Consider the following 55,476-nt stretch of genomic DNA (forward strand, 5'->3'; position numbering starts at 1 on the left):
CGGGCCGGCCGACCGCGCCTATCGGCCCGCCGATCTGGACGACCTTTGTGCATTTCTGCGTTCCCTGCCCCCATTAGAGCCCGTGCTCTTCGTAGGGCTGGGCAGCAATCTGCTGGTGCGCGACCGCGGGATTCGCGGAACGGTAATCTTCCTGCACGGCGCGCTGACCAAGCTGGAGCTTGTCGCGCGAGCGGGCGCTACGGAGATTTACGCACAGGCCGGCTTGGCCGCTCCAAAGGTGGCGCGGTTCGCGGCATTGCATGGACTCGAAGGCGCGGAATTTCTAGCCGGCATCCCGGGCACCGTAGGCGGCGCGCTGGCTATGAACGCGGGGTGCTACGGTTGCGAGACTTGGGACATCGTCACCCAGGTGTTGATGCTGGATCGACGCGGTGAGAAGCACGTGCGCGGACCAAGTGAATTCCGCGTGGCCTATCGCAGCTTGCAGCCGGCGACACCGCGCGAGGAATTTTTCGCGGCCGCTTGGTTGCGACCGCGATCGGGCGACGGCGAGCGTTCGCGCCGGCGCATCAAGGAACTGCTTCAGCGGCGGATCGCATCGCAGCCGCTCGACATCCCCAACGCAGGATCGGTGTTCCGCAACCCACCCGGAGACCACGCGGCGCGGCTGATCGAGTCTTGCGGTCTGAAGGGCGTTGCCATCGGCGCTGCGATGGTATCGCCCAAGCACGCGAACTTCATCGTCAATACCGGTAGCGCGACGGCGCGCGACATCGAAGCGCTGATCACGCGCGTGCAAGAAACCGTGAGCCGCGTGTGTGGAGTGGAACTCGAGCGGGAAGTCAGGATCGTGGGCGAGGCATGACCTTGAGCGGCGAGCGGTTCGGAAAAGTGGCGGTGCTGCTGGGTGGAACCTCGGCGGAGCGGGAAATTTCGCTGCTGTCCGGCAATGCCGTGCTGGCCGCGTTGCGGGAGGAGGGTGTGGATGCGCATGCGTTCGATCCGGCGCAGCGCTCTCTGTTCGAACTGGAACGCGAAAAATTCGACCGGGTGTTCATCGCGCTGCACGGCCGGCATGGAGAAGACGGCACGGTGCAGGGCGCCCTGCAGCTCATGCGCATTCCTTACACCGGAAGCGGAGTGCTGGCGAGCGCGCTGTGCTTGGACAAATGGCGCACAAAGTTGATCTGGAGGGCGGTGGGAATTCCCGTGCCGCGCGACGAGATGGTCAACAGCGCGAGCTCGTGGCCACAGGTCGCCGCGAATCTGCGGCTGCCACTGATCATCAAGCCGGTGCACGAGGGGTCTACGCTCGGCCTGACCAAAGTGGAGTCAGTGGCCGACCTTCCGGCGGCTTACACGCTGGCGGCGCGTTACGACACGGCGGTGATGGCCGAGGAGTTCATCGAAGGCCAGGAACTCACCGCGTCCATTCTTGGCGACCGGGTGCTGCCGCTAATCCGGATCGAAGCCCCTGGAGGAAAGTACGACTACCAAAACAAGTACTTCAGCGAACAAACGAAGTATCACTGCCCCTGTGGGATCCGCGCGGACTTGGAGTCGCGGATTCAGGAGGTCGCGCTGCAGGCGTTTCGGGTGCTGGGCTGCACGGGGTGGGGAAGGGCAGACCTGATCCTGAAAGCCGATGGCTCGTTTTTTTTCTTGGAGATGAACACCTCACCGGGAATGACCGGACACAGTTTGGTGCCAATGGCTGCGCGACAGGCCGGTTTGAGCTTCGGTCAACTGGTCCTGCAGATTCTGGAGAGCGCCCGTGTGGAATGACACGCGCGCGCTGAACCTCGTCGCTGGACTGTGCGTAGCCTGCGCCGCCGGGCTTGCCGCCTACGGCGCCGTGTGGCGCATGCTGCAGCTCGACGCTTTTGCCGTGCGCCGCATCGACGTGGTGGGCGAGGTCGCCCACCTTACGCGCGAACAGGTCGAAGCGGTGGCATTCGGCCACCTGCGCGGCAACTTCTTCACGATGGACTTGGAGTCGGCGCGCGATGCGTTCGAAAAGCTGCCTTGGGTACGGCGCGTGGAAGTGCGGCGATGCTGGCCCGACCGCATCGAGTTCGTCGTCGAGGAACACCGCGCGCTGGCGCGCTGGGGCAGCACTGCGCTCGTCAACGAATACGGCGAGGTGTTCGAGGGCGCGAGCAACGCTGCGCTGCCCACGTTCGAGGGGCCGGACGGATCGGCGCAGGAAGTCGTTCAACGCTACTTGGATTTCGGGCCGATGCTGGCGGCGATCGGTCGCCGCATCGAGCACATCCGGTTGAGCCCGCGCCGGGCTTGGCAACTCGAGCTCGACGATGGAACCGTGCTCGAACTCGGCAGGCAGGACGTCGAGCGGCGCTTGGCGCTGTTCGTGGCGGAGTACGAGCGCACCGTCGCGCGGCTCGACGCGGCGGGAGCAAGGATCGATCTGCGCCATGCGAACGGATTCTCAGTGCGCACAAAGCCAGACAAACGGAACGGGAACCGCGCGTGAAGCCGATCGAGTGGAACAGAGCGATGGTACTCAGTAAGAGCAGAGAGACCAAGAATCAGATCGTCGGGCTCGACATCGGAACTTCGAAGGTGGCCGCGGTGGTGGCGGAGGTCAACGGCGAAGGCGGCTTCGAAGTCATGGGAATGGGCTCGGCGCCCTCGCGCGGACTGAAGAAAGGGGTGGTCGTCAACATCGAGTCCACCGTGAACTCGATCCAGCGGGCGCTGGAAGAAGCCGAATTGATGGCCGACACGAAGATCCGCGAAGTCCTGACCGGAATCGCCGGCAGCCATATCAAGAGCTTCAACTCCCACGGCATGGTCGCGATCAAAGACCGCGAGGTCTCTCAGGCGGATGTGGATCGTGTGGTCGAAACGGCCAAGGCGATCCCGATTCCCACTGATCAGCAGATCCTGCATGTGCTTAACCAGGAGTTCGTGATCGACGGCCAGGAGGATGTGCGCGAGCCGCTGGGGATGAGCGGCGTACGCCTGGAAGTAAAAGTGCACATCGTCACGGGCGCGGTGTCTGCGGCACAGAACATCGTGAAGTGCGTGCGCCGCTGCGGGCTGGAGGTGGCTGATCTCGTTTTGCAGCCCCTGGCCTCCGCCGTGGCTGTCCTCTCCGATGACGAGCGTGACCTTGGCGTGTGTCTGGCCGACATCGGCGGCGGCACTACCGACATCGCGGTGTTTACCCAGGGCGCCATCCGGCACACCGCGGTAATCCCGATTGCTGGCGACCAGATCACCAACGACATCGCGATGGCGCTGCGCACGCCGACCAAGGAAGCCGAAGAGATCAAGCGTCGCCACGGCTGCGCGTTGCGCGAACTGGCGGATCCGCAGGAAATGATCGAAGTGCCGGGAGTCGGAGACCGTGGACCGCGCAAGCTGTCGCGCCAGACGCTGGCGGAAGTCATCGAACCACGCGTCGAGGAACTGTATTCGCTTATCCAAGCGGAGCTGCGCCGCAGCGGATTCGAGGAGCTGTTGTCTTCGGGAATCGTCATCACCGGTGGTAGCGCGGCCATGCAGGGCATGGTCGAGCTGGGCGAGGAGGTGTTTCACATGCCGGTGCGTCTGGGATTGCCGAGCTATTCGGGCGCGCTGTCGGAAGTAATCCGCAATCCGCGTTATTCGACCGCGATCGGGTTGCTGATGGCCGGTGTCCAGCAGCGACAGCGGCAGCACATCGCGAAGATGCAGAGCGGGTCGGTCAAGCAGATTTTCGAGAGGATGCGTAGATGGTTCGAGACCAATTTCTAGCGAGTTCGCCGTGTTCTGAGTTGCGCGATTCGATTTCTTCAATCACTTCAGAGAGGAGATGAGCATGTTTGAGATCGTCGATACCCAACCTCAGGAAGCTGTGATCAAGGTGATCGGCGTGGGCGGCTGCGGTGGCAACGCGATTGACCACATGATCATGGAAGGCGTGGAAGGCGTGGAATTCATCTGCGCCAACACCGATGCGCAGGCACTGAAGCGCAACAAGGCGAAGACTCTGTTGCAGCTCGGCGCCAGCGTGACGAAAGGCCTGGGCGCGGGAGCCAACCCGGAGATCGGTCGCCAAGCTGCGATCGAAGACCGCGAGCGCATCATCGAGCTCATCGACGGCGCCGACATGCTGTTCCTGACGGCGGGCATGGGTGGCGGCACGGGCACCGGAGCGGCGCCGATAGTGGCGGAAGCGGCGCGCGAGCTCGGGATCCTCACCGTCGCGGTCGTGACCAAACCTTTCGCGTTCGAAGGCAAGCGCCAGAAGGTCGCACAACAGGGGCTCGAAGAACTGTCGAAAAACGTCGATTCACTGATCGTGATTCCCAATGACAAGCTGATGCAGGTACTCGGGGAAGACGTGTCGATGCTTGAAGCCTTCAAGGCCGCGAACAGCGTGCTGCACGGAGCGGTCGCGGGCATCGCGGAGGTAATCAAGTGCCCGGGACTCGTCAACGTCGACTTTGCCGACGTGCGTACCGTCATGTCCGAAATGGGCATGGCGATGATGGGCTCGGCGACGGCTGCGGGGCTGGAGCGAGCCCGCCAGGCCGCGGAACAGGCGGTGGCCAGTCCGCTGCTGGAGGACGTCAATCTAGCGGGCGCGCGCGGCATCCTGGTCAACATCACTGCAAGCGCCGGCCTCAAGATGAAAGAAGTACACGAAGTGATGAATACGATAAAAGGCTTCACTGCGGAGGACGCGACGGTCATCGTCGGCACCGTAATTGACGACGAACTGGACGACAGACTGCGCGTAACCATGGTGGCGACGGGCTTGGGCAACCCGGTAAGCCGCCAGCAGCAGAAACCGCTGACCGTGATTCGCACCGGGACCGACCCATTGCGCGTGGAAGCGGGCTACGGCGACTTGGAAACTCCGGCAGTCATGCGCAGGCGCAGCCGAGACGCGGCCGTGGAGGCGATGAGACAGTCCGGGGTCGACTTGCTCGATATTCCTGCTTTCCTGCGCAAGCAAGCGGACTAACTGCCGACTTCTATTGCGACGCAAAAATATTGGATGAACAAGGTTTTACTGTGATAACCTAGCAACCCTTCTGAACTGAGGCTGTCGTCTCGCCGCCCACTTCATGATCAGACAGAGAACCCTGAAGAACATCGTTCGGGCAACCGGCGTCGGGCTGCATACGGGAGAAAAGGTTTACCTTACCTTGCGCCCGGCTGCGCCCAACACCGGAATTATCTTTCGCCGCGTGGATCTCGATCCGGTCGTGGAAATTCGCGCGAATGCGTACGCAGTGAAGGACACGCGATTGTCCTCGTGTCTGGAAGAATCTGGTGTCCGCGTGCAAACGGTCGAACACTTGATGTCGGCCCTCGCCGGGTTGGGAATAGACAACGCCTATGTGGATCTCAGCGCTGGCGAGGTACCCATCATGGACGGCTCGGCGTCGCCTTTTGTTTTCCTGATCCAGTCCGCTGGGATTGAAGAACAAGCAGCCGCCAAGAAGTTCATCCGTGTGTTGCAGACTGTCGAAGTACGGACGGACGACAAGTGGGTGAAATTCGAACCCTACAACGGCTTCCGAGTGGACTTCAGCATCGACTTCAAGCACCCGATCTTTTCTGCTTCCAACAAGCGGGTGGTGGTCGATTTCGAGCGCACCTCGTACGTGAAAGAAGTCAGCCGTGCGAGAACGTTCGGATTCATGCGGGAGGTCGAGAACATGCGCGCGCAAGGGCTTGCACTGGGTGGCAGTCTCGATAATGCGATCGTGATGGACGAGTTCAGGGTTCTCAATGCCGACGGACTTCGCTACGAAGACGAATTCGTCAAGCACAAAGCGCTTGACGCCATTGGAGACTTGTACTTGCTGGGCCATCCGTTGATCGGTGCCTATACGGCCTACAAGTCAGGGCACGCGCTGAACAACCAGCTTCTGCGCCGGCTTCTTGAAAGAAAGAACGCCTGGGAGTATGTGAGTTTTCACTCCCAAGACGAGGCACCCGCTTTTCTACGCGTTCAGGCAGCGGCCGCCTAATCCGCTGGTCAACGTCGCAGTCGCGTTGGCCTAGTGTGCGTTTCCACCGTGTTCCTTGATCACCGGCTCATTGGTTGCCGGTGGCGCCGCGGCCAGCCTGATGATGTAGCTCGTCACAAAGAACCCCACCGGTTACGTTCCACTTGGCAAATCATCGAGGTCTGGTTGTTATCGGCTTGATATTTTTGGTGTTTTTTGGTGCTTGAACGCTTCTTGCTGGGCATCTAGGGCAGGATCCTCATGGCTTGAAAAGCGAAGGGCAGCCCACTGTAGCGGCGATGGTGGCAGGCGCCCGGCGAGGGCCCGGAATGCAGTCCGAGCAGCACGCGAAACCGTTTTCTGTTTTATAGGCAATGGCTTAACGCGGTTTGTTACTTGCACTCTCACCTCTATTGAGGTAAGGTCCGCGGCATGGTGCCTTAGTGCCTGGCACAGTTTGGGGCCCAGATGCCGCACCTTCGCGGCGGCCGCGCCACTATCAGCTACCAATAGCAGCGTGCCGGTCGTGAGGGAGGCAGCCGAAACAGACCCGGCGAGTTCCGGGGGCAGTGCGGCGCGCAGCTCTTTGTTCAGCTGGGCCAGGCGCCGCGCCTGATGTATGACGGGCCGTAGTTCGGGCGTCGCTTCGATCAGGTCTCGGACAAGAACGGTCACTGGAGCAACAAGAGGAAAGCAGATGGACATTATTGTGGTTTCCAATCGCTTTACTCAAGCGCGCAGCTTTGCGGTGAGCGGGCCTCAAGTGGCGTTCCTGATTCTATTGTTTTCCTTGCTCGTGGTTTCACTGGCGGTCCTGCTGAATTATTTCTCGCTGCGTTACGCGGTAACCAATCAGAGCCCGTACCTTCGTTCGTTGCTCGAAGCGGTGCAAGCCGAGCAGTCCCGCCACACACAGTCCTATTTACGCGAAAGCCTCAATACCATGGCTGCCCGGCTCGGCGAAATGCAGGCCAAGCTGTTGCGACTGGATTCGCTCGGTGACCGGCTTACCAAGCTCGCGGGTTTGAATCCCAAGGAGTTCATGTTTGACAAGCCGCCCGCGCGCGGCGGTCCCGTGCCGAGCGGTGAAGCGCAAGAGCTGTCGATGGTCGACCTCGTGCAACAGATGGAGGTGCTGGCGCAACAGCTCGACGACCGAAGCGACAAGCTTGGTGTACTGGAGTCGCACCTGACGTTCGCCTACGCCAAGAAGCAGCTTCTTCCGACGCAACTGCCGGTATCCACTGGCTGGTTTTCTTCCAACTTCGGCTGGCGCATCGATCCCTTTACGGGTTTGAACGCGTTTCACGAAGGCATGGATTTCATGGCACCGGAAGGCACACCGGTGACTGCCGCAGCGGGCGGCGTCGTCGTGTACGCGGGAGAGCACCCCCAGTATGGTAATATGCTTGAAATCGACCACGGCAACGGCCTCGTAACCCGTTACGCGCATGCGTCGAGGCTTGAAGTCAGAATCGGCGACGTAGTCTTGCGCGGACAGAAGATTGCCGAGGTTGGAAACACCGGGCGGTCGACCGGGGCGCATCTGCACTTCGAGGTGCGACAGTGGGGTGCCCCGCAAAACCCAGCTCGCTTTCTGCAAGTGCGCGGTTGATCGGATCGCCGAGTACTGATTGATGTCTGAGAGGGGTGGGGCGAAGGCCCCGCCCCTTTTGTTTTGGTATCTTCATCTCAAATGATCACGTCCGTTCTCAAGAAAATCTTCGGCAGTCGTAACGACCGCCTTCTGCGGAAATATGGGCAGCTGGTTCAGCGCATCAATGCGCTCGAACCCGAAACGCAGAAGCTTTCCGACACGGACCTGCGCGCGCGCACGGAATCGTACCGGCAACGTGCGCGCAATGGTCAACCGCTGGACGAGTTGATTCCCGAGGCGTTCGCGACTGTCCGAGAGGCGAGCCGGCGGGTGCTGCAGATGCGTCACTTCGACGTACAGCTGCTGGGGGGCATCGCCCTGCACCACGGCAAAATTGCAGAGATGCGTACGGGCGAAGGGAAGACGTTGGTAGCGACCTTGCCCGCGTATCTCAACGCACTCGGCGGAAGTGGAGTACACATTGTCACGGTCAACGACTACCTGGCCAACCGCGACGCGGAGTGGATGGGCCGGATCTACCGCTTTCTGGGCCTTTCGGTCGGCGTGAACCTTTCGCAGATGGAGCATGCGCTCAAGCAGCAGGCGTACGCCGCCGACATTACTTATGGCACCAACAATGAGTTCGGCTTCGATTATCTGCGCGACAACATGGTGTTTCATGCTTCCGATCGCGTGCAACGCGGACTGACTTATGCAATCGTCGACGAGGTCGATTCGATTCTCATCGACGAAGCGAGGACGCCACTCATCATCTCGGGGCAGGCGGAAGACAGCACCGAGCTGTACGTCCGAATCAACGCGATTGCGCCAAAGCTGCAACGCTGCGCCAAGGAAGGTGAGCCCGGCGACTACATCGTGGATGAGAAAGCCCACCAAGTCCTGCTTACCGAGGCCGGGCACGAGCATGCCGAAGATCTCCTCATGAAGGCGGGACTGCTGCCGCCAAACGGGAGTCTGTACGACGCCGCCAACATTGCGCTTGTGCACCACCTGTACGCGGCCTTACGAGCGCACAACCTGTTCCATCGCGATCAGCACTACGTGGTGCACAACGGCGAGGTCGTGATCGTCGACGAATTCACTGGACGGCTGATGCCGGGCCGCCGATGGTCCGATGGTCTGCATCAGGCGGTCGAGGCCAAGGAAGGAGTCAGAATCCAGCGGGAGAATCAGACGCTTGCATCTATCACGTTCCAGAACTATTTCCGCATGTATCGCAAGCTCGCGGGAATGACGGGTACGGCGGACACAGAAGCGTACGAATTCCAGCACATCTATGGACTGGAAACCGTGATCATCCCGACGCACAAGCCGATGATCCGCGAAGACCGTATGGACAAGGTCTATCGCAGCATGAAGGAAAAATACCAGGCGGTACTCGAGGAGATCAAGGATTGCTATGCGCGCGCGCAGCCAGTGCTCGTGGGCACTACGTCCATAGAGAACTCCGAGCTGCTTTCCAAGATGCTCGAGAAGGAGCAACTTGCGCATCAGGTGCTCAACGCAAAGCAGCATGCGCGCGAAGCGGAAATCGTTGCCCAGGCCGGTCGCCCCAAGATGATCACGATAGCGACGAACATGGCCGGCCGCGGTACGGACATCGTCCTGGGCGGCAATCCGGATCCCGAAATCAACCGTGTCCGCAACGATCCCAATCTGAACGAGGCCGAGAAGGAACGCAAGGTCGCGGAAATTCGCGAGGAGTGGCGCAGGCTGCACCAGCTCGTCGTCAATGCCGGCGGATTGCACATCGTAGGTACGGAAAGACACGAGTCCAGGCGGATCGACAACCAGCTGCGCGGCCGGGCGGGTCGGCAGGGCGATCCGGGCTCGAGTCGCTTCTTCCTCTCGCTCGAAGATCCACTGTTGCGGATCTTCGCCTCCGATCGAGTGGCCGCGATCATGGACAAGCTGAAGATGCCCGAAGGCGAGGCGATCGAGCATCCCTGGGTCACTCGGGCTATCGAAAACGCACAGCGCAAAGTGGAGGCACGCAACTTCGACATACGCAAGCAACTGCTCGAGTACGACGACGTCGCCAACGATCAGCGCAAGGTGATTTACCAGCAACGCAACGAGTTGCTCGAATCGACGGATGTCTCGGAGACGATTCGATCCATGCGCGAAGGCACCGTCAAGGCGATCTTCGAACAGTACATTCCGCATGAAAGCGTCGAAGAACAGTGGGACATTGCGGGACTGGAGCGGGCGCTTGCCGCCGAACTGACGCTTCATCTGCCTCTAAAGAAGTGGCTTGAGGAGGACAGCAACCTGGACGAAGAGCGGTTGCTTCAGCGCGTGACAGAGGCGGCGCATAAACACTACGAGGACAAGATCGCTGTCTTCCCGCCGGAGGCAATTCGTCCGGTCGAACGCGCCTTGATGCTGCAAAGTCTCGATACCCACTGGCGCGAGCATCTGGCGGCGCTCGATCACCTGCGCCAGGGCATACATCTGCGAGGATATGCGCAGAAGAATCCGAAGCAGGAGTACAAACGCGAGGCATTCGAGCTGTTCGCATTGATGCTGGAAACGATCCGCAATGAAGTGACGCGCGATCTCATGACGATCCAGTTCCGCGGGCAGGACGAGGCGCAGCAGGTGCAGGAGAAACGTGCGGAGCTGAGAAACGTGCAGTTTCAGCATGCCGATTACGACGAAGCGCTCGGCAGATCGGCCGCGGACCAGGACACGGAGACCAGGGTCCAGCCGTTCGTGCGTAGCGGCCAGAAGATCGGGCGAAACGAACCCTGCCCTTGCGGATCTGGAAGGAAGTACAAGCACTGTCACGGGCGGCTGAACTAGGAAACGCACGAACCCCGATGCCAGTCAATCTCCAGGCACCGGAACCCGCGCAGCTGTGCGCCATTCGGGGACTGCGTCTGGGCGCGGCGGCAGCCGGAATACGCAAGCCGGGGCGCCGTGATCTGCTTCTCGTCACCCTGCCACCGAGGGCGACGGTTGCAGCCGTGTTCACGCGCAATCGCTTCTGCGCCGCGCCTGTTGTGGTTGCGCGGCGCCATCTGGCTACAGCGCCGGCACGTGCCCTGATCGTCAATACTGGATGTGCGAACGCCGGCACCGGCGAGACCGGAATCGACGCCGCGCGACGAACCTGTGAAGAAGTCGGTTCGTTGTTGAAGATCAAACCGGAGCAGGTGCTGCCATTCTCCACCGGTGTGATCATGGAGCCGCTGCCGCTGGACCGGATCCTGGCTGCTTTGCCGACTTGCGTCGCGTCCCTGGACGAGGGCAACTGGCTGGTGGCTGCCGAGACGATCATGACCACCGACACGGTGCCGAAGGCGGTTTCGCGCAGTGTCGAGGTCGGAGGCCGGACCGTCACGGTCACTGGGATCGCGAAGGGCTCTGGCATGATTCGTCCCGACATGGCCACCATGCTGGCCTTCATTGCGACCGATGCAAGAGTCGACTCTGAACTGCTGCGGCAGGTCCTTTCCTACGCGGTGGACAGAAGCTTCAACTGCATCACGGTCGACGGCGATATGTCGACCAACGACAGCCTCGTTCTGATCGCCACCGGGAGGGACGGGGCTCCGGAGATCTCGAGCCCCGAGTCGCCGGAATTCAAGGCGCTGCTGAATGCGGTCGTGTCTGTTTGTCTCGAGCTGGCCCAGGCGCTGGTGCGTGACGGCGAGGGGGCCACCAAGTTCATCACGGTAGAGGTCCGTGGTGGGATGAGCGAATCCGAGTGCCGCAAGGTAGCGTACGCGATTGCGCACTCTCCACTGGTCAAGACCGCTTTCTTTGGGTCGGATCCCAACCTGGGCCGCATCCTCGCCGCCATCGGTTGCGCGGGGATCGCGGATCTGGCCGTCGATCGCGTTGATCTTTATCTGGACGATTTGCTGGTGGTGCAGAACGGCAGCCGGGCGGTTTCTTACCGCGAAGAGGAAGGGCAGCGCGTAATGAAGCAGCCGGAGATTACCCTCCGGGTCGTGCTGAATCGGGGCACTTCCAGTGCGACGATCTGGACCTGCGATCTCTCAACTCAATATGTGAGCATCAACGCCGATTATCGGAGCTGATGTGACGTCCCTGGAAGACCTGCTCGAACGAATTGGCCGCCTGCTCGACCGGGTCGATCACCTCGTGCCGCAAGGCACTCGGACCCCGGATTGGAAGGCGGCCATGGCGTTCCGGTGGCGCAAACGGGGATCGGTCGGGACATTGCAGCCAGTATCGCACCCTCACCGGATCCGGCTCGCGGATCTGCAGGGAATAGACGAGCAGAAACGCTTGGTCGAGCAGAATACGCGCCAGTTCGTCGAAGGATATACCGCCAACAACGTGCTGTTGACGGGCGCACGAGGGACCGGAAAGTCTTCCCTGGTAAAGGCGATCCTCAACAAGTATGCACCAAAGGGTCTGCGGCTCATCGAAGTGGAAAAGCAGGACCTCGTGGACCTCCCGGACATCGTGGACGTGGTAGCCGATTCGCCTTACAAATTCCTGCTGTTCTGTGACGACCTGTCTTTCGATGCCGATGAGCCGGGATACAAGGCGCTGAAGGCGATTCTGGACGGCTCGATCGCCGCCACCTCTGAGAATCTGCTGATCTACGCGACGTCGAATCGTCGTCACCTTATGCCTGAGTACATGCAGGAGAACCTGGAAACCAAGTATCTGGGCGAAGAGATTCATCCTGGAGAAACGGTCGAAGAGAAGATCTCTCTCTCCGAGCGCTTCGGGCTGTGGGTTTCGTTCTACCCGTTCGATCAGGACGAGTATCTGCACATTGTGCGCTACTGGCTCTTGCGGCTCGGCGTGCGGAAGTTCGACGAAGAGCTCATTCGGCGGGAAGCGCTGCAGTGGGCGCTCATACGTGGTTCGCGCAGCGGCCGGGTTGCATGGCACTTCGCGCGTGACTGGGCGGGACGGCACAGGATCAGGGGCGATCTGAAGGGCGCGAGATGAGCGCACGTGTATAAGGAACCGGTCGAGGTCGCTGCCGCGGTTATCGAGCGCGGCGACGGCAGTTTTCTGTTGGCGCAACGCCCCGGCGGCAAGGTCTACGCCGGATTTTGGGAGTTTCCGGGTGGCAAGATCGAGCCCGGAGAAACACCGCTTGCGGCCCTGAAGCGCGAGCTGAGCGAAGAGCTGGGCGTCGGAATAGTGGCGGCGTATCCCTGGGTCACACGGATTTACTCCTATCCGCATGCCACCGTGCGCCTGAATTTCCTCCGTGTGACCGTCTGGACGGGGGAGCCGGTTGGACGAGAAGGCCAGAGCATCTGTTGGCAGCAACCGGGACGCCCTTCGGTCGGACCGATGCTTCCGGCGAATGCACCCGTATTGAGGGCACTGGAATTGCCGTTGATCTATGCGATCACCCATGCCAGTGGATATGGGATCGACGCGGCGCTGCTGCGACTTGACGCCGCGTTGGCGCGCGGCGTCCGGCTGGTTCAGCTCAGAGAAAGCGAGCTTTCCCAGGGGCAGCTCGAGTACTTCGCGGCGGAGGCCATTGCACGCGTTCACCGTGTCGGCGGCCGAGTTCTGATCAATGGAGACGAGGTACTCGCGAATCGGCTCGGAGCGGACGGTGTGCACCTCGCTTCGGCGAAGCTCGCGACTGCACGCGAGCGCCCCCGCTGCGAGTGGTGCGCTGCCTCCTGCCACGATCGAGCCGAGCTCGACATGGCGCTGCGCTTGGGCGTCGACTTCGTTGTGCTGGGCCCCGTCAAGCCCACGCCTTCTCATCCAAGCGCCCGCACGCTCGGCTGGGACGGGCTGGCAAAGCTGTCAAGAGGCTATCCGCTTCCAATCTACGCTCTGGGCGGATTGCGACGATCCGATCTGGCTCAGGCGCGAGCGCACGGTGCGCATGGTCTTGCGATGATTCGCGGCGCGTGGGAAGAGCAGAGCAACCCTGAATAGGCTGCCACGTATTGCACTCGCTGGCGCGGTTACGCTCGCATCCGCGACCTCGAACGGCAAGCCCTCTTAACGCGGGCGTGCTTTACCCAGAACCCGTCTGGTCCTGCCCCGACTTGGCGTGCTCCTCCTCGGCCTGGGGGATCCGATAGCTCTCGCTCGCCCATTGTCCAAGATCGATCAGCTTGCAGCGCTCGCTGCAGAACGGCCGATAGGGATTGGACTGCTGCCACGTGGTCGGAGTCCCGCACTGGGGGCAGCTGACCGATCGCAGATTGGGTTTGGATTGACTCAAGAATCGCTCAAAGATTGCAGAAGGTCAGTTCAAAGGCTACGTCCTCGGTGCTCGTGCGGCGCTGGCTCCCGGAGGCCTCGGTAAATCGGACGTTGAGCGCGTACTTGTTCGCGCTGATCTCGGGAATGCAGTCATAGCTGCGGGACAGGCGCACGCGTATCAGCTGCGCCAGCCGACCCGCGAGCATCTGCTGGTACACGCCCTGCTGAGCGACCTGCTGGCTGGTCTTGCCACTCTCGCGCAGCAGCTTGAGAATGACCCGCACGCCGTTGCGGATGGGCACAAAAGGTGCGAGCCAGTTGTGCAGGTCAACGCGTCGCTCATGTGCGTCGCGGTTGAGCCAGAAATGATAGGAAGGCAGATCGAACTCGCATACCCCTCCGGGGATAGCGGAGCGCTGCTTGATGCTCATGAGCCAGTCGTTTTCACGCAACTCCTGGCCGGTTTTCCCGGAAGCCAGAAACAGGTCCGAAACGCTCCTCTCGATATCGGAGAGCACGCCCGTGAGCGCTTCCTGCGACACCGACGGGTTATTCCTTAGGAATTCGAGCTGATGCTTCTGCCGTTCGAGTTCCTGCATCAGGTCGGACTTGAGGTCCGCACGGCCTGCAACGTCCAGGATCTCGAACAGCGACAAGAGCGCGACGTGATGCTCCTCCGGGTCGTTCTTGGCGGCAAAGTACCCCACCCGCTCGTACAAGTCCTCGAGTCGGAGCAGGGTGCGGATTCTTTCGTTAAGCGGGAACTCGTAGCTGATCACGTCGCCGGCACTGCCCGAGTCGCGCCCTAGTATCGGCGAAACGCCTGCAAAAGGAAAGACCGAATCCCGCCCAATCATCGTTTGTCGCGGCGCGCCAGCTCCAGGTATTTCTCATGTAGAGCGCTGATCGCCGGAATCAGCGCTTCAACCGGGCCGTCGTTTACCAGAACGTCGTCCGCTTTCACTAGGCGCTGCGTTCTCGAGGCCTGGGCACGCAGGATCGCCTCGACCGCACTTCTCTCCAGGCCGCTGCGACGCATGACGCGCTCGATCTGAAGCTCTTCGGGACAATCCACTACCAGGATCCGGTCAGCGATATCGCGGTACGCCCCGGTTTCAATCAGCAACGGGACCACCAGGACGACATAGGGAGCGCGTGCCTCTTTTTTTAGCTCCTGCTCGACTTTGGAGCGGATAGCCGGATGGAGCAATGATTCCAGGCGCAGGCGCTCGTCCGGAACGGCGAACACCCTTTCCCGCAGGCGTGTGCGGTCCAGAGTGCCGCTCGGGGTCAAGATCTGCGGACCGAAGGCCGCGACGATCGCCGCTAGCGTCGGCTCCCCGGGCTTGGTAAGGGCGCGTGCGATTGCATCGGTGTCCACGATCCCAGCGCCCAGACGCCCGAATTGCTCGGCCACCGTGGTCTTGCCGCACCCGATTCCGCCCGTCAGCGCAACTACGAACGGCATGGTCTCAGCGGAACAGCTGCAGGTAGGTCCGGTTCAGATACTCGCCCCAGAGCAGCGCGATGAGCCCAGCTGCGGCCAGGTAGGGCCCAAAAGGGATGGGTGTGCCGCGCTTATGCCGCTTCAGCGCGATCAACGCAATGCCGACGGCCGCGCCGACGAACGATGAGAGCAGTATCACGAGCGGAAGCATCTTCCAGCCCAGCCATGCGCCGATCGCACCGAGCAGCTTGAAGTCGCCGAAGCCCATGCCTTCCTTGCCCGTCGCCATCTTGAACAGCCAGTAGACCGACCACAGGGACAAGTAGCCGGCCGCCGCTCCGATAACCGCTTCGAACAGCGGAGCGAAGGTTGCTCCTAGGTTGAAAAGCAAACCGGTCCAGAGCAGCGGCAAGGTAATATCGTCGGGCAGGAATTGGGTATCGATGTCGATGACCGTCAATGCGATCAGCGACCAGGCGAACAATGCAGCGCCGAGCGCCGCCAGGGAGAAGCCGTACCGCCAGGCCAGATAGCCGGCGGTGATCCCGCTGATCGCTTCCACGATCGGATAACGGGCCGATATCGCCGTGCCGCAGCCCGCACACTTCCCGCGCAGCCAGAGGTAACTGATCACGGGAACGTTCTGCCAGGCGCGAATTCGGTAACCGCATTTCGGGCAGTGCGAGCCTGGCACGATCAGGTTGTAGCGCGTGGTGGCTGGCGTGCCGCGCAACGCGGCTGCGCAATCGGCGGACCCGGATTCCTCGGCCAGTTTCGCCGCCTGTTCTCGCCACTCGCGCTCCATCATGCGCGGCAGACGGTGGATGACCACGTTGATAAAACTACCGACCAGCAGACCGAATACCCCGGCTACGGCGGCAAGCGCTCCGGGGTGCGTTTGGAGAAAAACCAACTCGTACATCCTTGTCTCGAGTGTCGCGGGTCGAAGCCGGGAAAGCCGACAAAAAAGCGCCCGCGCATTGCGCGGACGCTTGTTGATCTGCAGCCCCGTTACACCGCCTGTCCCATCTTGAAGATCGGCAGGTACATGGCGATGACCATGCCCCCGATCAGCACCCCCAGCACAACCATGATCATGGGCTCCATCAGGCTGGACAGCGCCTCGACCGCATCATCCACCTCGCGCTCGAAGAAATCCGCTACCTTGCCCAGCATTCCATCCAGAGCACCGGACTCCTCTCCGATCGCCACCATCTGAACCACCATGCTGGGGAAGACCTCGCTGTTTTGCATTGCCACCGTCAGGCTCGTCCCAGTGCTTACCTCGCTCTGGATTTTCTTGGTGGCTTCCAGGTAGACATAGTTGCCAGCGGCGCCGCCCACCGACTCGAGCGCTTCCACCAGTGGCACGCCAGCCGCGAACATGGTCGACAGTGTCCGCGTCCAGCGCGCGATGGTCGCCTTGCGGATCACCGGACCGAAGATCGGGAGCTTCAGGAAAAGCCGGTCCATGACCTGCTGCATCCGCAAGGAACGCTTCCAGGTGTAGAAGAAGAACCACACGCCGAATCCAACTCCCCCGAAAATCGCCCACCAGTACTTGACGAAGAAGTCCGACATGGCCATGACCAGCAGGGTTGGCCCCGGCAAGTCGGCACCGAAGCTAGTGAACAGCTCCTTGAACGCCGGAATGACGAAAATCATGATCACCGCAGTGATGATGAAGGCGACCACAATGATCGACACGGGGTAAAACATGGCGGACTTGATCTTGCTCTTGATGGCCAGAATCTTTTCTTTGTAGGTCGCGAGCCGGTCGAGCAGGCTGTCCAGAATACCGGCCTGCTCGCCAGCCTGGACGAGGTTACAGAACAGGGCGTCGAAATACAGCGGATGCTTGCGGAAGGCCGCCGTCAGGCTGTTGCCGGTCTCCACCTCGTTCTTGATGTCCATGAGCAGGCGGGCCACCGCAGGGTTGGAGTGACCTTTGCCCACGATGTCAAATGCCTGAAGCAGGGGAACGCCGGACTTCATCATGGTCGCCAGTTGGCGGGTGAAGAAGGTGATATCCTTTTCCGTTACCTTGCCGCCGAGCCCGGGGCGCTGACGCTTGACCTTGAGTACCGTTATTCCTTGCCGGCGTAGCGTCGAGGTGACCACCGTCTCTCCTCCGGCGCGCATCTCGCCTTTGAGCAGCTTGCCTGCCTTGTCCTTGCCTTCCCAAGAGTAGGTATATTCCTTGACGTCCTTGCGGAATGCAGCGGTTGCCGTTGCCATGTGCCAGTCCCCTTCTGAATCGCCTATTCGTTGGTGACCGCCTCGATCTCTTCGAGCGAGGTCACCCCTTGCTTGACTTTAAGCAGCCCCGACTGGCGCAGATCGCGGATGCCTTCCTTCTGCGCCTGTCTCGCGATGTCGAGCGCATTACCATTGGTCATGATGATCCGGTTCATCTCCTCCGATATCGGCATGACCTGATAGATGCCGACCCGGCCCTTGTAACCGGTACCCTTGCAGTTTTCGCATCCCACCGCATGGTGCGGTGTCCAGCTGCCATCGAGATCCGCTGCCGCGAAACCCGCTCTGAGCAAAGCCTCCCTCGAAATTCGGCCGGGATCTTGCACTCCTTGCACAGTCGGCGCGCTAGGCGCTGAGCCGTGATGAGTATGACGGAACTCGCGATGTTAAACGGCGCGATGCCCATGTTGATCAGCCGTGTCAGCGTGGTTGGTGCGTCGTTGGTGTGCAGCGTAGAGAGCACGAGATGCCCGGTCTGTGCTGCCTTGACCGCGATCTCGCCAGTTTCGAGCTGCTCCACGAAAGAGATCCCGGCGCTGCTTGCCTGGGACTGGAGTGAGTCCGCGTCCCGCTCTGGGATCAGGCCGCGCTGCACCATTGCGCGCCCCAAGCCGGTCAACGCACCATGAACGCTTGCTGCAACCATCTAGCCGGGAGCCAAACTAGAATTATGCTGAATAATGCACCCTAAGCCGGTGCTTGTAAAGGAAAAAGGAGCTGAACTAGTTGCTGTCCGCAGGTGGCAGGAGACGGACCGATTTGATTACGCGGTCCTGGGTTTGCAGGATCTCGATCGGATAGCCGGCGAGCTTTACCGAGGTGCCGGGCTCCGGGATGGTCTGTAGATGCTCAAGGATCAGCCCGTTGAGCGTTTTCGGCCCATCGAGGGGGAACCGGTAGCCGAGTTTGCGATTGAGGTCACGCAGCAGGCTCGCGCCCTCCACGACGATGCTTCCGTCCTCGAGTCGCTTGAAGCGCGCCGTCTGCAACGGCGACTGGGTGGTAAACTCGCCGATGATTTCCTCGATGATGTCTTCGATCGTGACCAGGCCCATCAGTTCGCCGTACTCGTCCACGACCAGGCCAATCCGGTCCCGGTGCTCCTGGAAATTCTGAAGTTGCGTCAGCAAAGGCGTGCCCAGGGGTATGAAATAGGGTTCGCGCAGGACTTCATTGATCGCCTCGGCGTCGATCCTGCCGCCCTCGGACACGTTGAGGAGCTTGCGCACGTGCACAATCCCGAGGACTTCGTCCAGCCGCCCACGATATACGGGAAGCCGTGTGTGGTTGCAGGTCACGATCTGGCGGTGGATCTCCTCCGGGGGCGCTTCGATGTCCAGCGCTTCGATCTGGTTGCGTGGAACCATCACGTCCTCCACGGTGATCGCCTGGAGGTCGAAGAGGTTGAGCAGCATGTTCTGGTGCTTCTGCGGAAGGAAGTTGCCGCCTTCGAGCACGAGCGTGCGCAGCTCTTCGAAGCTCAGAGCCTGGTCTTGCTCCGTCGGTACCTTCAGCCGCATCACCCATAGCATTCCTCGAACGAAGAGATTGAAGAATCCGACGATGGGATAGGCGACTCGCAGGAGCGGCGCAAGCACGAAGCTCGCCGGGAAGGCGATGCGCTCCGGATAGCTGGCGCCGATCACCTTGGGCGTGAGCTCGCTGAAGATCAGAATTGCAGCGGTGACCGCCAGCGTACCGAGCGTGAGCGCCAGCTCGCTCTCTCCAAACAGGCGAAACGTGATAACGGTCACCAGCGCGGCGGCCGCCGTGTTGACGAGGTTATTGCCGAGAAGAATGACGCCGAGGAGACGGTCGGTGCGCTCCAGCAGCCGCGCAGTCAGCCTGGCGGCCCGGTGACCCGTCTTTGCCAGATGCCTCAACCGGTAACGGTTGAGGGCCATCATGCTGGTTTCCGAAATTGAGAAGAACCCGGATATGACTAACAGAACGACAAGCGCCGTGAACAGCGCGTTGAGCGAGATCTCGTCCAAAGCGATACATCCGTCGGATAGAGATGAACCCAGTATCGAGGCGCGCTCGCGCGCGTGTCAAGCCGCTAGCGCTGCAAGATGACTTCGATCACGAACCGGCTGCCGATGTAGGCCAGCACCAGCGACAGAAAACCGGCCAGCGTCCATCGGGTCGCGATGCGACCGCGCCACCCGTAGAAGGCGCGTCCCGCGAGCAGCGCACCGAAGATGATCCACGACAGGATCCCGAAGACGGTCTTGTGAGTCAGTTGAAGCGGAGTACCGAACAACTCCTCGGAAAACGCCACTCCGCTGACCAGCGTCAGTGTGAGCAGTACGAATCCAGCTCCGATGATGCGAAACAGCAGCTTCTCCATGGTGAGCAGCGGCGGCAGTGTCTGCAGAAATGGTGGCATATTGCGCGCGTGCAGCCGGCGCTCGACCACGGCCATCAGCAGCACATGCAGCGAGGCGATCGTGAATAGGCTGTAGGCGAGCAGTGCGATCAGCAGATGTACCTTGAAGGCCAGCAGATGCGTATTGCTCAGGGGTCGGGCCGCAGGCAGCGCAAGAGGCAGCAGCGACAGCGCCGCAGCTGCAGGGAGGACCAGCAGGTTGAGTGCGTCCAGCCGATAGAAAAGGCTTCCGACGCCGTAGATCAGAACCGCGAGCGCTATGATCACCGATACGGCATTGCCCACGCCCAGGTAGAGTCCATCCGGGCGCAGCATCGACTGCGCGAGCACGGCAGTGTGCAGCGCTAGGGGGACGAACAACAGCAGCCGTGCCGCCTTGCGACGATCGACGGCGAAGGCGTCGCCGTTCCCGGGCATCGTGCGCCAGAGATAGGCCGCCAGCGCCGCATATCCGGCGCTGGCGAGAAGATGAAGTAGAATGGAAGCCATCGGTCCGGAGGCAGGCAGTCTACCTCATCGGACTGGCGCAAGATGTTGACCTTGCTGCTCTGGGACGTTCATGCTTGGGCTGCAGCGGGCAGAGATTGCGATGCACATCTCCCATGGTTCTTGGAGCTTTGCGCGGTCTGATTACCTTCTCGGTCAGAATTCGCGACCGCTTTTCTTTCTACCGACACCGCTGACATGCTGGACGCGTTGACGAATCGGCTTGGCACTCTCGTCAGGACCCTGCGTGGACAAGCGCGCCTCACCGAAACCAATATCCAGGACGCCTTGCGGGAGGTGAGGATCGCATTGCTTGAAGCGGACGTGGCCTTGCCGGTGGTGCGCGAGTTTGTCGCGCGGGTCAAGGAGAAGGCCATCGGCCAGGAAGTGCTTGCCAGCCTGACACCCGGGCAGGCCTTGGTAGGTGTGGTGTACCGCGAGCTCGTGGCCCTGATGGGACGGGAAAGCAGGGGCCTGGATCTCGCGACCCGGCCTCCCGCCGTGATTTTGATGGCCGGGCTGCAGGGTTCGGGCAAGACCACGACCAGCGCGAAGTTGGCGAGGCTACTCAAGGAACAGCACAAGAAGAAGGTGTTGCTGGCAAGCTGCGATGTTTACAGGCCCGCAGCCACGGAGCAGCTGAAGACGCTTGCCGGGCAGGTCGCCGCGGATTTCTACGACGCGGCACCGACCGAGCGCGATGCGGAAGCGATCGCGCGCGGCGCCTTGAGCCATGCGCGGCGGCACTACCACGATGTGTTAATCGTCGACACGGCCGGGCGGCTCGCTATCGACGAGCAGATGATGCTCGAGATCCGCGCACTTCACTCGGCCATGGAACCCGTCGAGACCCTGTTTGTGGTCGACGCCATGCAGGGCCAGGACGCCGTCAACGTCGGCAAGGCTTTTGCGGAAGCCTTGCCGCTTACCGGGATCGTCGTGACCAAACTGGACGGCGACGCGCGTGGCGGGGCGGCGCTGTCGGTTCGACACATCACCGGACGGCCGATCAAGTTCGTAGGGATTGGAGAGAAGACAGCGGCGCTGGAACCGTTCCATCCGGAGCGAATGGCTTCGCGGATTCTCGGCATGGGCGACGTGGTCTCGCTGGTCGAAGAGGTACAGCGCAGCGTCGATGTCGGGGAAGCGGAAAAGCTCGCAAGAAAAGTCAGATCGGGCAAAGGCTTTGATCTAGCCGACTTCAGGAATCAACTTTTCCAGATGAAGAGAATGGGTGGGCTTGATGCGCTGCTCGACAAACTGCCCGCGCAGCTGGCGCAGGCCGCGCAGTCGGTGCCCACCGATGAGAGAGTCATCAACCGCACGATCGGCATCATTGATGCGATGACGCCGCAAGAGCGGGCGAAGCCCGAAATCATCAAAGCTTCGCGCAAGCGGCGCATAGCATCCGGTGCCGGGGTGTCGGTTCAGGAGGTCAACCGGTTGCTCAGTCAGCACGAGCAGATGCAAAAGATGGTGAAGATGATGGGCAAGGGCGGATTGCAGAAGATGATGCGCGGAATGAGAGGCATGCTGCAGGGAACACGCTGATGCGGGCGTGGCAGTGTGCTCAGGCGCAGTTGCGTGAACAGGTGGATCATGAAAATCTGGAAGTTGGCTATTGTCTCAGTTGCCTGGGTGGCAGCCTCCACTGTGCATGCCCTGGATTACGAGCGTGAAAAGCGCTGGGCGGAGCAGATTATTCCTGCAATCCTGGTCGGCGAGGTGGTCTGGATCAAGCAAGCCAATGGTCACGAGTTTCTCGCCATCTACACCGAGGCGGAGAAAGCGCGCGGCGCGATCATTGTCGGTCATGGACGCGGCTGGAATCCGGACTTCGAACTCTACGGGGCGCTGCGCGTGAAACTTGCCGAGCAAGGCTACAGCACCCTTGCTATTCAGCTGCCGGTGCTCGGGCCGGGAGCCAAGGTCGGGGACTACCTCCCGACCTACACCGACGCGGTGGAACGCTATGACCTAGCGGCCAGGTATCTCACTGACAAGGGCTTCAAGAACATCGCCATCGTATCCCACAGCCTAGGCGCGACCATGGCCAATCAGTACCTCATCAGGGTCGACAAGACGCCGGTGAAGGCATGGGTGTTCGTTGGCATCATCAACGGCCTGGAAGAGATGTTCAGGATCAAGATCCCCGTGCTCGACGTGTTCGGAAGCAAGGACTGGGAAATCACCCAGGTCGGCGCCTATGAACGCAAACGTCAGATCGACAAGGTTCCCGGCTCTCAGCAGGTCATCGTGCAGGATGCGCTGCACTTCTTCGAAGGCAAGGAGGACGAGCTCGTGAAGGTGGTTGTGGCTTTCCTAGACCAGCAGTTTGGCGCCGGGCTTGCCGGCGCGGCCCCGCGCTGATTGCCTTGCGCGGGAAGGAAAAAGGCGTAGAATCACGCACTTTGCTTTTCTGGGGTATTCCCATGGTTGTCATTCGGCTGGCCCGCGGAGGTGCTAAGAAGCGGCCCTTTTACAACATGGTCGTTGCCGACTCGCGCAGTGCTCGCGACGGGCGTTTTATCGAGCGAGTGGGGTTTTATGATCCGAAAGCGCCCGAAGGACACGAAAGCCTGCGCGTGGACATGAACCGGCTCGCCTACTGGCAGAGTAAGGGGGCGCTCTTGTCGCAAACCGCCGCGCGCCTCGTCAAGCAGTTCAGTGCCACGGTCAAGGCTTGATCGGGTAATCGTCATGGGGCGCATTGGCGCCCCGTTCGGAGTAAAGGGCTGGGTAAGAGTCCAGCCGTACACGAAACGAAGGAACGGCCTGCTGGCGTATCCCGAGTGGTGGATCGCTGGCCCCGAGGGCTGGCAGGCATACGCAGTGGCGGAAGCCGCCGAACACGGCAGCGCACTCGTCGCACGCCTGGCCGGATGCGATGACCGGGACGCAGCCGCGGCACTGAGAAACCGCGAGATCGGAATTCCGCGCGCTCGCCTGCCGGAGGTACCTGGTGAGCATTACTGGGCTGATCTGCTCGGGCTAGAAGTGATCAACGCCCGAGGGGTGTCGTTGGGTCGCGTCGTACGCCTGATGGACACCGGGGCAAATGCGATCCTGGTCGTGTGTGACGAGAAGGAACGCCTGATCCCGTTCGTCGAGCGCGTAGTGCTGGCGGTAGAGCCCGATGCGGGAAACATCGTGGTCGACTGGGAAAGAGACTATTGAAGGCCGGCCATGAAGCGCTTCGATGTCATCACGCTCTTTCCGGAAATGTTCGACGCGCTCACCCGCTGCGGTGTGACGCAGCGGGCGCGAGATCGGGGACTGTACGAGCTGGTAACTTGGAATCCGCGCGACTACGCCCATGGGGCCTACCGCAGCGTCGACGACCGTCCGTACGGTGGCGGGCCGGGAATGGTGATGCAGGCCGAGCCGCTGGCCAAAGCGATCCGGGCGGCGCGCCAGCGCCAAGCCAGCTGCGGGGTTCGTCATGGCCGCACGGTGTATCTGTCCCCGCAGGGCCGCTTGCTGGACCAGAAATTTGTCGAGGCACTGGGGCAGTACGAGGGTTTGGTGCTGATGGCAGGCCGCTACGAGGGCGTGGACGAACGCGTGATTGAGGCAGAGGTGGACGACGAGGTTTCGATCGGCGACTACGTTGTCTCGGGCGGCGAATTGCCGGCGATGGTTTTGATCGACGCGATCGTGCGGCGCTTGCCGGGTGCGCTCAACGATGAGGCGTCGGCGCAGCAGGATTCGTTCGTGGCGGGACTGCTGGATTTCCCGCACTACACGCGCCCCGAGATCTTCGAGGGCAGGCGGGTACCGCAGGTGCTGCTTTCGGGCAACCACGCGCAGATCCGTCGCTGGCGCTTGAAGCAGGCGATCGGGCGCACCTGGCAGCGCAGGCCGCAATTGCTCGCAGGCTTGGCGCTCGACAAGGAACAGCAGGAACTGCTGGCCGAGTACCGGTCGGAAATGGCGGAACTGGAAAAATCGGGAGCTTGAAATGGATCTGATACGCACCATCGAACAGGAAGAGATTGCCCGCCTGGGCAGGAACATTCCGGATTTCGCGCCTGGGGACACCGTGGTCGTCAACGTGAACGTGGTCGAAGGCGACCGCAAGCGTGTGCAGGCCTATGAGGGAGTCGTCGTGGCGAAGCGTAACCGGGGGCTCAACTCCTCGTTCGTGGTTCGCAAGATGTCCTCGGGCGAGGGTGTGGAGCGCACGTTCCAGACCTATTCGCCGCTGATCGCCAGCATCGAACTCAAGCGGCGCGGCGACGTGCGTCGCGCCAAGCTCTATTACCTGCGGGAACGCTCCGGCAAGTCTGCGCGCATCCGAGAGAAGCTCGAAGGCGGCGGGGACAAAACCGCCGAGTCCTAAATCCTGCTCGGGCGCGACTGAATCGGCGCGCGGGCCGCTTTCTTGTTTACACGATCCGGCTTCGATCGCTGAGCAGCAGCTGGTGGATGTAGCTCTGCAGAAGCAGCGATTCGGTGGCATGCAAGCCCTCGAAGCGCACGCCATAGCTGTGCACTTCGCCGCCGTTGCGCTCGTCCCGGTAGCGGCGCACGCTCTGCACCTCCGCCTTCGGATTGAGCTTCACTTCGTAGCCCTGCGGCTCCAGCTTGAAGGCGAAGAAAACCTGCAGCCGATCGCCTCTGTCGCCGATGTCACGCGCGCACTCAAGCTGGGCGCCGGTGACGCTCAGATCGCCCAATGTGCAGGACACCGGATTACCCTGAGGGTCACGCTGCGGGTTGGCGGCCGTTGCGCGCAAGCCCACCCGCACCCGTTCCGCACTGCGGATCGGATTGGCGCGCACCGACTCCGGATAGGCAAGATGCAGATACGGAAAGGGTGTGCGGCACGCCACCAGTACCTTGGTGGAGAAGGCATAGATGCTGCGGCCTGAGAACGCGCGCACGACCACGGTCTCGTTCTCCCGGATCTCCACGGGCGTGCCTCGAACTGACGGCGTACGCACCAGCACGCTCAGCTTGGGCACGTAGCCGATGACGGTCGTGAAGTGGTGCGTCAGCCCCGCGTCGGAGCTGAGCTCCATCTGCAGGCGGTCGCCCGTGCGAAGCTGCATCTGCTCGAAGGAGCAGGTCTGGAAAGGCGTCGCGGTCTGACCGTTCATTCGATCTGGCCCGGGTATTCACGCGCAGTATAAGGCTTCGCGCCGCAGCCGGCTCGCCGGCCCCTGTTAGAATCCGCCACCGATTCGACTCATTTGCGACGCGCACGAGCGTCGCGATAAAGGCCGGGGCTGCGAGTGGCTGCAAGGATCGTGCTCAGAGTTGTCTTGCTGGCAGCAGCCGCGCTGGCGATGGCCGGCTGCGGTGAGAGGCAGAACATGCTCTCCATCGTGACCGGAGGCACGGGCGGCGTCTACTATCCGCTCGGGGGCGGACTCGCCAATCTGCTTTCCGTCCGGCTCTCCGGCTATCAGGTTACTTCGGAGGTCACCGGCGGCTCAGTGGACAATCTCAAGCTGGTCGCCGCCGGCGCCGCGGATATCGGCTTCGCGATGGTCGATGCCGCATGGGACGCCCTGAACGGCCGCGAGAAGTTTGACGGGACGAAACTGCCCATCCGGACGCTGGCCGTCCTGTATCCCAATCACATGCATGCGGTGACGATCGAGGCCACCGGCATCCGGTCGATCGCGGAGCTAGCCAATCGGCGGGTCTCGGTGGGTGCGCCCGGCAGCGCCACGGAAGTCATGGCGCTGCGTGTTCTGGAGGCATATGGAGTGGTCGACGCAGTCACCAGAGAGCGCCTGTCGGTCGCCGAGTCGGTCAATGCAATCAAGGATCGCAAGATCGAAGCCTTCTTCTGGGCCGGAGGCCTGCCTACGGCCGCGGTCACGGATCTTGCGACCACGCCCGGGGTGCGTTTGCGATTGCTGGACCATGGTGAGGCAGTGGTGCGCATGAACGCGAAGTACGGCCCCCTTTATGCCGAATCACACATCCCGCCCGGCATCTATCCCGGCGTAAGCGCCGCGGTGCGCAATGCCGTCGTATGGAACATCCTTTTCGTCAGCGCGTCCATGGACGAGACCTTGGCCTACGAAGTCACCAGAACCCTGTTCGAGCAACGCGACGCACTGATCTCGGTGCACAAGGAAGCCGAGCGGATCACGCTTTCCAACCAGACGCGGCACCTCTCCCCAATCCCCTTCCATCCCGGGGCGGTGCGTTATTTCCGCAGCCGGGGCGTGAGTCCGGAATAGTAAGGCAATGATTCCCCGGGATGCGCAGCGCCTGGTTCGGCAGGAGCACGGCGGCGGACGGCGGCTCACAGGGCCGAGCGCAAGGATCGTGGCATGGCTTGCCATCGGCACCTCGCTCTTCCACTTGTATGCGGCCTACGAGGTGGTGCCGGCCACCATCCTGCGGACGATGCACGTCAGCCTGATGCTCGCCCTGTGTTTCCTGGTCTGTCCGCCGCTCGAGCACCAGCGGGACGCCATCAAGTGGGGGGACTGGCTGCTAGTTCTCGCCAGTTTCGGCGCCGCAGGCTATCTGATCGTCGGCGGCGACGCACTGCGTGACCGGGCGGCTGCGCCCGGCACAGCCGACCTTCTGGTCGGCGCCGGCCTCATCGGGCTAATCCTTGAAGCGGTGCGCCGTGCCAGCGGCTCGGTCATGGTGGCGGTGGTGGGTGGCTTTCTGCTCTATGCCGTCGTCGGTCCCTATCTGCCCCCGCCCTGGACACACCGCGGCTACGGCCTGGAACGCATCGTTGGCCACATGGTGATGACGCTCGAGGGCATCTACGGTTCGGCCGTCGACGTGTCTTCGACCTTGATCATCCTATTTACGATCTTCGGCGCCTTCCTGGCCGCTTCGGGCGCCGGCAAGTTTTTCATCGACTTTTCCATTGCCGCGATGGGTCGGGCGCGAAACGCGGCTGCGCGCTCCGTCGTGCTGTCTTCTGCCCTGCTGGGTAGTGCATCGGGAAGCGGCGTGGCCACGACGGTCACGATCGGCTCGGTGGCCTATCCGATGCTGGCCAAAGCCGGCTATCCGAACAACGCGGCAGGCGGATTGCTTGCGGCCGGTGGCCTGGGAGCGATCCTCTGCCCACCGGTGCTGGGCGCAGCCGCTTTTCTGATCGCGGAATTCCTCAAGATCTCGTACCTCGAAGTCCTGCGCATGGCGGTGATTCCGGCGGCGCTCTATTATTTGTCGCTGTTCCTGATGGTTGATTTCGACAGCCGCCGTTTCGCGACGCGAGCAACACATGCGGAGGCGCCGGCCCTCGCTTCGCTTCTCGCGCGCGGCTACTACTTTGTGCCGATCGTCGTGATCGTTGCGCTGCTGATTGGCGGATTCTCGCCCATCATGGCAGTGTTCTGGGCCACCGCGGCCGCGCTCGCCGTCAGTTGCCTGCGCAGCGAATCGCGTCTCGGATTCCGGAAACTGGGTCAGGCACTCTCCAACGGCGCAACCGGCGTGATCAACGTCGCCGTCACCTGCGCCGCTGCCGGGATCATCGTCGGTGTGGTCACTTTGACTGGACTGGGGCTGAAATTCTCCTCCATTGTCATCGGTTACGCCGGTGGCAATTCGTTCCTCACGGTGGCCTTTACCGCGCTGGTCGTCTGGGTGGTCGGCCTGGCTGTCCCGGTCACCGCGTCCTACATCATTTGCGCGGTCATCGCAGCGCCGGCGCTCACCGGGGTCGGGATCCCCGAATATGCGGCCCACATGTTCATCTTCTACTATGCCGTGCTCTCCGAGGTCTCGCCGCCCACGGCTCTTTCTCCGTTCGCCGCGGCAGCAATCACCGGCGGTGATCCTTATCGCACCACGCTGCAGTCTTGGAAGTACACTCTGCCGGCGTTCGTCGTCCCCTTCATGTTCGTACTCGAACCCGCCGGGGTCGGACTGCTCCTCAAAGGTCCGCTGGCGCAGGCGAGCCTCACCATTGCCACGGCCGCCGCCGGGATTGTGGCGCTGGCGGCCGGCGTGCAAAACTGGCTCAGGCGCGAACTGCTGGCGGTAGAGCGCGTGCCGCTCATCGCCTCCGGGCTGCTGCTCGTCTATCCCGGGCAGTGGAGCGATGCGGCCGGTTTGGCATTGTTGATCGCAGTGGGGATTGTTCATTGGGTTCGCACGCGGACCGCGCAGACAGCTTGACCCAAGGCTTCGACGCGAAACTGGCGGCCCCGTTCGCGGTGATCGGCGTGCGCGTCGCCGGCGAGAAGCTCACCGAACTGGTGTATCTGCCACGCGAGGCGGCCCCACTCGCGCCGCAGACGCCGTTCGCTCGCGAAGTGTGGCGCCAGCTCGTGGCCTACCTGGACGATCCGCATTTTTGCTTCGATCTGCCTGTCGAGCCACGCGGCACAGAGTTTCAGCGCCGGGTCTGGAACGTGGTGTGCGCCATCGCCTGCGGAACCACCCTGAGCTACCAGCAGGTGGCAAGGCGAGCCGGCTCCGCGCCGCGCGCAGTGGGCATGGCCTGCGCCGCGAATCGCCTGCCGCTTGTCATTCCCTGCCACCGGGTGGTCGGGGCACGCGATATAGGCGGATTCATGCATTCGCGCCGCGGGCAGGGCATTGCGGTCAAGCGCTGGCTGCTGGCCCACGAAGGGGTGGTGACGTGAACGCACCGACCGAGCTTTTGCTCGATGCCTTCTGCGATGCGCTCTGGCTTGAAGACGGTCTGTCGCGCAACACGTTGGAAGCCTATCGCCGCGACCTGCGGCAATTCGCGGCCTGGCTACAGCGCACGCGCGGCCGTTCGGTCGTACAGGCGCAGCGCGCAGACCTGCTGGCCTATCTCGCGTTTCGATACCACAACGCCAGGCCGCGTTCGGCCGCACGCCTGTTGTCGAGCCTCAAGCGCTTCTATCGCTTCCTGCTCAGAGAGGGGCGTGTCGAGGTCGACCCAACGCTCCAGGTGGAATCGCCGAAGCTGGCGCGCTCCTTGCCCAAAAGCCTCACCGAAGACGATGTCGAGCACCTGCTCGCCGCGCCTGATGTAGCCACTGCCCTGGGCCTGCGCGACCGGGCAATGCTCGAGACCTTGTACGCCAGCGGCCTGCGAGTCTCCGAACTGGTCGCCTTGTCGATTCCGCAGGTCAACCTCGATGCCGGGGTACTCCGCGTGATGGGCAAAGGCGCCAAGGAACGGCTCGTGCCGCTCGGGGAGGAGGCGCTGCTGTGGATCAGGCGCTATCTCGTACAAGCCCGGCCACGGCTGCTACATGGACGCACGGCGGGCGCTCTGTTCGTGACTGCGCGGGCACGGGCGATGAGCCGCCAGGCATTCTGGAATCTCATCAAGCGCTATGCTGCGTCCGCCCAGATCCGCAGTCCCATCTCGCCGCATACTTTGCGCCACGCCTTCGCCACCCATCTGCTCAATCACGGGGCGGATTTGCGCGTGGTTCAGATGCTGCTCGGCCACGCCGATATCTCAACCACGCAGATCTATACTCACGTCGCGCGCGAGCGACTGAAGCAACTGCACGCCAGGCATCATCCCCGGGGATGAAACCCGCTACGTAAGCGCGGCGCTCGAGAATCGGACGCAAACCGCAACGTCGAACTTTCAATGAGTCTTGTGCTGCTCAGTGCGGCCGCCTACCTGATCGGCTCCGTCTCTTTCGCGGTGGTGGTGAGCCGTCTAATGGGTCTACCCGACCCGCACACCTATGGCTCACGCAATCCGGGCGCGACCAACGTGCTGCGCACCGGCAACCGGACCGCGGCACTGCTGACCTTGCTTGGCGACGCGCTGAAGGGTGCGGTCGCGGTGTGGATCGCGCGCTGGCCGATGGGGGAACAGTCCCCAGATGTGCTCGCCGCCGCGGTGGCGCTCGCGGCGTTCCTGGGCCATCTGTATCCGGTCTACTTCCGCTTCAAGGGCGGCAAGGGCGTGGCTACGGGGGCCGGAATTCTGTTCGCGTTGGACTGGCGGCTGGGCCTCGCCGCGACCACGGTGTGGCTGCTCGTGGCAGGCGCCACGCGTTATTCATCGCTGGCCGCCATCAGCGCTGCTCTGACCGCGCCGCTGGCCGCCTGGTGGCTGTTGGGCGCGGGCGCGCCGAGCAGCGCAGTGCTCGCCATTGCCCTGTTGCTCGTCATGCGCCACGCCGCCAACATCCGCAAGCTCATCGAGGGTACCGAAAGCCGCATCAGGCTGTTACGTTGAGCGCGGGCACGGAATCGAGCTCCCAACGCGGCTTGACGCTGAAGGCAAGCCCGCCGCGTTTCCCGGCCGCAGCCTGCAACCGCATGGCGCCGGCGAGAGCGATCATCGCGCCGTTGTCCGTGCAAAGTTCCACCGGCGGATAGAAGATCTGCGCGCCGCGGGCCGCGGCCATGGTATCGAGGCGTTCGCGCAGGCGACGGTTCGCGCCCACACCGCCCGCGACAACCAGTCGTTCGAGGTTTGTGGCGCGCAGGGCGGCCTCGCATTTCGCGACAAGGACATCGACAATGGCCTCCTGAAACGACGCCGCGATATCGGCCCGGGTCTGTTGGTCGGGATCGGTTGCCCGCACCAGGAGTAGCACCGCGGTTTTCAACCCCGAAAAGCTGAAGTTCAGATCCTCGCTCCCGAGCATCGGGCGCGGCAGCCTGAAGCGGCGCGCATCTCCTGTACGGGCAAGTTGTGCCAAGGCCGGTCCGCCCGGATAGGGCAGGCCGAGCAGCTTGGCGGTCTTGTCGAAGGCCTCTCCGGCTGCGTCATCCATGGTTTCACCCAGAAGCAGGTAGCGGCCTGCGTGTTCGACCCGCATGAGCTGCGTGTGCCCGCCGGAGACCAGCAGGGCAAGGAAGGGAAATCTCGGCCCCGGTCTGGCAATCAGCGGCGAGAGCAGGTGACCCTCCAGGTGATGAACACCGCACACCGGAACCTTGAGGGCATAGCCGATGGCGTTTGCGACGGCGGCTCCCACGAGCAGGGCGCCTGCCAGCCCCGGCCCTTCCGTATAAGCCACGCCCTGCACCTCGCTCAGCGAGCGCCCGGTACGCTGCAGAAGTTCACGCGTCAGGGGAAGCAGGCGCCGGATGTGGTCGCGCGAAGCGAGTTCCGGCACTACCCCACCGTACTCCGCGTGCATGGCGACCTGGGAGTACACGGTGTGGCCGACGAGCCCGGTAGCGGTATCGAACAGACCGACACCGGTTTCGTCGCAGGAAGTCTCGATGCCCAGAATCAGCATGCCCTTGGCCGCGTTCGAGGGAGAGGGTTTGGTTTGCAGATCAGGTGATTATTGATAGAATGCGCGCCTTTTCGACAGCAACCAGGAAACGGGGGGACACCTTCCGATATGCCGACCATTCGAGTCAAGGAGAACGAGCCGTTCGAAGTGGCGCTGCGCCGCTTCAAGCGTACCGTGGAGAAGACCGGACTGCTCACCGAGTTGCGCGCGCGCGAATACTACGAAAAGCCCACCACTGCGCGCAAACGCAAGCTCGCTGCCGCGATCAAGCGCCACCACAAGCGCCTGCGCAGCCAGCTCCTGCCGCCCAAAATGTATTGACCGCGTCGGCGAGAATTCGATCGAAACGGCGATGGCCCGTGGGTCAATCGCCGTTTTGTTTTTCCTTTCTAGCGCAGGGCCAATGGCGATGACGCTCAAGGAGCAAATCAACGACGATATGAAATCGGCGCTGCGCGCAAAGCAGGTGCAGCGGCTGTCGGCGCTGCGTCTGCTCCTTGCCGCGATCAAGCAGCGCGAGATCGACGAGCGCAGGCAACTCTCGGATGCCGAAGTCGTGGCCGTGATAGACAAGATGATCAAGCAGCGCCGCGAGTCGATCGCGCAGTACGAGAGCGGAGACCGTCCGGATCTGGCACAGGCGGAGCGGTTCGAGATCACGGTGCTCCAAGGCTACATGCCGCAGCCCATGAGCGAGGCCGAGATCGAGGCGGCGGTGGTGGAGGCCGTACGGTCGACCGGCGCGCAGACGCTGGGGGATATGGGCAAGGTCATGGCGCTACTCAAGCCGCAACTCACCGGGCGCGCGGACATGGGCAAGGTCTCGGCGCTGGTCAAGGCCAGGCTCGCCGGCTGAGCGTCGGCGTGTCGGCCGCCTCGTGCAGGCCCCGCGCTCTCGTCCGTGCAACAGGCCGCCTGCCCGGGCCTAAGTGGCTGTCCGGTCAGGTGTTCTCCCGGAGCCAAGAGGCGGGACAAGAAGCCGGAAATCGTGGAAATCTCGCCTATAATTCGACAAGGTCCCCGGCCCCGCTTGCCCCCGAGCCACGACCAACCCCGAGCATGATTCCTCCTTCATTCATTCAGGATCTTCTTGCCCGGGTAGACATCGTCGAGGTCATCGATCCCCACGTCCCGCTCAAGAGGACCGGTTCCAACTATTCCGCGCGCTGCCCGTTCCACAGCGAGAAGACCCCCTCCTTTACCGTGAGCCCCGCCAAGCAGTTCTATCACTGCTTTGGCTGCGGCGCGCACGGCACCGCAATCAGCTTTCTGATGGAGTACCACGGCTTGGGCTTCGTTGAGGCGGTCAGGGAACTGGCTGCACGCGCCGGCCTGCAATTGCCCGTGGCGCCGGCGCCCGCCAGTCAGACGTCAGCGCGGCCCGAGGAGGACATTGGCGGCGCGCTGGCACGTGCGGCGCAGTACTACAAGGCGCAACTCAAGCAATCGGAGCGTGCGGTGAACTATCTCAAGGGCCGCGGCCTAACCGGAGAGATCGCGGCGCGCTACGGATTGGGCTATGCCCCGGATGGCTGGCAGTCGCTGGCGTCTGTGTTCTCCGATTACGCGAGCAGCAAGGCACTATCCGCCGCCGGCCTGGTGGTCGACAGCGAAGGGGGGCGCCGCTACGACCGCTTTCGCGACCGCGTGATGTTTCCGATCGTCGATCAGCGCGGCTCGATTGTCGGCTTCGGCGGACGTGTGCTCGATGCCGGCGAGCCCAAGTACCTGAACTCGCCGGAAACCCCGGTATTCGAGAAGGGCAAGGAGCTCTACGGCCTGTTCCAGGCGCGGCAGGCAATCCGCGAAGCTGGTCTGGTGGTGGTAGTCGAGGGCTACATGGATGTGGTGGCGCTCGCTCAGTACGGCGTGGGCTACTGTGTGGCCACGCTGGGCACCGCTACCACGCCTTGGCAGGTGCGCAAACTGCTGCGGCAGGCCGACCGCGTCGTCTATTGCTTTGACGGCGATGCAGCCGGCCGCAAGGCGGCATGGCGCGCGCTCGGAAACAGCCTGGGTTCGCTCGTTGACGGCAAGCAGGTCGCCTTTCTGTTTCTTGCCGAAGGCGAGGATCCCGACAGCTACGTGCGTCGGCACGGGAGCGCCGCGTTCGGGAAGCTGCTGGCGCAGGCGCTGCCGCTTTCGGAATTCATGGTGCGCGAACTGGCGGCCGCGACCGACTTGCGCACCGCCGAAGGCCGGGCCAAGTTCCTTCAGGACGCAAAGCCCCTCGTCAAGCAGGTGTCGGCGCCCATGTTCTCCCTGCTCCTGCGCAAGCAGGTCGCGGAGCTGGCCGGGGTCACGCAGGCCGAACTCGATCAACGTTACGAGATCAAATCATTGTCGCCACGGGTTGCCGAGCGGCGCTCCGCCCCCAAGCCGTCCATCCTGCGCAGCCTCTCCGAGATGTTGGCTTTCCGGCCCGAACTGGCGCGCCTACTCGAGCCGCGCCACCTGGATGCGGCTGCCGAACTCGCTTCGGCCGACCTGCCGGCCCCGGAGCTGGAGTTGCTGCGCGGGCTGATTGCGCTCGGGCGTGAACGCCCCGACATTAGGGGCATCGCCGAGCATTTTCGCGGGACGCCCTTGGAATCCATGGCCCAGCAGGTGGAAGCGGCGAGCCTCGCTTGGGAAGAACGCAAGCTCGATCCGGAGGCGCTGGCTGCCGACGTGGCGGGAGCGTGGGACCAGCTCATGGAGCGGCTGCGTCGCGCCAGGATCTCCGCACTGCTGGAGAAGGCCAGCCGGACGGGGTGGAGCGCGGAGGACAAGGAGTTGCTGCGCAGTCTGCAGCAACGCAACGCGCCCGGTTTTCGGGAAGCAACCCCCGAGTGACGGTGGCTGCGCCGAAGCTTGTATAATCCGCGGTTCGCTTTCGCGGGGGATTTGTAATGGGTTGTTTTTTCAAGGTTAGTTCAGGAATCGAGGGACATGGCTAGGGACAAGCGCAAGGACAGGGAGCAAGACAGGCAGCAGGTCGTCGTGCAGCAGCCGATGGACGCCGAAACCCGACGCATGCGCCTGAAGAATCTCATCGTCCTCGGCAAGGAGCGCGGGTATCTCACCTACGCCGAGATCAACGACCACCTCCCGGATGACATGCTCGATGCTGAACAGATCGAGAACATCATCAGCATGATCAACGACATGGGGATCCAGGTGTACGACGAAGCGCCGGACACTGAAACCCTGCTGATGAACATGAACGAATCGGCCCCGCCGGTCGCGGACGAGGACGTCGTCGAGGAAGCCGAGCAGGCGCTGTCTTCGGTCGATTCGGAATTCGGCCGCACCACCGACCCTGTGCGCATGTACATGCGCGAGATGGGGTCGGTGGAGCTGCTCACGCGGGAAGGCGAGATCGAGATCGCCAAGCGCATCGAAGAGGGGCTGAAGCACATGATCCAGGCGATCTCCGCCTGCCCGATGACGATTGCCGAGATCCTGGAGCTGGCCGACAGAGTCGAGCGCGACGAGCTGCGAATCGATGAAGTCATCGACGGTCTGATCGATCCCAACGCGCCCGAAGAGCAGATCAGCGAAGTATCGGACGAAGCCATGGAAGAGGCGCTCGAGGCGGAGGAAGAAGCCGAGGACGAGGACGGTGCCGCGGTACAGAGCGCCACGCTCCTGCAACTCAAAGCCGACGCCCTGGAGCGCTTCGCCAAGATTCGCACCCTCTACGGCAAGATGACCAAGGCACTCGCCAAGAACGGGCCGAAGAGCCGGGCCTATCTCAAGGCCCAGGAAGAGATTTCCGCGGAGCTCATGCTAATCCGCTTCTCGGCGAAACAGATCGAAGCGCTGTGCGACAGCGTGCGCAAGGTCGTGGACGAAGTGCGCTCCCACGAGCGCACGATCATGGATCTGTGCATTGAGAAAGCCGGTATGCCGCGCGCGCACTTCATCAAGACTTTCCCGGGCAACGAAGACGATTTGAGCTGGGTGGGGCGTGAGGTCGCCGCGCGCAAAGCGTACAGCGACGTGCTGGCGCGCTTTGCGCCGGCCATCATGGAAGCGCAGCAGAAGCTGCTCGACGTGCAGAAGCGCGTGGGCATACCGCTGAAGGATCTGAAGGAGATCAACCGCCAGATGTCAACGGGCGAGGCGAAGGCGCGCCGCGCCAAGCGCGAGATGACCGAGGCGAACCTGCGCCTGGTGATTTCGATCGCCAAGAAGTACACCAACCGGGGGCTGCAGTTCCTCGACCTGATCCAGGAAGGCAACATCGGACTGATGAAGGCGGTGGACAAGTTCGAGTACCGGCGCGGCTACAAGTTCTCGACCTACGCGACGTGGTGGATCCGCCAGGCGATCACGCGCTCCATCGCGGACCAGGCGCGCACCATCCGTATCCCGGTGCACATGATCGAGACGATCAACAAGATGAACCGGATCTCGCGCCAGATTCTGCAGGAGACTGGGCAAGAGCCGGATCCGGCCACGCTCGCCCAGAAGATGGACATGCCCGAGGAGAAGATCCGCAAGATCCTCAAGATCTCCAAGGAGCCGATCTCGATGGAGACGCCGATCGGCGACGACGATGATTCCCATCTTGGAGACTTCATCGAGGACACCGCGACCGTGGCGCCGGTGGACGCGGCGGTGTACACCAGCCTGCGTGATGCCACCAAGGAAGTGCTGGACACGCTCACGCCCAGGGAGGCCAAGGTGCTGCGCATGCGCTTTGGCATCGAGATGTCCACCGATCACACGCTGGAGGAAGTCGGCAAGCAGTTCGACGTCACGCGCGAGCGTATCCGCCAGATCGAAGCCAAGGCGCTCAGAAAGCTGCGCCACCCGTCTCGCTCCGAGCGGCTGCGCAGCTTCCTCGACCCGAATCAGTAGACGGCGAGCCCCGCGAAGTAGAATGGCCGGGAACTTCCCGGCCATTTTGTTCAAGAAGTCGACGGGCCTGTAGCTCAGCCGGTCAGAGCAGAGGACTCATAATCCTTTGGTCCTGGGTTCGAGTCCCAGCGGGCCCACCAATCCTTTCCGTCGGCGAGTCGCGCCTCTAGCGCTCGTCCTCTTCGTCCTCGTCGAATTCCTCTTCCTCGGCGTAGGGGTCTTCCTCCTCGTCCTGCCAAGCGCCCGAATCGATCACGTCATTGACGATGTCTTCCACACGGTCGCGTACGTCCTGCTCCGCATCGCCCGAGACGCCGTCCAGATCGACGTAGGCTTCCTCGTCGTCCTCGATGGTGATCTGCGCGTCGGGCCATTCCTCCTGGAAAGCGTCGAGCAGCATGTCCTTGAAGCGTTCGTACTCTTCGTCGGACACCATTCCCAGCATGTCGCGGGAGGCGTAGTAGGTGATCTCGAGTTTGGATGCCATGACCGTTCCTGGCCAGGGAGAGTGAAATTTACTCTACCAGAATGCCAGGGCGGTGCGGTCCAGCTCGGCGATGGTCGGGCGGCCGAGCAAGGCCAAGGCGAGATCGATCTCGTCGCGCAGGATCGTGAGCGCCCGTTCCACGCCGTTCTGGCCGTTCGCGGCGAGGCCGTATAGCCAGGCGCGGCCGATCATGCAGGCGCTCGCCCCGAGCGCGAGCGCCCTGACCACGTCCGCCCCTCGGCGCACGCCGCCATCGAGCAGGACCGGAACGCGCCCCGCCACCGCCTCCACCACCGCCGGCAAGGCGGCGATCGCGGAGACCGCACCGTCGAGCTGCCGCCCGCCGTGATTGGACACGATGACGCCGTCCAGCCCGTGCTCGACCGCGAGCTTGGCGTCGGCAGGCGAGAGAATGCCCTTGACGAGCACCGGTCCGCCCCACTCGGACTTGAACCAGTCCACATCGCGCCAGCTCACCGTGAGATCGTATTGTCCCGCGATGAACTGGGTGATCGTCACGGCGTCCTTCGACTGGGCGCTGGTGCCGATAAAGTTGCGGAACGTGATCCTCGGTCCGAGCGCGATGTCGAGCAGCCAGCGGTAGTGCAGCGCGAAGTCGAGAATCGTTGCGGCGGTGAAGCGCGGCGGTACCGTGAAGCCGTTGCGGATGTCGCGTTCACGGGGGCCCTGCATCTTGGTGTCCACCGTGAGCACCAGCGCCGAGCAGTTGGCCGCCCTGGCACGCTCGATGAACTGCCTGGTCAACCCGCGGTCGCGCAGCACGTAGAGCTGAAACCAGTTGGGTTCGCTGCCGATGCCGGCGATTTCCTCGATCGAGCAGGTGGCCATCGTGGAAAGGCAGTAGGGCACGTTCACCTTGTGCGCGGCCCGCGCCGCCGCCAGCTCGCCGCGCCGCCACAGCAAACCGGCCAGGCCGGTGGGCGCGAGCACCAGCGGAGCGCCGTAGCGCCGCCCGAACAGCTCCACGCTCTGGTCGCGCACGGAGATGTCGGTCAACGTCCGCGTCACGAAGCGGATGCGCTCGAAGTCGGACCGGTTCGCGCGCAGCGTATTCTCGTCTTGCGCGCCGCCGTCGACGAACTCGAAAACTGCGCGCGGCAGCCGCTTGCGCGCGAGGCGCCGAAGGTCCTCGATGTTGATGGCGTTCATCGGTGCGGCGATCGCTTCCGTCCTCGAACCCGTCCGATCCACCCGCAGCCGTGCGCGCTCCGCAGTTTGCGCATCCGGAGTGCGAAACAGCCCGAACGGTGCTCGCGGCGACGGTTCATGGGCGCACCGGGTTGTCTCCCCAGACCATCGGGGCATCGCGTTGTCTGGCGCGCAGCAGGTCGACCAAGTACAGTGAGGGCGCCATCTCCCACGCCAGTTCGTTGAGCCGCGCAGCCAGCTCCTGGACTTTCTGCGGTTCGCGCTCTGCGCGATTGTCTTCCTCGGAAGGATCGTCCTGCAGGTTGTAGAGCTCGTAGCGGGCCGGCAGCGGCGCGTAGACCATGAGTTTCCACTGGCCGACCAGAATGGCTCCGCGAAACTCCTGCAGATCGATAAGCACTTCCGGGCGCTCACTCGGCTTGCCCTCGGCGATTGCCCCCCAGGCGTCGATGCCGTCGATCGGCTTTACCTGACTTTCGGGATCGAGCCGGGCGCCAGCCAAACGCAGCAGCGTGGGATACAGATCGGTCACGTGGATGCGCTCGGTGACGATGGCGGGCGGGATGCGCGTGGGCGCGCAGATGAATGAAACGACCCGTACCGCGCCCTCGTGCAGGCCCCCGCGCCCGTTGCGGAAGGGACCGTTGTCCGCAACTTTGGTCGCGGCGTCGCCGTCGCCGGTGACGAATCTGTTTCTGACCGCCCCGCCGTTATCGCTGTGGAAGACCAGCACGGTGTCGTTCCACATGTCGCGGCGTTCCAGCGCCGCGACGATGCCGCCCACCGCGTCGTCCAGCGCACTGATCATCGCGTAGTAGGCGCGTCGGTCTTCCGGCTCGACCTCCCGGTAGCGATCGAGATAGGCGCGCGGCGCCTGGTACGGCGCAGCCGGCGCCGGGAGCGCCACGTACAAGAACAATGGTCGTTTCGGATCGTGGCGGCTGATCAGGGCTGCGGCTTCCGCCGCCACGAGCGCGGTGGCGTAGCCGTCCTGCCGAAGCGACTTGCCGTTGCGCTGCCAGTCGGGCAGTCCCAGCGCGTTGGTCTTGCGGAAGCGGTCCGAAAGCGCGGACAGACTACCGTAGAAGTAATCGAAGCCGCGGCCTGTCGGCCAGAATTCCTTGCGGGCGTGACCGAGACGCCATTCCCCGAGTGCGGCTGTGTAGTAGCCGGCCTCCTTCAGCGCGCGCGCGAGGAGCCGTTCGTCGGAAGGGATGCCGTAGCTATTCCAGGGAAGGATGGACAGGGTCTGCAGGCCGTAGCGCATCGGATAGCGACCGGTTAGCAGCGCCGCACGCGTGGGCGTGGAGTGGGGCAGCACATAGAAGCGTTCCAGGCGCGCGCCCTGCTGAGCGAGCCTGTCCAAGTGCGGCGTCCCGGCCCGGCCTCCGTGGTAGCCGACGTCCTTCCAGCCGAGGTCGTCGGCCAGAATGTAGACGATGTGCGGCTGCTGCTCCGCCCACGCTGCCGCGGAGCACAGCAGTGCCCCGGCGCACAGCAGGCGCCGGACCGAGCGCTTTGACATGAGGCGTCCCACCGATTTGCGCGGCATGTTACCCGACTCGCGGCCGGGCTTCGCGCGAAGGCGGCGGACGCTGCGCTACAATGGCCGCGGTCATGAGAGATCACGAGGTCATTCTGGACCTGCTCGGGCGCGTGGCGCGGCGTCTGTGGGCCGAGCGGGCACTGCAGGAAATCGGCTTCGGTCTCTCGCTCGTGTTGTTCTCGTTGCTGGCGTACCGGCTCGTGCAGCCTGCGCTCGGCGCCACACCGGGCGGCGCGGTCTCGGTTGCTGGCCTTTCGGCGGTCCTGGGCGCCGGTCTGGCCTGCGTTGCGTGGCGGGCGGGCCTGCGTACCACGCTGGCACAGGCGGCGGCGGCGGTCGATGCGCGCGCGCGCCTGAAGGATGAGATAAAGACGGCGTACTGGCTCTGCGCGCAGGGTGAAACCTCGGCGCTTGCGCAACTGCAGATCGCACGCGCCGCTCGGACCGTCGCGCGACTCGACGCGAGGCGCCTGGCGCCTGCGCGCGCGCCACGCAGTTGGTGGATCGCCGGCCTGCTCGCAGCCGCGCTGTCGGCTACCGGCTTCATTGTCGCGCCGGTGTCGCACTCGTGGGGAATCGATGCGGCGCCGGGTGCATCCGGCACCGGCGCGTCGGGTAGCCTGCGCGCGCTGCTGGATGGTGCACCGCGCGAGGCGGCGATCGAGAAGCTCGAGCGGGCGCTCGCCACGCTCGAGGCCGATAACGCGCCGCTTCAGGAACGCCAACATGCGCTGGCCCAGGCGCGCGAGGCGCAGGAGGAGATCGACATGCGCGCCGTCGCGGCCCGCGAGGCAATGTCACAGCTCGCCTTGGCCATGGCAACGCGTGAAGCACTGCAGCCGGTTGCTCGGGCGCTGCGCGACGGACGGACCGGCGAAGCGCTCGACCTGCTGCAGCGCACAGCCGGAGAAGAGCGCGCGGGAGGCGCTGGCGCCGCGGCGCCATCAGGGCAATTGCAGGAAAACGGCGCCCTGGAGTTCTCCACCGAACGCGCGAGCCGGGAGTTGCGCAACCGGAACCTCGAGCTCAACGAGGACACCTTGAACCGGGTGCTGCGAAACATCCGGGACGCGCAGGCCGTGCTCGAAACGCAGAATCGCGTCAACGAGGTCAGGCGCCAGATGGAGGGCCTGGTGGCTGGGTCTCAAAGAAGCCCGCTGACCGCCGGACGGTTCGACCGCAGAGCCGCCACGCCGAATCCTACGCCCGCGCCGGAAACCGGCGGCGCGGACCTGCAGGCTGGAACCTTGTTCCGCCAAGGCGCGATTGCTCGCGAGGACCGGCAGGATGACGCGCGGGAGGGCAGTATCAGCGGCGCCGCCGAAGGGCACGGCGAAGCGCTGGCCGTCGAAGGCGAGAAGAGCGCGCGGCTGGACGCCAGGCTCAAGCTGGAGACGATGCAGGGCGGGGAGGACAGACCCGGCGAAGTGCTGGCGCAAGCCCCGTGGTACCACGCCGCCACGCAGAGCGCTGCGGCGCAGACCGCATTCGCCGAAGTGCGTGGGCGCCCCCGATTTTCGCGTGCCGGCGTCATGAGCGTGGAGAGCGTGCCACTGCGCGAACGCCAGCTTGTCAAGGACTATTTCATCAACTTGCACGAAAGCGAACAATGAACACCGTCGTCGACCGGCAGATACAAGCTTTCCGCGATCGTTTCGAGCGCGTGCGTCAGGAGATCGGGCGTGTCATCGTGGGCAACGACGAAGTCGTCGCCAATGTCATGACCTGTCTGCTGGCACGGGGACACGTGCTGCTCGAAGGTATACCGGGCGTGGGCAAGACCAAGCTGGTGCAAACCATGGCCGACGTGATGCACCTGAAGTTTTCGCGCATCCAGTTCACGCCCGACTTGATGCCCGGCGACATCGTGGGGACCAACATCGTGCGCGAGGACGACGCCGGCCGGAAGTTCTTCGAGTTCCAGCCTGGTCCTATATTCGCCAACATGGTCCTCGCCGACGAAATCAACCGGGCCACACCCAAGACCCAGTCCGCGCTTCTCGAGGCGATGCAGGAGAACAGCGTTTCCGCCGGCGGCCGCACCCATGCGCTCGACCAGCCCTTTTTCGTGCTGGCCACGCAGAACCCGATCGAGATGGAAGGCACCTATCCGTTGCCCGAAGCACAGATGGACCGCTTCCTGTTCAAGCTCAAGCTCGATTTCCCGGACATGGAGCAGTTGCACACGATCGTCGACCGCACGACCCGGGAGAAGGAGCCGGTCGCCGAGCGGGTGCTGGAAAAGGCGCAGATCCTGGAGATGCGCGAGACGGCGCGCTCCATCCCCGTAGCGCGGCCGGTGCAGGAGTACGCGATCAAGCTTACGCTCGCCACCCATCCGGAGAGCAGCCTGGCGCACGAACTCGCGAAGAAGTACGTACGTTTCGGTTCCAGCCCGCGCGGCACGCAGTCGCTGATTCTCGGGGCCAAGGTACACGCGCTGCGCAACGACCGGGTCTACGTGGCGTGCGAGGACGTGCGAGCGGTCGCGCTGCCCGCCCTGCGCCATCGGGTGCTGCTCAATTTCGAGGCCGAGGCGCAGCGCATCGACACCGACACCATCCTCGATCGCATTCTCGAATGGGTGCCGGAACCGAAGGAGTGAGGGCAATGATCGCGCGTCGGTCCTGGCTGAAGGCTGCCGCCGCGGCAGCGCTGGGATTTCCCGCGTTGTCGCGCGGTTCGCCTGACGCGATCCGCCTCGGACATCTGACGCCGCGTACCGGCTTCCTCGGGCAGATCGGCGAGTACGGCTACAAGGGGGCGCTGCTCGCCGTGGAACAGGCCAACGCCGCGGGCGGCGTGCTCGGGCGCAAGCTCGAGCTACTTGCCGAGGACAGCGTCAATCCGGCCACCGCGGTCAACAAGGCGCAGAAACTCTACGAACGGGATCAGGTGATCGCCACCGTCGGCGAAATCAACTCGGCCTCGGTGGCGGCAATCGCTCAGGTTTCCGCGCGCATGAAGCGCCCGCACTTCAACACCGGCGGCAATTCCGACGAGGTGCGCGGCAGGAACTGCAACCGTTACCTGTTCCACATCGAGGGCAACAACACGATGTACGTGCGTACCATCGGCCAGTGGCTGAAGGAGGCGAACCGGATCCGGGGCGCGAGCTTCTATTTCCTGGTGGCGGACTACGCATTCGGTCACGACCTGTACCGGGCATCGTCGCAATTTCTGGGCGCCAACGGCGGCCTGGAAGCCGGCAAGGACCTGATCGCCACCAACACGCAGGACTTCAGCGCCTACATTCTGAAGATCAGGCAGGCGAAGCCGGACTTCGTTTACTCCTGCCTGGCCGGGATCGACATCACGAATTTCATCCGCCAGTACCGCGAATACAACCTGCCTTTCGAGGTCACCGGTGGCGCCAACGACACCGCCCTGTTCTGGGCTGCCGGCATCGATTCGCTGTCCGGCTACTGGCAGACCATGTGGTACCACGGCCTTGATCTGCCCGGCGCGCGCACCTTTGCCCGGGCCTTTCGTGCCCGCTACGGCATGCCGCCCGACAACGGCGCCTGGGCCGATTACGTCGCGGTGAGGGTGCTGGTGCAGGCGATTTCCGAGACCCGGAGCACCGATGCGGAGAAACTCGTGGACTACTTCGACAAGGGTGCCAGCTTCGACCTGCTCAAGGCGCGCCGCGGCACGTTCGCCAGGAACCACCAGATGCTGCAGGAGATGTACGTAGTGCGCGTGAAGAGCAAGGCAGCCATGCAGGATCAGTGGGATATCTTCGAACTGGTGCGCGAGGTGCCGGGGCCGCGCGACCCGCTGGAGCTGCTTCAGCCCACACAGCAGGAGAATCCCTGCCCGATCGCGGCTTGAGCGGCGTGCCGTGAATCAGAACGCTCCGCTGTTCAACGAGGAGTTCCTGCGCCAGCTGGAACATCTCGCGATCGTCACGCGTCGGCCGGTGGCGGGCCATCTGCGGGGCCATCACCGCTCCCGTCGCACGGGCAGCGGGATGGTGTTCAGCGACTACCGACCCTATTCCCCGGGCGACGACACGCGCAATCTCGACTGGGGCACGTACATGCGGCTCGACCGGCTGATCCTGCGGCTGTTCGAGGAAGAGGGTGATCTGCCGATCTACATCTTCGTGGATTCCAGCCGCTCGATGGGCTTCGGCGGCAAGTTCGACTTCGCGCGGCGCTTCGCGGCGGCGCTGGCCCATATCGGACTGATCAATCACGATCGGGTAAGCCTGGTCAGCTTCGCGGACGGCGTGACGCAGGAAATGCCGGCGCGCCGCGGCAGGAATCAGATGTGGCGCACACTGCATTTCTTGGAACGCATGGAAATCGGCGGCGGCACCAGCCTGCAAGGGGCGTTTCGCGGCTTTTTCGGCGCCACCCGGACCCGGGGTCTGGTCATCATCATTTCCGATTTCCTCGATCGCGCGGGCTACGAGCCGGCTTTCCATCTGATCCGGCAGTTCCGCCATGAAGTGTTTGCACTGCACGTAGTGGCTCGCGAAGAGCGTTCGCCCGCGCTCGGCGAAGAAGTGATCTTGGTCGATGCGGAGGAAGGCGCGGTGGCCGAGGCGCGCGTGACCGCCGATCTGCTGTCCCGCTATCAAGAGACCTTCGATCTGTACTGCGCGGAGGTCGAGGCGTTCTGTCGGGGCCACGGCTGGGGGTATCTGCGGGCGTTTTCAGACGCGCGTTTCGAACAGCTCATGCTCAGGCTGCTGCGCGAGGAGGGACTGCTGCGATGAATGGCGCGGGCATCACGCCGATGCTCGCCGCCGCAGTGCTTATCGCGACCCTGGCGGCGGTCGTGGCGCTGTATCTGCTGCGTCCGCCGGCGCGGCGCTTGCTGGTATCCTCGATTCTGGTCTGGGAACGGCTGCTGCGCACCTCGCGGCGACGCGACGAGCGTTGGCGCTGGTGGCTGTCGCTGGCGCTCGCGGGCGCAATCGCGGCCTTGGTCGCGGCCGCGCTCATCTGGACCGTCATCCCGGCAGGCGGCACCGGTGCGCAACGCCTGCTGATCGTGATCGATAACTCGCCCACCATGGGCACGCGCACCACCGACGGGAGCACCCGTTTCGAGCAAGCCAAGGCGCAGGCGCGGGCGCTGATCGGCGCGCAGCCCGCCGCAGCGCAGATCCTGCTCTCGGACACGATGCGCAGGATTGCGCTGCCCGCCTTCGAAACGCCCGCGGCGGCCATTGACAGGCTGCAAAGCCTTTCCCTCGGCACCGGCTCCGACGTGCGGCCTGTCGGCGCAGCGTCCTCTGGTCGAGCCACACTTCATGTCTTCACCGACGGCGTGCTGCTGCGCGAGTTTCCCGAGCAGGCGCAGATCCACTCGGTATTCGAACCCGTGGAAAACGTCGGCATCACGCGCTTCGAAATCAGACCGCTCCCGCTCCAGCCGGGACGCTACCAGGCCTTCGTGGAAGTGGAGAATGCCGGCGGCAGCGCCAAAGAGGTCGGGATCGCAACGACCGATCGCCTGGGCACGCGGCCCGTGGGGCGCGTGTTGCTGCCGGCACAGGGCAGGCTGGCGCAGGCGTTCGATATCTCGGCGACCGGCAGCGGGCCTATCCGCGTGGCACTGTCCGCGCCGGGCGATGGGTTCGCGCTGGACGACGTTGTCTATGGATTCCTGCCGCAGCGGCGCGCGCTCCGGGTGATTCTGGTGACCGAGTCCAATGCCTACCTCGAGAAGTCGCTGTCGGCGCAGCCGGGGGTGCGGTTGAGCGTCGTGGCGCCGGCCCGGTTCACCGACACGGGCGAAGCGGATGTGTATGTCTTCGACCGCTATGCCCCTTCGCACCGGCCCTCCGCCCCGGCGTTGCTGATCCGACCCGGCCGCGCCGGCTGGCTGCCGCGCTTCGGCCCCGAGGTTATCGAGCCCAGGGTTGCGAGTTGGGAAGGCAGCCATCCGCTGCTGCAGCACTTGTCGCTGCGGGATCTGCATGTCCAGAGCGCGCGCCCGGTACGCTTCGACTCGCCCGAGCTGAAGGTGCTGCTGCGCAGCGCGCGCAACGAAGCGCTGATCGCGGTCGACGAGCACGAGCCGCGACGGCTGCTGGTGGCCTTCGCACTCGCGGAATCGAATTTCGCCCTGCATGCCGACTTTCCAGTCTTTCTGAGCAACGCGGTGAGCTGGCTGACTTCGCTTTCCTTGATCGCCAATCGCCCGCTGGGTTTGGTGGAGCTGCCCCTGAAGGACGCCAAGGTGCTGGCCATGGACGGGACTGAAATTCCGGTCCGGCGCGCCGCAGACGCCATTCGTTTCGAGGCGGCAGCGCCCGGCGTCTACAGCGCGCTGTCCGATCTGGGCCGCACCCTGGTCACGGTCAATCTGCTCGATTCCAAGATTACTCAGGTCAACCGCTCGGTGTTGCAGCCTAGCGCGGGCGACACGTCGCGGGACAGCGCGCCGGCCGGCGCTTTCGACGGTTGGCTTGCTCTCATCCTCGCGGCGCTTGCGCTGCTGATAATCGAATGGTGCACCTACCAGCGCCGCCTGACGATATGACGCGGCCCACATGAGTGTGCAGCTGCAGGCGCTCTGGCCGCTCGCATTCGCCTCGCTCGTGCCCCTCGCTTTGGGGGTCATGCGCTCGAGCCGGAGAAATCTCTCGCGGCGGCACATGGCCGTGTTGAGCGGGGTGCGCGCCGCGGTGATCGTCCTGCTCGTGCTGGCAGCGTGCCGGCCGATCTGGCGCCACTCATCGGATGCGCTCTCGCTCGTCTTCGCGCTGGATGTGTCGAGGAGCGTCTCGCCGACGTTCGTGGTGCGCGCCCTGGACTGGATCGAGCGGATCTATGCGCAGAGCAAGCCGGCGCACGCGCGCGTGGTGGTTTTCGCGGGCCGTCCGGTGACGGTGGAGAACGCCCAACAGGCGCGCGTACTCACCGTGGCGGACAGCGCGGCTGCGCGTGCCGGCATTGCCCGCAACGCCACCGATCTGGAACGCGCACTCGATGCTTCTCTGGTCGCGCTGGAGCGTGACAAGGTCAAGCGCATCGTGCTCCTCAGCGACGGCAACCAGACCGAGGGGGACGTGTGGCGCGTGCTGCCGCGCCTCAAGGAAGCCGGGGTCAGGGTCTATCCGGTGCCAGCCGTGGTGCGCGACGAGGCCGACGTGTGGGTGGACGCGATCGAAGTGCCGGAGGATATCCGTGACCGGGAGCCGATCGCGATCACGGTGCGCGTGTTCAGTCCGCGCGCGGCCGAAGGCAGCGTCGCGCTGATGCGCGGGCCGCTGACCTTGGGAACGAAGCTCTTGCGCCTGCACGCCGGCATGAATTCGGTGCGCTTCGAGGCACGCCTGCCGGGTCCGGGCGTTAGCGTTCTCAGTGCACGCGCGAGCATACCCGGGGACAGCGTGAACGAGAACGATCGCGTGCAGCGCGCGGTCTGGGTCGGGGCACGTCCGCGCGCGCTTTATGTGGAGGGTGGCCTGGACGCAGCGCCCTGGCTGCCCGAGGCGCTGCGCTCGGAAGGCATCCGGGTCGAGCCGCGACCGGCTTCCAGCGTGCCGGCGGAGCCCGCGGCACTCGCCCAATACGACGCGATGATCCTGTCCGACGTGCCGGCGAAGGCACTCACCACGGAGCAGATGCGTGCGCTCGAGTCCTACGTGCGCGACCTTGGCGGTGGGCTGCTGTTCGCCGCCGGCGAGAACACGTTCGGCGAAGAAGGTTATGCGGGAACTCCGGTCGAACGCATCCTCCCCGTGGAGTTCAAAGCGCAGGACAAGCGCAGGGACCTCGCTCTGGTGATCGCTATCGACCGTTCCTACAGCATGAAGGGGCGCAAGATGGAATACGCGAAAGAGGCGGCGCGCGCCGCGCTGGATCTGCTGGAGGAGCAGCACCGGTTCGCGGTGGTCGCCTTCGACTCGCAGCCGCACTTGTCCGTGCCCCTGCAGCAGGTACGCTCGAAAAAGCGCGCCGAAGACCTGATCGGCCGCATCCAGGCGAGCGGACAGACCAACATCTATCCGGCGCTGGGCATGGCGTATCGCATCCTGCAGCAAGTCGAGTCTAAGGCCAAGCACGTGATCCTGCTTTCCGACGGCGATACGCATCCCGCAGATTTCGAGCGCCTGGTGGGGCGGATGAAAGTCGCCGGCATTGTGCTGTCGACCGTTACGATCGGCGAGAGCGGCGACCCGAAGCTCATGGAGGACATCGCGCGATGGGGCGGAGGACGCAGTTATCTCGCCACCAGCGCCGAGGCGATTCCGCAAATCTTGGTGGAGGAGACTCGGAAGACCGTGCGTGAGAACCTCACGGAACAACCGGTGCGCGCGGTGGTAACGCGGCGCCTGGCCGCTCTGTCAGGCATCGATTTCTCCGCTGCGCCTACGCTGCGCGGTCACGTGGCGACTAGGCCGCGGGACACCGCCGAAGTCGCGCTGGCGACCGACAAGGACGCGCCGCTGCTCGTGCGCTGGCAGTACGGACTGGGAAAGTCGGTGATGTTCGCGTCCGACGTGAAGAATCGCTGGGCAGCCGAGTGGCTGCAGTGGAAGGATTACGGGAAATTCTGGGCGCAGCTGGTGCGCGACACCATGCGCCGCGAAGGGCGCGGTGCGCTCGATCTGCGCGCGGCGCGGCAAGGCCGCGAGGCGCTGATCACCCTCAGCGTGCTGGACGAGGCGGGTCGGTTCCGTAACGGCCTTTCGCCTCGCGTGCGCGTTGCCCCGGCCGATCCCGGCTGCGATCTCGTCGCGTTGGAGCAGACCGGACCGGGCTGGTACAGCGCCAGGATCCCGCTGCCCGATGCGCGACTGCTCGTGGTGCAGCTCGTGGCCGGTGGCGGACTTTCCGCGGCGGCTGCGCTGCGCACCGGTCCCGCTGCGGTGGACAGCGCGTTCGAAGCGGAGCTGCGCTCGCTGCCGCCCGATCTCGCCTTGCTCGAGACCATCGCCCGCGAGACCGGCGCAGCGCTCGCCCCGCGGATCGAGGACGTCTTCGAAGCGCGTGGCGACCGCGGCGTGCAGTTGCGCCCCTTGTGGCCATGGCTGTTGGCGGCCGCCCTGCTGCTCTATCTGGGCGACCTGTTCGTGCGGCGCGCTCCGTTGGCGTGGAGGCTGCTGGGCAGCTGACCGCGCTCGAGCACGTCGCGCGCGACTTTCACGGGCCAATCGCGCTCGTGTTCTCGCTTTGCGGGCAGAGGGCGCCGGGCTGCCACGCGTTAATCCCCGGCACACCGTGCGCGCGAGACACTGCCCGCGAACAGGGGCAGCTTATGACGGTCTTCGCGGCGCGCGCGGTGCCCTTCTGGCCGCCAACGCGGACTTTGGACTCTGGATCGAATCGAACCAATGCATCGCGCGGGTCCCAGGCCGGCACAGAGGATGCTTTTCAGGCCAGCGGAAGGGCGTGCGGCGTGCCGGGCGCCGGCGACCCGGGAGATCGCGGAGGTAGCCAATGACCAAAATCCTGCAGCGCAATGTGCGGTTGATCGCTCAGTTTTCCGTCCTGTTGTGTCTTGCGGCGTTCGTCGTTGTCACGGCCGCTGCGGCCGATGCCGGGCGCATCAAGGTCGCGAGAGGCACCGCCGAAATCGAACGCGGGGGTGCACGGCTACCGGCGACGGTGGGGATGGCGGTGCGAGTCGGAGACACCGTGGTCGCCGGCGACGACGGCGCGGTTGGAATCGCTTTTCAGGACGACAGCCTGCTTTCGATCGGCCCGAACAGCGTTCTTGCGATCGACCGCTTTGTGTTCGACGCCAACACCCACCGGGGCGAGTTCGATGCTTCGCTCAAACGCGGCACTCTGACCGCGGTGTCCGGAAAACTCGTCAAGGAGCGCCCCGAATCGATGCGAGTGAATACGCCGGCTGCCGTCATGGCCGTGCGCGGCACCCAGTTCGCGGTCAAAGTCTCCAACTTCTCCGGCAAATAGACGATGCGCAGGGCACTGGCTGTCGTGATGCTCGCGGTCGCCCTCGTAGCGTGCGCGACGCAGCGCGGAGCCACGGGGCGGGGGGCGCAACGCGCGACCCACGACGAACCCGAAGCTCTGCGGCCGGACTCTTCCGGGTTTCGCGAAGTCACTCTGATTATCCTGCCCAAGCCTGACGGTGGCGCGGGCTCGGTGGTCGTACGTCGAGGCAAGCAGGAAACGGTGGTGGACAAGCCCTACGCGGCGGCGACCGTCCGCGCTGACGGAACCCTGCAGCCCGCTGCGGTCGACGTCGCGCAGGTGCAAGCCGAGTTCGGCGACACGCTCAACGCCTTGCCCCCTCGTCCGCAAGTACTGATCCTTCACTTCGTGGAGGGTAAGGACGAATTCACTCCTGAGTCGTTGTCGCGTCTGGACGCGGTGCTCGCCGAAATCCAGCGTCGTCCCGCTCCGGAGATCACGGTGACCGGCCACACCGATACCGCCGGTTCCCGGCGATTCAACGACAAGCTGTCGCTGGCCCGCGCGAAGCGCGTGCGCGACGAACTCGTGCGCCGCGGAATCCCGACCGGGCACATCGTTAGCGTCGCCGGCCGGGGCGAGCGCGAGCCGGTCGTGCCCACTGCCGAGGGCGTGACCGAACCCCTCAATCGCAGAGTCGAGATCGGCGTTCGCTAGCTTGCGGCGGCTCGCCGCATTGCTCGAGCTTTGGCGTCGGGACGCGACACCGGATGGCGGCTCGATTCCGATGTTGCCGAGGCACCGTCGTCTTGACGCTGCCGGCTTGCCGGGGGTAGCGTCGCGCGCTTACCGGACTCCACGCAGCGCGGGCCTGATGGCCACCACGCTTTCCCTTCTTGCGGTCGGATTCTTCCTCGGCATGCGGCACGCAACCGATGCCGACCATGTCATCGCCATAACCACCATCGTCAGCCGGCAGCGCTCCATGCGTGGAGCGGCATGGATTGGCGTGCTCTGGGGACTGGGGCACACCCTGACGGTGGCGATCGTGGGCGGGGCCATCATTGTCTTCACCGTGGTCATTCCCCCCCGGGTCGGCCTGGCGATGGAATTCACGGTTGGCGTCATGCTGGTCATTCTCGGCTTTCTGAACCTCACCGGGATCACGCAGTGGGTGCGCGACAACGTCACGCCCCGTTCCGGCCCGATGCATTCCCACACGCACGCCCACGGCGACTACGCGCACGCCCATCCGCACGGTCACGAGGCCGGGAGTCACGGGCACAGCGAAGAGCAGACGCCGCAAGCGTGGCTGGATCGCAAGCTTGGCGGGCTGGGCCTGTACCAGGCGATCCGTCCGATCGTGGTCGGCATTGTGCACGGACTCGCCGGGTCGGCGGCCATCGCGCTGCTTGTGCTCACCGCGATCCAAGATTCCTGGTGGGGAATGGTGTATCTGCTGCTGTTCGGCGTGGGCACGATTGCCGGGATGATGCTGATTACCGCGGCGATCGCACTTCCGTTCGCATACTCGGCCGGGCGTTTTCCGCGCGTCAATGCTTATCTGCGCGTAGCCACCGGGCTGCTCTCTTTCGGTTTTGGCCTGTTCCTCGTCTACTACGTTGGCTATGTCGACGGGCTGTTCAGCGACAACCCGCGCTGGGACCCCAAATAGATTTGCAGTGCACCGAGAAGAAGTCGGTGCTTTCCGACGAGGAGCGCAGGCAGCGGTCAGGCCGCGACAGAGCTAAAACGGCGTTGGCGGTTGCGGCACTCGTCGGCGTCGTCGGGTACGCCGTTCGACACGAACAAGGCGCCCAGCCACCCTCGACGGCTTCCTCCTTTAGGGCCGGTCACCGGTGTGTTGGGCAACCTGCCGAGCGGGCGCGTCGCTCAACGGGGTCCGCGCGGTCGACTATGAGATAGGTTCTAGGAAAGCGAAGCGAGCGTAGACCAGGCTTTCACGGTCAGCACGACGCCGACCACCACGATCAACAGCGAAGTGCTGACCTGAAGTCGCATCGCCCATGGCCCCGCGAGCCAATCCAGGATTCTCTGCCCCACTTTGGCAGCGATCACTCCCACGAGAACCAGCGTCGAACCGAAGCCGACGCTGAACACCACGACCGTACCCAGTCCCAGCATCACCTTGCCTTGCGCCAGGGCGTTGAGCAGGATCGCGAGCGCCGCCGGATCGGGCAGGAGACCTCCCGCAACGCCGAGCCAGAGCAGGATCCACAGGCTGGGCTGGCGGCTGGTGACCAGCCTCATGTCGTGCGTGTGCCTAAAGCCCCAGCCGTGATCGTGCCAGCCGGCTTCTTCGCCGTGTGCGTGATCGCGTCCGTGCGCATGATCGTGAGGGTAGCCGTGGTCATCGTCCGCGTGCGCATGGGCGTGCAGCGCTGCCCGGTGGCCGTGCGCGCCGGCGGCAGCATGCGCGTGCATCACTGGCTGATAGCGCAAAGCACCCGCGCTGCCGCTTGCCAGCTGCAGGGCGAGCACGATCTCGCGCTGAGTCCACAGCGTCCACAGGCCGATCGCTATGACGAGGACAGCGGTGATGACCGCCATCCAGGCTTCGATGCGCTGCGGGATCATCCCGGGCAGGCCGAGCGAGGCCAGCACGCCCACCAGAACGATGCCGCTGGTGTGCGACAGCGTGACGAAGATGCCCAGGATCAGGGCGTCGACCGGCTTGCCACGCGCGCCGACGATGTAGGCGGCGGCAATGGTCTTGCCGTGACCGGGCGTGGCGGCGTGAACGGCACCGATCCAGAAACTGGTGGCGAGATAGACCAGCGCCTCGATCATCGACGTGAGCGGGACATCTCGGCGTCTTCGGGTCTGGCGAGGATAGGGAGGTGCTGCGAGCACTGTCAAGGCGACGGCACCCCGGACTGCTACACTAAAGTAAAGACTGCGGCGTGCGCCGCGCGCGAGGAGGAGCGCTCCGGCGTGCGCCGTCGCAGCGGACAACGGACGATTCGGAGGAGGTCGCGATGCGACGCATCCTGATGCTTGGGCTTCTCTTTCTTGTGACGGGTGTACCCGCCCTCGCGGATACGCGCGCGGGTCTCGAGGCCTACCGGCAAGGGGATTTCAAGGCGGCGATCGAGCACTTCAGAAAGAGCGCGGCGACCGCAGACGCGGTGGCGCAGTTTTACCTGGGCGAGTGCTATTTCAACGGCCGCGGCGTACCGCAGGACTTCGCGGAAGGCATTCGCTGGTACGCCAAGGCGGCCGAGCAGGGGCATCTCGAAGCCCAGGAAATGCTCGGCGGGATTTACTTCTCGGGCAAGGGCGTGGCCGTGGACTACGGGCTGGCCGCGAAGTGGTATCGCGGTCCAGCCGAAAAAGGCAAGGCGGACGTGCAGTACCTGCTTGGCTACCTCTACGATCAGGGCAAAGGCGTGAAGCAGGACTACGCCGAGGCCGCGAAGTGGTATGCAAAGGCCGCCGAACAGGGTCACGCCGACGCGCAGGAAGCACTGGCATTGCTTTATTTCTATGGGCGCGGCGTGGCGCAGGACTATGGGCAGGCGGCGCGTTGGTATCGGAAGGTCGCCGAGCGCGGCAAGGCCTACGCGCAGTATCTGATGGGATGGATGTACGAGAACGGCCGCGGGCTCGAACACAATCCGGCACAGGCCCTCGAGTGGTATCGCAAGGCTGCGGAGCAGGGGGACGCGAAGGCGCAGGCGAGCCTGGGTTTTCTCCTTTATCACGGCAAAGGCACTGCCCAGAATCCCGCCGAAGGCGTGAAGTGGTTGAGTAAGGCTGCGGAGCAGAAGGAGACGTCCGCTTACGCCGGCCTGGCGTGGGCGTACTACCAGGGCAAGGGCGTGGCACAGGATTACCCCGCCGCGGCGAAGTGGTTCCGGCAGGCTGCGGACAGCGGAGACATTCAGTCGAAGTACCTGCTGGGGTACTTGTACGAAGAGGGACGCGGGGTCGAGCGCAGCGCAGTCGAGGCGGCGAAGTGGTATCTGGCGGCGGCGCAGGCGGGCAGCCGCGAGGCGATGGAAAGCCTGGGCGCGCTGTATTTCTTCGGACGCGGCGTGGAGCAGAACTACGCGGAGGCGGCCAAGTGGTATCGAGTGCCCGCGGAACAGGGCAGTACCTATGCCCAGTATCTGCTCGGTTACCTGCACGAAGAGGGAAAAGGGGTGGAGCGCAACTATGCCGAGGCGGCCAAGTGGTATGGGCTGGCCGCGCGCAAAGGCGACCCGCGCGCCCAAAGTCACCTCGGTTGGCTTTATTTCGAGGGTAAAGGCGTGGCACAGGACTTCACGGCCGCGTACATGTGGAGCAACCTCGCAGCGGCCAATCTGACCGGCGAAGAGCGCACGCAGGTCGAGAAGGTCCGCGACTACATCGCTTCCAAGCTGCAACCCGCGGAACTGGCGCGCGCGCAGGAAATGGCGCGCAACTGGAAGCCCCAGAATCCGTAGAGCCGCGCTACGCGAGTCGATGCTTCGCGTGCGAGCGCGTGGACGTTCGAGGCGCGCGATGCATCTGTCGTCGAACGGCGACGTGCTGCTGAAAAAGTGGGCGCAGCAAACGGATGGCAAGTCTGAAAACGGGTTTGCGCGAAAGACAACATCCAATCCACAGCCTTATCCACAGATTTTGTGGATTAGTGCGCGCCCGAGGACTCAGCTCTTGCGACAGAAATGTATCGAGTAGTAGCCCAGCCAGCTCCAGGTCGTCGCTCGCACCGGATCTTTTTCTTCGATGCGCCACTGGATTGAGTCCGTAAACTGCTGTAAATCGGGTGGCAGGTAGCCACCGCTTCGAACCGGTAAATTGACGTTGCGAGACGATCAACAACCGATGGAGAGAAGCGATGGCTGGGATTGATGTTAGCGTAAGCAAGGAGTTGCTGCCTGGGCTGTTGGGCAGCCAGGATGGGCTGGCGAAACTGGTGGAAGCGGTGCTGAATCAGATATTGGAGGCGCAGGTGACGGAAGCGCTGGGTGCGGAGCGGCACGAGCGCTCTGAGGAACGGACGGGCTACCGTAACGGTCATCGCGCACGCACGCTCTACACGCGAGTGGGGCCGGTGACGCTGCTGGTACCGCAAACGCGGGACGGCAGTTTCTCGACGGACATCTTCAAGCGCTACCAACGGAGTGAGCAGGCCTTCGTCCTGGCCTTGATGGAAATGGTCGTGCAGGGGGTCTCGACACGCAAGGTGTCGGCGATCACCGAAGAACTGTGCGGAGCGAGCTTCTCCAAATCGACCGTCAGCAGCCTGTGTGCCGGACTCGATGTGCGTGTCCGGGCCTTCAACGAACGGCGACTGGAAGGCGAGTACCCGTTCGTGCTGGTCGATGCCCTGTTCATCCAAAGCCGGCAGGACGACCGCGTCCTGATGCGTACCGTGCTGATTGTCAGCGGGGTGAGGAGCGACGGCTACCGAGAAATCCTCGGTGTGAGGATCGGCGACAGCGAGAGCTTCGCCACCTGGGACGAAACCTTCCGCTGGCTTAAGGGGCGAGGCCTCAAGGGTGTGGCGTTTGTCGTCTCGGACCAGCATAGTGGCCTGAGGGAAGCCGTTGGCAAGCATTTCCACGATGCGACCTGGCAGCGCTGTCAGGTGCATCTGATGCGCAACATTCTGGGCAGCTGCGGCGCGAAGATTCGTGCCGAGGTCTCGGCGGCCGCCAAATTGGTCTTCCAGGCTGCCGATCTGCCGGAAGCCAGACGCCGGCTGGCGGAATTCAGTGAGCGTTTCGCCAAGACCGCCCCCAAGGCGGTAGCCTGCCTGGAAGCCGGGTTCGAAGATGCCATGGCGGTGATAGCCTTGCCGGAGAAGTATCGCAAGCGGCTCAGGACAACCAACATGCAGGAGCGGCTCAATGAAGAAATCCGTCGCCGCGAGCGCGTCATTCGCATCTTCCCGAACGATGAATCGGCCCTGCGGCTGATCGGTGCCTTGCTGGCCGAGCAGAACGAAACCTGGCTGGAACGAAGGTATCTGGACATGCAGGAGTATCACGAATGGGCGGCTGCCTGCGCCGCCGCCCGAGAGGGCAACAACGTTGTTGCCCTCTCGGGCTGAAACCCAATCGTCATTAACCGGCTCGGAGCAGATTTACAGCAAATTTCGGACTTGACT

At 63.7% G+C, this 55,476-nt stretch carries 50 protein-coding genes, 1 tRNA gene and 1 pseudogene; 38 read left to right on the forward strand and 14 right to left on the reverse strand.

What is annotated here, in order from left to right; translation table 11 throughout:
- The 11 genes from murB to VNM24_02455 form a co-directional block, all read left to right on the forward strand.
- Positions 1–826 (forward strand): UDP-N-acetylmuramate dehydrogenase (gene murB / locus VNM24_02405; protein ID HWQ37450.1); only part of this gene is annotated, 826 nt, incomplete at its 5' end.
- On the forward strand, positions 823–1,746 hold the full coding sequence (locus VNM24_02410; GenBank protein HWQ37451.1) for a D-alanine--D-alanine ligase: 924 nt from the start codon (positions 823–825) through the stop codon (positions 1,744–1,746). The genes murB and VNM24_02410, both read left to right, overlap by 4 nt.
- Positions 1,736–2,455, forward strand: a complete 720-nt coding sequence (locus VNM24_02415; protein ID HWQ37452.1) for a cell division protein FtsQ/DivIB — start codon at positions 1,736–1,738, stop codon at positions 2,453–2,455. Before VNM24_02410 ends, VNM24_02415 begins: the two co-directional genes overlap by 11 nt.
- Positions 2,456–2,478: 23 nt before the next feature.
- Entirely contained in the window at positions 2,479–3,723 is a 1,245-nt protein-coding gene (gene ftsA / locus VNM24_02420) for a cell division protein FtsA (protein ID HWQ37453.1), read from the forward strand.
- A gap of 64 nt (positions 3,724–3,787) precedes the next feature.
- Complete coding sequence (gene ftsZ, locus VNM24_02425) at positions 3,788–4,939, forward strand: cell division protein FtsZ (protein HWQ37454.1); 1,152 nt, start codon at positions 3,788–3,790, stop codon at positions 4,937–4,939.
- Positions 4,940–5,042: 103 nt separating this feature from the next.
- Positions 5,043–5,954, forward strand: coding sequence for a UDP-3-O-acyl-N-acetylglucosamine deacetylase (gene lpxC / locus VNM24_02430; GenBank protein HWQ37455.1), 912 nt, complete (start codon positions 5,043–5,045; stop codon positions 5,952–5,954).
- Between the two features lie 676 nt (positions 5,955–6,630).
- Complete coding sequence (locus VNM24_02435) at positions 6,631–7,548, forward strand: M23 family metallopeptidase (protein ID HWQ37456.1); 918 nt, start codon at positions 6,631–6,633, stop codon at positions 7,546–7,548.
- An 81-nt stretch (positions 7,549–7,629) separates the two neighbouring features.
- Positions 7,630–10,356 carry a preprotein translocase subunit SecA gene (gene secA, locus VNM24_02440; protein ID HWQ37457.1) on the forward strand — a complete coding sequence of 909 codons (2,727 nt, stop codon included), beginning with the start codon at positions 7,630–7,632 and terminating at the stop codon, positions 10,354–10,356.
- 17 nt (positions 10,357–10,373) lie between these two features.
- On the forward strand, positions 10,374–11,600 hold the full coding sequence (gene argJ / locus VNM24_02445) for a bifunctional glutamate N-acetyltransferase/amino-acid acetyltransferase ArgJ (protein HWQ37458.1): 1,227 nt from the start codon (positions 10,374–10,376) through the stop codon (positions 11,598–11,600).
- A 10-nt stretch (positions 11,601–11,610) separates the two neighbouring features.
- Entirely contained in the window at positions 11,611–12,489 is an 879-nt protein-coding gene (locus tag VNM24_02450; protein HWQ37459.1) for an ATP-binding protein, read from the forward strand.
- Positions 12,490–12,495: 6 nt separating this feature from the next.
- Positions 12,496–13,452 carry a Nudix family hydrolase gene (locus tag VNM24_02455; protein ID HWQ37460.1) on the forward strand — a complete coding sequence of 319 codons (957 nt, stop codon included), beginning with the start codon at positions 12,496–12,498 and terminating at the stop codon, positions 13,450–13,452.
- Positions 13,453–13,534: 82 nt separating this feature from the next.
- Here the strand turns inward: VNM24_02455 and VNM24_02460 are convergent, their stop codons facing one another.
- From VNM24_02460 to ccsA, 8 genes and pseudogenes are all read right to left on the reverse strand, one after another.
- Positions 13,535–13,744 carry a DNA gyrase inhibitor YacG gene (locus tag VNM24_02460; GenBank protein ID HWQ37461.1) on the reverse strand — a complete coding sequence of 70 codons (210 nt, stop codon included), beginning with the start codon at positions 13,742–13,744 and terminating at the stop codon, positions 13,535–13,537.
- Positions 13,745–13,751: 7 nt separating this feature from the next.
- On the reverse strand, positions 13,752–14,504 hold the full coding sequence (gene zapD / locus VNM24_02465) for a cell division protein ZapD (protein ID HWQ37462.1): 753 nt from the start codon (positions 14,502–14,504) through the stop codon (positions 13,752–13,754).
- A 74-nt stretch (positions 14,505–14,578) separates the two neighbouring features.
- On the reverse strand, positions 14,579–15,193 hold the full coding sequence (coaE, locus tag VNM24_02470) for a dephospho-CoA kinase (protein HWQ37463.1): 615 nt from the start codon (positions 15,191–15,193) through the stop codon (positions 14,579–14,581).
- A gap of 4 nt (positions 15,194–15,197) precedes the next feature.
- Positions 15,198–16,094, reverse strand: a complete 897-nt coding sequence (locus VNM24_02475) for an A24 family peptidase (protein HWQ37464.1) — start codon at positions 16,092–16,094, stop codon at positions 15,198–15,200.
- An 89-nt stretch (positions 16,095–16,183) separates the two neighbouring features.
- Positions 16,184–17,410, reverse strand: a complete 1,227-nt coding sequence (locus VNM24_02480) for a type II secretion system F family protein (GenBank protein ID HWQ37465.1) — start codon at positions 17,408–17,410, stop codon at positions 16,184–16,186.
- 23 nt (positions 17,411–17,433) lie between these two features.
- Positions 17,434–17,942: pseudogene (locus VNM24_02485) on the reverse strand (ATPase, T2SS/T4P/T4SS family).
- 211 nt (positions 17,943–18,153) lie between these two features.
- Complete coding sequence (locus VNM24_02490; protein ID HWQ37466.1) at positions 18,154–19,425, reverse strand: HlyC/CorC family transporter; 1,272 nt, start codon at positions 19,423–19,425, stop codon at positions 18,154–18,156.
- A gap of 65 nt (positions 19,426–19,490) precedes the next feature.
- A complete protein-coding gene (ccsA, locus tag VNM24_02495) occupies positions 19,491–20,309 on the reverse strand; it encodes a cytochrome c biogenesis protein CcsA (GenBank protein HWQ37467.1) in 819 nt (272 codons plus the stop codon).
- A 195-nt stretch (positions 20,310–20,504) separates the two neighbouring features.
- Here ccsA and ffh point away from each other — a divergent pair, with 195 nt between their 5' ends.
- From ffh to rplS, 6 genes are all read left to right on the forward strand, one after another.
- A complete protein-coding gene (gene ffh, locus VNM24_02500; GenBank protein HWQ37468.1) occupies positions 20,505–21,857 on the forward strand; it encodes a signal recognition particle protein in 1,353 nt (450 codons plus the stop codon).
- A gap of 48 nt (positions 21,858–21,905) precedes the next feature.
- A complete protein-coding gene (locus VNM24_02505; GenBank protein ID HWQ37469.1) occupies positions 21,906–22,676 on the forward strand; it encodes a hypothetical protein in 771 nt (256 codons plus the stop codon).
- Between the two features lie 62 nt (positions 22,677–22,738).
- On the forward strand, positions 22,739–22,993 hold the full coding sequence (rpsP, locus tag VNM24_02510) for a 30S ribosomal protein S16 (protein HWQ37470.1): 255 nt from the start codon (positions 22,739–22,741) through the stop codon (positions 22,991–22,993).
- Between the two features lie 13 nt (positions 22,994–23,006).
- Entirely contained in the window at positions 23,007–23,483 is a 477-nt protein-coding gene (gene rimM / locus VNM24_02515; GenBank protein HWQ37471.1) for a ribosome maturation factor RimM, read from the forward strand.
- A 9-nt stretch (positions 23,484–23,492) separates the two neighbouring features.
- Positions 23,493–24,266 (forward strand): tRNA (guanosine(37)-N1)-methyltransferase TrmD, encoded by a 774-nt coding sequence (gene trmD / locus VNM24_02520; protein ID HWQ37472.1) that lies wholly within the window; start codon positions 23,493–23,495, stop codon positions 24,264–24,266.
- Between the two features lies 1 nt (position 24,267).
- Positions 24,268–24,648 (forward strand): 50S ribosomal protein L19, encoded by a 381-nt coding sequence (rplS, locus tag VNM24_02525; GenBank protein ID HWQ37473.1) that lies wholly within the window; start codon positions 24,268–24,270, stop codon positions 24,646–24,648.
- A 46-nt stretch (positions 24,649–24,694) separates the two neighbouring features.
- Here the strand turns inward: rplS and VNM24_02530 are convergent, their stop codons facing one another.
- Positions 24,695–25,408, reverse strand: a complete 714-nt coding sequence (locus VNM24_02530) for a flagellar brake protein (GenBank protein ID HWQ37474.1) — start codon at positions 25,406–25,408, stop codon at positions 24,695–24,697.
- Positions 25,409–25,543: 135 nt separating this feature from the next.
- On the opposite strand from VNM24_02530, the gene VNM24_02535 reads away from it, so the two are divergent.
- The 5 genes from VNM24_02535 to plsY are packed head-to-tail and all read left to right on the forward strand — an operon-like array spanning position 25,544 to position 30,441.
- A complete protein-coding gene (locus tag VNM24_02535; GenBank protein HWQ37475.1) occupies positions 25,544–26,506 on the forward strand; it encodes a TAXI family TRAP transporter solute-binding subunit in 963 nt (320 codons plus the stop codon).
- A 7-nt stretch (positions 26,507–26,513) separates the two neighbouring features.
- A complete protein-coding gene (locus VNM24_02540; GenBank protein ID HWQ37476.1) occupies positions 26,514–28,418 on the forward strand; it encodes a TRAP transporter fused permease subunit in 1,905 nt (634 codons plus the stop codon).
- On the forward strand, positions 28,415–28,888 hold the full coding sequence (locus VNM24_02545) for a methylated-DNA--[protein]-cysteine S-methyltransferase (GenBank protein ID HWQ37477.1): 474 nt from the start codon (positions 28,415–28,417) through the stop codon (positions 28,886–28,888). Before VNM24_02540 ends, VNM24_02545 begins: the two co-directional genes overlap by 4 nt.
- Positions 28,885–29,781 (forward strand): site-specific tyrosine recombinase XerD, encoded by an 897-nt coding sequence (xerD, locus tag VNM24_02550; protein ID HWQ37478.1) that lies wholly within the window; start codon positions 28,885–28,887, stop codon positions 29,779–29,781. The genes VNM24_02545 and xerD overlap by 4 nt, the downstream gene beginning before the upstream one ends.
- Positions 29,782–29,841: 60 nt before the next feature.
- A complete protein-coding gene (plsY, locus tag VNM24_02555; protein HWQ37479.1) occupies positions 29,842–30,441 on the forward strand; it encodes a glycerol-3-phosphate 1-O-acyltransferase PlsY in 600 nt (199 codons plus the stop codon).
- On the opposite strand, the gene tsaD is transcribed toward plsY, so the two are convergent.
- Positions 30,425–31,456, reverse strand: coding sequence for a tRNA (adenosine(37)-N6)-threonylcarbamoyltransferase complex transferase subunit TsaD (gene tsaD / locus VNM24_02560; protein ID HWQ37480.1), 1,032 nt, complete (start codon positions 31,454–31,456; stop codon positions 30,425–30,427). The genes plsY and tsaD overlap by 17 nt on opposite strands.
- A gap of 108 nt (positions 31,457–31,564) precedes the next feature.
- Here tsaD and rpsU point away from each other — a divergent pair, with 108 nt between their 5' ends.
- The 5 genes from rpsU (at position 31,565) to VNM24_02585 (ending at position 36,444) form a co-directional block, all read left to right on the forward strand.
- Positions 31,565–31,777, forward strand: coding sequence for a 30S ribosomal protein S21 (gene rpsU, locus VNM24_02565; protein ID HWQ37481.1), 213 nt, complete (start codon positions 31,565–31,567; stop codon positions 31,775–31,777).
- Between the two features lie 88 nt (positions 31,778–31,865).
- Positions 31,866–32,312: a GatB/YqeY domain-containing protein gene (locus VNM24_02570; GenBank protein HWQ37482.1), complete on the forward strand. Its 447-nt coding sequence runs from the start codon at positions 31,866–31,868 to the stop codon at positions 32,310–32,312.
- Between the two features lie 203 nt (positions 32,313–32,515).
- Positions 32,516–34,291 (forward strand): DNA primase, encoded by a 1,776-nt coding sequence (dnaG, locus tag VNM24_02575; protein ID HWQ37483.1) that lies wholly within the window; start codon positions 32,516–32,518, stop codon positions 34,289–34,291.
- Positions 34,292–34,387: 96 nt separating this feature from the next.
- Complete coding sequence (gene rpoD / locus VNM24_02580; protein ID HWQ37484.1) at positions 34,388–36,304, forward strand: RNA polymerase sigma factor RpoD; 1,917 nt, start codon at positions 34,388–34,390, stop codon at positions 36,302–36,304.
- Positions 36,305–36,367: 63 nt separating this feature from the next.
- Positions 36,368–36,444, forward strand: a tRNA-Ile gene (locus VNM24_02585).
- Positions 36,445–36,470: 26 nt separating this feature from the next.
- Here VNM24_02585 and VNM24_02590 read toward each other — a convergent pair.
- The 3 genes from VNM24_02590 to VNM24_02600 form a co-directional block, all read right to left on the reverse strand.
- Positions 36,471–36,791 carry a hypothetical protein gene (locus tag VNM24_02590; protein ID HWQ37485.1) on the reverse strand — a complete coding sequence of 107 codons (321 nt, stop codon included), beginning with the start codon at positions 36,789–36,791 and terminating at the stop codon, positions 36,471–36,473.
- Between the two features lie 33 nt (positions 36,792–36,824).
- Complete coding sequence (locus VNM24_02595) at positions 36,825–37,961, reverse strand: alpha-hydroxy acid oxidase (protein ID HWQ37486.1); 1,137 nt, start codon at positions 37,959–37,961, stop codon at positions 36,825–36,827.
- A 115-nt stretch (positions 37,962–38,076) separates the two neighbouring features.
- Positions 38,077–39,486, reverse strand: coding sequence for an arylsulfatase (locus VNM24_02600; protein ID HWQ37487.1), 1,410 nt, complete (start codon positions 39,484–39,486; stop codon positions 38,077–38,079).
- Between the two features lie 92 nt (positions 39,487–39,578).
- Between VNM24_02600 and VNM24_02605 the strand changes: the two genes are divergently transcribed.
- The 9 genes from VNM24_02605 (at position 39,579) to VNM24_02645 (ending at position 51,030) form a co-directional block, all read left to right on the forward strand.
- The gene (locus tag VNM24_02605) at positions 39,579–41,120 is read left to right on the forward strand and encodes a hypothetical protein (GenBank protein HWQ37488.1); all 1,542 of its coding nucleotides are present in this window, start codon (positions 39,579–39,581) and stop codon (positions 41,118–41,120) included.
- Positions 41,117–42,112: a MoxR family ATPase gene (locus VNM24_02610; GenBank protein ID HWQ37489.1), complete on the forward strand. Its 996-nt coding sequence runs from the start codon at positions 41,117–41,119 to the stop codon at positions 42,110–42,112. The genes VNM24_02605 and VNM24_02610 overlap by 4 nt, the downstream gene beginning before the upstream one ends.
- A gap of 5 nt (positions 42,113–42,117) precedes the next feature.
- The gene (locus VNM24_02615; protein ID HWQ37490.1) at positions 42,118–43,341 is read left to right on the forward strand and encodes an ABC transporter substrate-binding protein; all 1,224 of its coding nucleotides are present in this window, start codon (positions 42,118–42,120) and stop codon (positions 43,339–43,341) included.
- Between the two features lie 10 nt (positions 43,342–43,351).
- Positions 43,352–44,233 (forward strand): DUF58 domain-containing protein, encoded by an 882-nt coding sequence (locus tag VNM24_02620; protein HWQ37491.1) that lies wholly within the window; start codon positions 43,352–43,354, stop codon positions 44,231–44,233.
- The gene (locus VNM24_02625; protein HWQ37492.1) at positions 44,230–46,008 is read left to right on the forward strand and encodes a VWA domain-containing protein; all 1,779 of its coding nucleotides are present in this window, start codon (positions 44,230–44,232) and stop codon (positions 46,006–46,008) included. Before VNM24_02620 ends, VNM24_02625 begins: the two co-directional genes overlap by 4 nt.
- Positions 46,009–46,018: 10 nt before the next feature.
- Positions 46,019–48,589 (forward strand): VWA domain-containing protein, encoded by a 2,571-nt coding sequence (locus VNM24_02630; GenBank protein HWQ37493.1) that lies wholly within the window; start codon positions 46,019–46,021, stop codon positions 48,587–48,589.
- A 325-nt stretch (positions 48,590–48,914) separates the two neighbouring features.
- Positions 48,915–49,394 carry a FecR domain-containing protein gene (locus VNM24_02635; GenBank protein ID HWQ37494.1) on the forward strand — a complete coding sequence of 160 codons (480 nt, stop codon included), beginning with the start codon at positions 48,915–48,917 and terminating at the stop codon, positions 49,392–49,394.
- 3 nt (positions 49,395–49,397) lie between these two features.
- The gene (locus VNM24_02640; protein ID HWQ37495.1) at positions 49,398–50,072 is read left to right on the forward strand and encodes an OmpA family protein; all 675 of its coding nucleotides are present in this window, start codon (positions 49,398–49,400) and stop codon (positions 50,070–50,072) included.
- Between the two features lie 157 nt (positions 50,073–50,229).
- Positions 50,230–51,030, forward strand: a complete 801-nt coding sequence (locus VNM24_02645; protein ID HWQ37496.1) for a hypothetical protein — start codon at positions 50,230–50,232, stop codon at positions 51,028–51,030.
- 254 nt (positions 51,031–51,284) lie between these two features.
- Here the strand turns inward: VNM24_02645 and VNM24_02650 are convergent, their stop codons facing one another.
- The gene (locus VNM24_02650; GenBank protein ID HWQ37497.1) at positions 51,285–52,166 is read right to left on the reverse strand and encodes a hypothetical protein; all 882 of its coding nucleotides are present in this window, start codon (positions 52,164–52,166) and stop codon (positions 51,285–51,287) included.
- 188 nt (positions 52,167–52,354) lie between these two features.
- On the opposite strand from VNM24_02650, the gene VNM24_02655 reads away from it, so the two are divergent.
- Positions 52,355–53,806, forward strand: coding sequence for an SEL1-like repeat protein (locus VNM24_02655; GenBank protein HWQ37498.1), 1,452 nt, complete (start codon positions 52,355–52,357; stop codon positions 53,804–53,806).
- 395 nt (positions 53,807–54,201) lie between these two features.
- A complete protein-coding gene (locus tag VNM24_02660) occupies positions 54,202–55,419 on the forward strand; it encodes an IS256 family transposase (GenBank protein HWQ37499.1) in 1,218 nt (405 codons plus the stop codon).
- Positions 55,420–55,476: the final 57 nt, after the last annotated feature.

The sequence above is a fragment of the Burkholderiales bacterium genome (assembly GCA_035560005.1).
Classification (GTDB): Bacteria; Pseudomonadota; Gammaproteobacteria; order Burkholderiales; family Eutrophovitaceae; genus DASRFY01.

What these genes read in the sequence shown, in the direction of transcription:
- VNM24_02410 (HWQ37451.1), top strand. Translation starts at nt 823, where the DNA reads ATGACCTTGAGCGGCGAGCGGTTCGGAAAAGTGGCGGTGCTGCTGGGT.
- ftsA (HWQ37453.1), top strand. Translation starts at nt 2,479, where the DNA reads ATGGTACTCAGTAAGAGCAGAGAGACCAAGAATCAGATCGTCGGGCTC.
- ftsZ (HWQ37454.1), top strand. Translation starts at nt 3,788, where the DNA reads ATGTTTGAGATCGTCGATACCCAACCTCAGGAAGCTGTGATCAAGGTG.
- lpxC (HWQ37455.1), top strand. Translation starts at nt 5,043, where the DNA reads ATGATCAGACAGAGAACCCTGAAGAACATCGTTCGGGCAACCGGCGTC.
- VNM24_02435 (HWQ37456.1), top strand. Translation starts at nt 6,631, where the DNA reads ATGGACATTATTGTGGTTTCCAATCGCTTTACTCAAGCGCGCAGCTTT.
- secA (HWQ37457.1), top strand. Translation starts at nt 7,630, where the DNA reads ATGATCACGTCCGTTCTCAAGAAAATCTTCGGCAGTCGTAACGACCGC.
- argJ (HWQ37458.1), top strand. Translation starts at nt 10,374, where the DNA reads ATGCCAGTCAATCTCCAGGCACCGGAACCCGCGCAGCTGTGCGCCATT.
- coaE (HWQ37463.1), bottom strand. Translation starts at nt 15,193, where the DNA reads ATGCCGTTCGTAGTTGCGCTGACGGGCGGAATCGGGTGCGGCAAGACC.
- VNM24_02475 (HWQ37464.1), bottom strand. Translation starts at nt 16,094, where the DNA reads ATGTACGAGTTGGTTTTTCTCCAAACGCACCCCGGAGCGCTTGCCGCC.
- VNM24_02480 (HWQ37465.1), bottom strand. Translation starts at nt 17,410, where the DNA reads ATGGCAACGGCAACCGCTGCATTCCGCAAGGACGTCAAGGAATATACC.
- ccsA (HWQ37467.1), bottom strand. Translation starts at nt 20,309, where the DNA reads ATGGCTTCCATTCTACTTCATCTTCTCGCCAGCGCCGGATATGCGGCG.
- ffh (HWQ37468.1), top strand. Translation starts at nt 20,505, where the DNA reads ATGCTGGACGCGTTGACGAATCGGCTTGGCACTCTCGTCAGGACCCTG.
- VNM24_02505 (HWQ37469.1), top strand. Translation starts at nt 21,906, where the DNA reads ATGAAAATCTGGAAGTTGGCTATTGTCTCAGTTGCCTGGGTGGCAGCC.
- rpsP (HWQ37470.1), top strand. Translation starts at nt 22,739, where the DNA reads ATGGTTGTCATTCGGCTGGCCCGCGGAGGTGCTAAGAAGCGGCCCTTT.
- rimM (HWQ37471.1), top strand. Translation starts at nt 23,007, where the DNA reads ATGGGGCGCATTGGCGCCCCGTTCGGAGTAAAGGGCTGGGTAAGAGTC.
- trmD (HWQ37472.1), top strand. Translation starts at nt 23,493, where the DNA reads ATGAAGCGCTTCGATGTCATCACGCTCTTTCCGGAAATGTTCGACGCG.
- rplS (HWQ37473.1), top strand. Translation starts at nt 24,268, where the DNA reads ATGGATCTGATACGCACCATCGAACAGGAAGAGATTGCCCGCCTGGGC.
- VNM24_02530 (HWQ37474.1), bottom strand. Translation starts at nt 25,408, where the DNA reads ATGAACGGTCAGACCGCGACGCCTTTCCAGACCTGCTCCTTCGAGCAG.
- VNM24_02540 (HWQ37476.1), top strand. Translation starts at nt 26,514, where the DNA reads ATGATTCCCCGGGATGCGCAGCGCCTGGTTCGGCAGGAGCACGGCGGC.
- plsY (HWQ37479.1), top strand. Translation starts at nt 29,842, where the DNA reads ATGAGTCTTGTGCTGCTCAGTGCGGCCGCCTACCTGATCGGCTCCGTC.
- tsaD (HWQ37480.1), bottom strand. Translation starts at nt 31,456, where the DNA reads ATGCTGATTCTGGGCATCGAGACTTCCTGCGACGAAACCGGTGTCGGT.
- rpsU (HWQ37481.1), top strand. Translation starts at nt 31,565, where the DNA reads ATGCCGACCATTCGAGTCAAGGAGAACGAGCCGTTCGAAGTGGCGCTG.
- VNM24_02570 (HWQ37482.1), top strand. Translation starts at nt 31,866, where the DNA reads ATGACGCTCAAGGAGCAAATCAACGACGATATGAAATCGGCGCTGCGC.
- dnaG (HWQ37483.1), top strand. Translation starts at nt 32,516, where the DNA reads ATGATTCCTCCTTCATTCATTCAGGATCTTCTTGCCCGGGTAGACATC.
- rpoD (HWQ37484.1), top strand. Translation starts at nt 34,388, where the DNA reads ATGGCTAGGGACAAGCGCAAGGACAGGGAGCAAGACAGGCAGCAGGTC.
- VNM24_02590 (HWQ37485.1), bottom strand. Translation starts at nt 36,791, where the DNA reads ATGGCATCCAAACTCGAGATCACCTACTACGCCTCCCGCGACATGCTG.
- VNM24_02595 (HWQ37486.1), bottom strand. Translation starts at nt 37,961, where the DNA reads ATGAACGCCATCAACATCGAGGACCTTCGGCGCCTCGCGCGCAAGCGG.
- VNM24_02600 (HWQ37487.1), bottom strand. Translation starts at nt 39,486, where the DNA reads ATGTCAAAGCGCTCGGTCCGGCGCCTGCTGTGCGCCGGGGCACTGCTG.
- VNM24_02605 (HWQ37488.1), top strand. Translation starts at nt 39,579, where the DNA reads ATGAGAGATCACGAGGTCATTCTGGACCTGCTCGGGCGCGTGGCGCGG.
- VNM24_02610 (HWQ37489.1), top strand. Translation starts at nt 41,117, where the DNA reads ATGAACACCGTCGTCGACCGGCAGATACAAGCTTTCCGCGATCGTTTC.
- VNM24_02615 (HWQ37490.1), top strand. Translation starts at nt 42,118, where the DNA reads ATGATCGCGCGTCGGTCCTGGCTGAAGGCTGCCGCCGCGGCAGCGCTG.
- VNM24_02625 (HWQ37492.1), top strand. Translation starts at nt 44,230, where the DNA reads ATGAATGGCGCGGGCATCACGCCGATGCTCGCCGCCGCAGTGCTTATC.
- VNM24_02630 (HWQ37493.1), top strand. Translation starts at nt 46,019, where the DNA reads ATGAGTGTGCAGCTGCAGGCGCTCTGGCCGCTCGCATTCGCCTCGCTC.
- VNM24_02635 (HWQ37494.1), top strand. Translation starts at nt 48,915, where the DNA reads ATGACCAAAATCCTGCAGCGCAATGTGCGGTTGATCGCTCAGTTTTCC.
- VNM24_02640 (HWQ37495.1), top strand. Translation starts at nt 49,398, where the DNA reads ATGCGCAGGGCACTGGCTGTCGTGATGCTCGCGGTCGCCCTCGTAGCG.
- VNM24_02645 (HWQ37496.1), top strand. Translation starts at nt 50,230, where the DNA reads ATGGCCACCACGCTTTCCCTTCTTGCGGTCGGATTCTTCCTCGGCATG.
- VNM24_02650 (HWQ37497.1), bottom strand. Translation starts at nt 52,166, where the DNA reads ATGATCGAGGCGCTGGTCTATCTCGCCACCAGTTTCTGGATCGGTGCC.
- VNM24_02655 (HWQ37498.1), top strand. Translation starts at nt 52,355, where the DNA reads ATGCGACGCATCCTGATGCTTGGGCTTCTCTTTCTTGTGACGGGTGTA.
- VNM24_02660 (HWQ37499.1), top strand. Translation starts at nt 54,202, where the DNA reads ATGGCTGGGATTGATGTTAGCGTAAGCAAGGAGTTGCTGCCTGGGCTG.